The sequence below is a fragment of the Longimicrobium sp. genome, assembly GCA_036377595.1.
Taxonomy (GTDB): domain Bacteria; phylum Gemmatimonadota; class Gemmatimonadetes; order Longimicrobiales; family Longimicrobiaceae; genus Longimicrobium.
Window position 1 is genome coordinate 1 of record DASUYB010000001.1, and the last position, 57,671, is coordinate 57,671.

Genomic DNA, 57,671 nt, shown 5'->3' on the forward strand with positions numbered 1-57,671 from the left:
GCATCCCTGCGCCTGCTGCTTGTCGAGGTGCCCGCGAAAAGCCACCATCGCGGCCAGCGCGGCCAGCGCGGCCAGCGCGGCCAGCGCGGCGGCCCACGTGGCCCACTCCACGGCGCCGCGCCCGCCGCCGTCGGCCCCGGCCATGGCTCAGTCCAGCGCGCGGAACCGGTAGCCGAGCCCCGGCTCGGTGACGATCAGCGCCGGCCGCACGGAGTCGCGCTCGACCTTGCGGCGCAGGTTGGCCACGTGCACGCGCAGGTACGCCTGCGGGTCGCCGCCGCCGGCGCGGCCCCACACCGCGCGGAAGATCTGGTCGTGCGTGAGGGTGCGGCCGGCGTTCGACACGAAGGCGCGGAGCAGGTCCCACTCGGTCGGGGTCAGGTGGATCTCTTCACCGCCGCGCGACAGGATGCGCCGCGCGAGGTCGATGCGGAGCCCCTCGACCTCGACCGGGCCGGCGTCGCCCGCGCGCGGGCCGGTGCGAGCGCGGCGCAGCTGGGCGCGCACGCGGGCCTGCAGCTCGGCCGTGCTGAAGGGCTTGGTCACGTAGTCGTCCGCGCCCGCGTCGAGCAGCGCCACCTTCTCGTGCTCGGAGTGTCGGGCCGACAGCACCACGATGGGCGCCGTGGACCACCGGCGCACCTCGGTGCAGACGCTGGCCCCGGCCAGGTCGGGGAGGCCCAGGTCCAGCACGATGAGGTCCGGCCGCTCCGCCGCCGCGCGGTCGATCCCGTCGCGCCCCGTGGCCGCCTCGAGCACGCGCACGGCGTCGCCCTCCAGCGCGTTGCGCACCACGCGCCGGATCTGCGGCTCGTCGTCGATCACCAGGATGGTGGCCTCGTGCATGGGCACGATCATACGCACCGCTGCGAGCATGCACCAGCGAAACGGCGAGGGTGGCTTCCGCCGCGATCCACGCCACCCCTGATGAGAACGCGCCTCCAGGAATCGCTGCGGACCATCCTTGCCGGCGCGCTGGAGATGGCGAGCCTCGGTTGGTGTGAGCTGCCCCGATCGGGGGCCGTTGAGAGATCCGCTTCCCGGCACACGATCACGCAAGAACGCGGACCGAGGAAAATGCGATCCATCCGGCGTGCGTCGTGAAGTACATCGGAGAGAACGCTGGTGCGGCTAGTCCACCGCAGGTCAGCCGCTTGCTCTTCGCGTATTAACTAGCGCTCAACGTGAGCTAAAACAAAAACCCGCAGACGGCTTGAGTTGCCGCCCTACGGGTCATTGTGTCTATGCCCCCGACAGGACTTGAACCTGTGACCTTCGGTTTAGGAAACCGCTGCTCTATCCTGGCTGAGCTACGGGGGCGATCGTCGCGGGAACGCGTGCGATGAGTGTTGAAATTTAACCGAAAGGACGAGGCGCGGTCAACCTGACCCGCGCCCCTTCCAGCTCGCCAGGCGTCGACGCGGGGCGGCGGAGGTGCTGCCTCCTCCGCCCCGCGCCGCCCGTGGGATCGGTGCCGCATGGCCGTTCTGGATAGGCCCGGCCGGACTCGAACCAGCGGCCTCCTGCTGAGGAGGCAGTCGCTTCAGCGTGTGTGCCGAGCCGACCGGGATGCCACAGGTGAGGTATGCGTTACCCGCTGCTTCGTAGCGCCCGGCGCGAAATGTGGGTCGTCCGCCATGCCCCGCCGGCTGTGGGTGCGGGCCGGACGGTCTCTGGTCGCGCCGTGAACCCACAAACCTACCGCATCAGACCGTACGCACGACTGTCAGCGTGAACCCACCCGCTTCGGCGCGCCGGCGGAAGTCCTCGGTCGCGTCGTTGTCGCCTCGCGGCGCTCCCTCCCACACCACGACCGCCGCACGCGGCCGCCGCGCGCCGTCCTCACCCGCCAGCTCCACCGCCAGTTGCACGATGCGCTCGTTGGCGCGGAGGTAGACCTCCGGGTCACCCGGATCGCCCGTGCCGACCTCCAGCCGGCCGGAGCGCCCGGCCTCGGCGATCAGCCGGTCGTACAGCGGCCCCCAATCGCCCGGCCGGTCCACCACCGAGGTAGCACGGAACGTCCGCGCGTCGAAGGGGAGCACCACGTGACCTTCGATCCCTGCCGCGCCCGCCGCCTCCAGTGCGAGCAGGTCGGCGCCGCACGCGGCCGAGCAGACCAGCGCCTGCACACCCGGCTGGAGCAGCGCCGCGAGCTCGCGGCGGACACGGGGGAACTCGCTCGCCGGGAAGCGGGGCCGCTCGGCATCGGGCGCATCCGGGCGGCGGCCTGCCAGCGCGACCACGGAGCCTGCCGGGAGCGTTGAAAGCAGAGGAGACACGGCGGCTCCCGCGTGGTGGAAAGCGAAGCGCGCCGCGCGACGGAGATCTGGTGACCGCCGCCGGCCGCGTCGGGATTGTCAGCCAGTCCGTGCGGCGACGGCCTGCGCGATGACGCGGTTCAGCGCGGCGCAGAAGGCATCCGAGTCCCACGGAACCAGCGGTGGGTTCACGGCCTCCAGTTCGGCCGGGATGCCGCCCAGGGCGCCCGGCGCCCGGAGAGCCACGATCCCCAGGCCGAGGCTGATCGCCAGCTGTGCCTCGCGGTTGATCCAGGGACTGTTGTGGGAGTTTTGCCCGCAGACGAACACGGCGGCGACGCAGCCGTCCATCGCCCGGCGGATCTCATCGTCGATCGCGCGGTCGCCGCCGGCGGACACATCTTTTACGAAGCGCGGCGTGCCCTGGCATGGACCACGCGGCTGGAAGAACACACCGATGTTGTGGGCGTATTCCCGATCACTCACGAAGTTGTAGGAGATGAAGACCGGCGTGCTCATCGGTTCTATTCAGCGGCGGGTTGTGCGGGCCTGGAAGGTGCCGGGCGTCGCTCAGTAGTTGTTCGATGCAATCCTCAGCGCGTCCACGAGGCGGTCGCGCTCGAAGCTCGTGGCCCAGGCGGTGCCCGTTCCGAGGAGGCCGGGCGGAGTCGCGTTCGCCTTCGCGAGCTTCACCGCCGCGAGCTTCAGCTTCACATCCGGCTGCTTCGCGCGCTCGATCTCCCACGTCACCCACTTGCTGCAAGCAGTCTTCTCGCCGACGAGCACCAGGAGGTGAGTGGCGTCCTTCATCATGCGCGTCAGCACCTGCTTTACGGTCGCCGCGCGGACGCTGTCGATCGGGACGTCCGGCCCGCGGCTGTCGAACTCGAAGGCGAACTCCGGGTTCGCGTCCCATGCCTGGAGGAGCCGCTTGTACCGGGCATCCTCGCTGTGATCGTAGCTCACGAAGACTTTTTTCTTCGGCATGATTCCCGGGTGCGACAGGGAAACGCTTGCTTGCGCTCGGACGCATAGATATGCGATTCTTGATCCTGGGGCAATATTGACGCAAGCAGCGCGCTCCAACACCCGCTTTCAGTCTACCGCCAGACCCGGAGACGTCCGCATGCCAGCTGACAGCGCGCACGCTGAGACGGGCGGAACCTGCTTCGTCATCATGGGCTTCGGCAAGAAGACCGACTTCGAGACGGGGCGCACCCTGGACCTGGACAAGTCTTACCGGAACATCATCAAGCCGGCCGCCGAGGCGGCCGGGCTGACCTGCATCCGCGCCGACGAGATCGTGCACTCGGGTGTAATCGACGTTCCCATGTACGAGCAACTGCTCAACGCCGACGTGGTCGTGGCGGACCTGTCGACCTCGAACCGGAACGCGCTGTACGAGCTGGGGATCCGCCACGCGCTGCGGCCGTACACCACCGTCGTGGTGGCCGAGGACGGAAACAAGACCTTTCCCTTCGACCTCAGCCACCTCGTGTTCCGCCAGTACCGGCACCTGGGCGAGGACATCGGCTACGAGGAGGTGATGCGCTTCCGCGAGGAACTGACGATCGCGATCCGGAAGATCATGGCGGAGAACCCGCGCGCCCCGGACAGCCCGGTGTACACCTTCCTGCGGGGGCTGCAGCCTCCGGCGGTCGCCACGGCCGGGGGTGTCGCACCCGAGACCGACGTCCGGGCCGATGCGACGCATAGCAGCCTGATGCAGCAGGTGGACGAAGCCCAGGCACAGGGAGACTTCGAGACGGCGAAGACCCTGCTATCCACCGTCAGGCGGATGCGCCGCGAGGCTCTGCGGGCCGCGCTCGCGCCCGAAGGCGCGGCGGTTGCCGGGGCCGAGCCGCCCGAAGATGCCTATATCCTCCAACGTCTGGCGCTCGTCACCTACAAGAGCAAGAGCAAGAAGCCGGACGAAAAGACGGCGCTCCTCGAAGCGCAGGGCCTGCTGAGGCTGCTGGACCCGGAGACGTCGAACGACCCGGAGACGCTGGGGCTGTGGCAGGCGGTGCATAAGCGCCTGTGGACGCTCACCGGCGAGCGCCGGCACCTCGATGAGGCGATCCGAGCGGTAGAGCGCGGGTTCTACCTGCGCAACGACTACTACAACGGCATCAACCTGGCCTTCCTGCTGAACCAGCGCGCCGTCGCGCAACCGGACCCGGCGGAGGCGATCGCCGACTTCGTGCAGGCGCGAAGGGTCCGCCGCGAGGTGCTCGCGATCTGCGACAGGTGGATCGAGACGAACCCGGGACCGACAGGGAAGGACGCAACGCCCAAGGCGGTGAAGCAATACGAGGCGGGCCGGTACTGGGTCCTCGCGACGCGCGCGGAGGCAGTCCTCGGCCTGGACGGCGAGGAACAGGCGCAGCCGTTGCTGGAGGAGGCCTTCGCGAGGGCGCCCGAAGACTGGATGCGGAAGTCGACGGAGGAACAGGTCGGTGCGCTCCGGAAGGTGCTCGCCGACTCGCCGCTACGCTACTTGCGCTCCGGGCCGGCAGGGACCTGACCGGCCCACGCCCCGCAGACCGGTGCGCGCGAGATCACCGACTCCACCCGTCATCCGGCCGGGCGCCCTGCCCACGCGTTTACGGCCCTCCTGACGAAAGTTCAGGAAATTGGGCCCAGCATGCTCAAGGGAACCGCTGCTCTATCCTGGCTGAGCTACGGGGGCGATCGTCGCGGAACGCGTGCGACAGGCCCTAAAATTCAACCAAAAACCCGAGGCGCGGTCTACCTGACCGCGCCCTTCCAGCTCGCCAGGCGCCGGCGCGGGCGGCGGAGGCAGTGCCTCCCCCGCGCCCCGCCGGCCCGCCGGACCATGCCTACGCGTGGACCTCGAAGCCGTGGCGCTCCAGCTCGGCGGCCACGCCGCTGCTCTCGTCGGCCACCACCTGGCCGTCGAAGAGGTGCACGCTGCGCCGGGCGTGCTCGGCGTAGCGCGGATCGTGGGTGACCATGCAGATGGGGGCGCCCTCGGCGTGCAGCTCGCGCAGCAGCGCCATCACCTGCTCACTGTTGGCCGAGTCCAGGTTCCCCGTGGGCTCGTCGGCCAGCAGCACCGAGGGCGAGCCAGCGATGGCGCGGGCCACCGCAACGCGCTGCTGCTGCCCGCCGGAGAGCTGGCTGGGATAGTGCCCCATGCGGTGGCTCATCCCCACCTTCTCCAGCGCCTCCTTCACCCGCTTCGTCCGCTCGGCCGCCGACATGCCACGGTAGGTCAGCGGCAGCTCCACGTTCTCCTTCACGGTCAGGTCGCCGATCAGGTTGAACGCCTGGAAGACGAAGCCGATCTCGCGGTTGCGGATGAGCGCGCGCTCGGCCGCGCTCAGTCCCGAAACCGGCTGGCCGTTCAGCAGGTAGGTGCCGCCGCTGGGCGAGTCCAGCAGCCCCAGGATGGACAGCAGCGTGGTCTTGCCGCAGCCCGACGGGCCCGCGATGGCCACGTAGTCGCCCTTCGCGATCTCCAGGTGCACGCCCGACAGCGCGTGCGTCTCCACGTCTTCGGTGAGGAACACCTTGCTGACGCCCTCGAGCCGGATGAGCGCGTCGCCTTTACCGTTTCCGTTGCCGTTGCTCATGAGAAAAACACAGGGTTCAGGGGGATCGGGGTCCGGTTCCCGGCCAGCTTCAGCCGCGCCCGGTCCGCGCGTCGTACTGCGACGTATTCGCCGAGATGATCACGTCGCCCATTGCGGGAGGGGGCGCGGCGGCGCGGACGCGCGCCGCCGCGCCGGCCACCCCTATTCCATCCGCAGCACCTGGTTCGGCTCGATCGACGTCGCCCGGCGGGCGGGGAGCCAGCTGGCCACCGCCGCCGCCCCCAGCGCGCCGAGCGCCACGGCCACGTAGGTGAGCGCGTCCGTCCCCGAGACCCCGTAGAGGAGGCTCGACAGCAGGCGCGAGCCGAACAGCGCCGCCGCCGCTCCGATCGCCACGCCCAGCGCGGCCAGGCGGACCCCCTCTCCCACCACCATCCGCAGCACGTCGCCGCTGGTGGCGCCCAGCGCCATGCGGATCCCCAGCTCGGGCGCGCGCTGGACCACGGCGTACCCCAGCACCCCGTTGAGCCCCACCAGCGCCAGCAGGATCGCCAGCCCGCCGAACACCATCAGCAGCACGGTGACGAAGCGGGACTGCGCGGTCTTCCGCAGCAGCGTCTCGTGCAGCGGCTCCACGCCGTACAGCGCGATCTGCGGGTCGAGCGCGCGCAGCACGCCGCGGACCGCCGGCACGACGGACTCGGGCTCGCCGCGGGTGCGCACCAGGAGGGTGGCGTGCGCCATCGGGGCCTGCGCCAGCGGCACGTACACGGCGGGCTCACTCTCGCGGTCGAGGCCGCGGAAGCGCTCGTCGCCCATCACCCCCACGATCTGCCAGCTGACCCGCCAGAAGCTGATCTGCTGCCCGATCGGGTCCGCTCCCTTGAAGTAGCGCTCGGCCGCCGCGCGGTTGATGACGGCCACGCGGGCCGACTTCACGTCGTCGCCGTCGCGGAAGGCGCGGCCGGAGATGATCGGCACCCCCAGCGTCCGCTGGTAGGTGGGGGTGATGAAGCGGGTACGGATCTCGGGGTGCGCGCCCGACTCCTCGGCACGCCCCTCGATCGCGAAGGAGTTGGTGATCCCCGCGTCGAGCGGATCGACGCCCGCCAGCGCGGCCGACTCGACGCCGGGGATGGCCGCCACCTGCCGCAGCAGCTCCGCGTGGAAGTTGTTGATCTTGGGGAGGTCGGGCCACGTGGAGAAGTCGACCGGGTAGCGCGTCTCCGGCAGCTGGTACTCGGCCTTCAGCACGCCGGTGGTGCGGAACCCCGGATCGACCCGCCGCAGCTCGCGGAAGCTGCGCAGGAGCAGCCCCGCGCCGATCACCAGCGCCACCGCCAGCGCCACCTCGGAGACCACCAGCCCCGCCCGGAAGCGCCGCGCGCCGCGCCCTTCCGAGGTGCGCGTGCCGCCGTCCTGGAGCATGGTGCGAATGTCGGCACGGCGGGCGTGGATCACGGGCACCATCCCGAACGCGATTGCCGCCACGGCGGCGATGGCCGCGGTGAACGCGAGCACCGTCCCGTTGATGGACACCGACTGGAGACGCGGGATCGAGGCGGGCGCCATCGCCACCAGCACCTTGAGCGCCGCCAGCGCCAGCAGCACGCCCGCGACCGCGCCGAAGAAGGTGACCACCAGGCTCTCGGTGAGCAGCTGCAGGGAGATGCGCGCGCCCTGGGCGCCGAGCGCGGTGCGCACCGCCAGCTCGCGGCGGCGCGCGGTCATGCGCGCCAGCAGGAGATTGGCCACGTTGGCGCACACCACCAGCAGGACCAGCGCGGCCGCGCCGAGCAGGATCATCAGCGGCGTGCGGCTGTCGCCGAACACCACGTCGGTGTACGAGGCCACGTTCACGCCGCGCGCCTTGTTCTCCGGATAGCTCTTCTCGAGATCCGCCGAGATCCCCGCGAGCTCGCGCTGCGCGGCGGCGGCGGTGGTTCCCGGCGCGAGGCGGCCGACGGTGAGGAAGGGATGCGTCTCGCGGGGGAAGGCGTCGGCCGAGGGCTCGAGCGCCAGCCACACCTGCACCTCGCCCCCCGCGTAGGTGGCGGAGTAGTCGGCCTTGGCGTGGATCTGCTCGACCCCCAGGCTGGCTTCCGCCGGGAGCACGCCCACGACGGTGGTGGGTTTCTCGTTGAGCACCACCGTGCGGCCGACGATCCCCCGGTCGCCGTTGAAGCGGCTGCGCCAGAACCGCTCGCTGAGGATGGCCACCGGCGCGCCGCCGGCCGCCCCCTCGCCCGCGTTGAAGAGTCGACCCGCGATGGGCTGCACGCCCAGCACCGAAGGGAGGTTGGGCGTCACGCCCACCGCCGACAGGCGCTCGGGATCGCGTCCGGGCGTGGCCAGCGTCGCCTCCATCCCCGTGAGCGCGCCGATCGCCGTCACCGTGCGGCTCCGCTGGCGGAAGTCCTGGATGTCGGGCCAGGAGGCGGGCTCGTGCCGGGTGTCGCTGTTCCGGTCCGTCTCCCAGATCATCACCAGGCCATCCGGGTCCTTGAACGGCGGCGGCTGCAGCAGCACCGCGTCGACCACGCTGAACACCGCCGTGTTGGCGCCGATCCCCAGCGCGAGCGAGAGGACGATCACCGCCGTGTAGAGCGGGTTGCGGCGCAGCAGCCGCAGCGCGTAGCGGATGTCGCTCCACCGCGACTCCAGGAACCCGCCGCCGCGCGCCCTGCCCGGCGCGGCCGGCTCCGGCGCGGAGGTGCGGGCGGCGCCGCCCATCACCCGCCCCAGCATCTCCTCCCTTTCCAGCCCGGCGATCGTGTCGCGGACCGCCTGCTCCTCGGGGACGCCGCGGGCGAGCAGCTCCTGGTACCGGCCTTCCGCCCGCCGCGCCAGCTCCTCGCCGATCCGCGCCTCTTCGGCGGGATCGAGGCGCAACCCGGCAAGGCGCTTGCGAACCTCGTTGCTCCAGTCGTTCATCGTTGATCCCTCGTGATGTGGCCCGACGGCGGGCGCGGTCTGCGCCTCGCGTGTCTACCTGCGTCCCGCCCTCGTGGGTGACCTCATGCAACCCGCGCCGCCGCCGGCCGGAGTGCTCCCTCGCGCGATCCGGCGGTCGCGGCGATCCTGATCATAAGTTTCTCCCCGAACGTCCGAAAACGCGAGGCCCCGGGTCCGCCCGCGCGGCCGACCCGGGCTCGTCCGCGTCCCTCAGGCGGCGGGGACCACCAGCGTCGCCGCCATGAAGGTGGCGTCCTGCAGGGTGTTGAGGATCGGCGTCGACATGGTCTCGGCCGGGCGCGGGTTCCGCGCGACCTCCGGGAGCGCCGGGAGGCCGCTGGTGCGGTCGATCGCCTGGATGCTCACCGCGCCCGTCCCCTTCACCCGCAGCGTCAGCTCGATCCCTTCCGCGGGAAGGCCCACGTAGCGCAGGCTCCACGGCTCGCCGCCACGGTCGCCGCCGCCCAGCGCGCGGCCGTTCACCGAGGCCGCGATCTCCGTCCCCGGCGCCACGTTCACCCACACCTGCTCGGCGCCGCGCTGCGACGTCACGCGGACGCGCAGGACCCGTCCGTCCGCCCGCCGCTCGTCGGAGAGCAGCTGCAGCCGCGGCGGCAGCGGCGAGGCCACGGCGGGGGCGGCGTTCCGCAGGAAGCGGTAGTCCACGGCCGGGAAGTAGTCGGAGAGCGGCCCGGGCCGGGGATTGGCCCCCAGGAAGCGCGACGTCCACGCGTCCGGAACCGCGTCGCTGCTCGCCCACGCCGCCTGGTTGCGCGCCGCGTCCATCACGTAGAAGAGGCTGTTCGGCCGGGGATGCCGGGCGTCGAACGACGACCGCGTCTCCGCCACGCCCAGCAGGACCACGGCGGCCAGCGCGGGCGCGAGGAGCCAGGCCCGTCCGCCCGCGCGCTGCGCCAGCTCCAGGTGCGGGAGCATCAGGCCCAGCACCAGCGCCACCAGCACCATCAGCAGCCCCACGGCCTGCACCGTCATCCCCAGGTACAGCAGCCAGACGACGGGTCCCATCAGCAGCAGCGCGGGAAGGGCGCCCAGCCCCGCCGCCAGCAGCCGCCGCTCGTCGGGCTCGGCGCCGCCGCGGAGCAGCGCCCACAGCCCGGCCGCGCCGGAGAGGGTGGGCCAGAGCCAGAGATAGCCGCCGCCGGGGAAGACGAGGCCGAACGCCAGCGCCATCACCCCCCACGCGAGAAGGGCCGAGGCCAGCAGCTCGGCGGCGGTGAGTCGCTTGCGGGCCCAGCGGTGCGCCGCGCCGGTGAAGGCGACGGCGAGGAGGACGAACGCGGCGAAGTAGAGCGCGCCGTTGTACGTCTCGCCCATCGGCATCCAGGCGTACGCGGCGTGGGTGGCGCGGACCAGCTGCCACACGCCGGTGAGCACCACGCCGAGCAGGACCAGCATCCCCAGGAACCCGAAGAAGCCGAGCACGGTGCGCCCCGGCCGCAGCGCGCGGGCGCGCACCCCCCGGCCGATCACCACCAGGAGGAGCAGGAACGCGGCGGCGGCGAGAGGCACGGCCCACCCCACGCCGTAGGTGACCAGGCCGAGCAGGGGAACGTTGAAGAAGACGGCGTCGCCCCCCGCCCGCGCGGGGAGGTCGGCGGCGCCGAAGCGGCGCGCGAGCCCCAGCGCGTACGCGCCCTGGTGCTGCACGTTGCGCGCGTCCACCGAGGCCAGGTCGTCGAGCCGGGTGTGGTACCCGGTGAGCCCGCCGACGTAGGCGAAGTTCATCCCCGCCACGCCGCCGCGCCTGAACACGCTGAAGTCGGTGTCGTTGGGAAGGAGCCGGTAGATCTCGTAGAAGAGCGAGCTCCCCACCGGCGCGTCGGCGCCCCGGGCGAACCCGCGCGCCAGCCAGCCGTTGCCGCGGCTCGTCTCGAACATCATGGCCGGGCCGCGGGTGCCGCGCGCGTCGAAGTTCAGCACCAGCCGCACGTCCTTCGCCCAGGGGTGCGCCTCGCTGAACGCGCGCGCCCCCAGCAGGCCGGACTCCTCGCCGTCGGTGAAGAGCACGATGACGTCGTCGCGCAGCGGCGGTCCGGCGCGGAGCGCGCGCAGCGTCTCGAGGAGCGCGGCCACGGGGACGCCCGCGTCGTTGGCGCCGGGGCCGCCCACCACGCCGTCGTAGTGGGTGACGAGGAGGATCGCCTGGTGGCTGCCGCCGCGCCCGGGGAGCCGGGCCGCGATGTTGGTGACGGTGGCGGCCACGTTCTGCCGGCCGCGCGCCTCGCCGGCCACCGTCGTGGTCTGCACCGACGGCTCCAGGCCGAGCGCGCGCAGCTGCGCCTGGAGATAGAGCTGCACGTCGCGGTGCGCGGCGGTGCCGGGCGGGCGCGGCCGCTGCGCGATGCGCTGCAGGTGCGGGAGCGCGCGCGCCGCCGAGAACTCGCCCGCCGGCGCCGTCGCGGGCCTGGCCGCGGGGGGAACGTAGGGGAGCCAGCCCAGCCCCAGCGCCGCCACGGTGGCGGCGAGCGCGGCCAGCGCCAGCCCGCGCGCGCCCACGGCGCGCGGCGCGCCGCTCCGTGCCTCCGCCCGCGCGGGACGGACCGCCGGGGGGGTGTCTGCCAGTTTCGTCATCGTGTCGGCCGTGTCGGCTGGGGGGAGAGGAAGGGCGCGAGCTGCGCCGCACCGAAGTGCTCGCGCACCCAGGCGTCGGAGAAGATGGTGTCGAGGTAGCGCTCGCCGCGGTCGGGGAAGACCAGCACGCAGGTGGCGTGGGGCTCGATCTCGTCGCGCAGCGCGTGCAGCGCCATCAGGATCCCCCCCGACGAGCCGCCTGCCAGGATCGCCTCCTCGCGCAGCAGGCGGCGGCACCCGACCACGCAGTCGAGGTCGGTCACCTGGACGAACTGGTCGCCGAGCGAGGGATCGTGCAGCTCGGGCATGCGCGCGGTGCCGTGGCCGGGGATCAGGCGCTTGCACGAGCGGCCGCCGAAGATCACGCTCCCCACCGCGTCGACCGCCACGATGCGGGTGCGGAGCCCCGTCTGCCGCACGTATTCCGCGCACCCGCGCAGCGTGCCGCAGGTGGCGGTGGCGCAGAAGAGGTAGTCCACGTGCCCGCCGGCCTGGTGGACGATCTCGGCCATCGTCCGGTGGTGCGAGCGCGAGTTGTTGTGGTTGGCGTACTGGTTGGGCCAGAAGCAGTTCGGCTCCGTCTCCAGCCACTGGCGCACCCGGTCGAGCTTGGCCTGGAGGAGGTCGCCCGTCACGGGATGCGGCTCGGTGACGACGTCGACAATCGCGCCGTAGGCCCGCAGGATGTCGATGTTCTGCGTGGTCGTCCGTGCGTCCACCACGCAGACGAAGCGCAGCCCCTGGTAGGCGCACACCTGCGCCAGCCCGATCCCCATGTTCCCCGAGCTGGCTTCCACGACGGTGGTGCCGGCGTCGATCTCGCCCCGGGCCAGCGCGTCGGAGATGATGCGGAGCGCGGGGCGGTCCTTGATGCTCCCGCCGGGGTTGAAGGCCTCGAGCTTGGCGAACAGGCGGAAGGGGACCCCGCCCAGCGCCCGGCGGAGGCGGACCAGCGGCGTGTTGCCGATGGTGGCCAGGATCCCGTCGCGCGCCGGGCCCGACTCGGGGAGGACCACGCCCGACACGCTGAAGCCGGCCGGCAGGCCGTCGCCGTTCGTCGCGTGGACGCCGGGCTCCAGCGCCCACGCGGACCGCGCGGGGGGATCGAGCACGCTTTCGTGACTATCGGTTTTCATCCCCCGCTCCAGCGAATGGGTGGCCGGCGCGGCGCGCCCCGCCTGGTGATCGGTTCACGGTTCCGGGTGTGTGCGGGTTCGGGAGGCAGGGATCCGGTCGTCGGAGAAGACGGACCCCGCGGGGCGTGTGGGAAGAGGTCATGCGGCGGCCTCGCCCGTCGAGGTGCCGCCGTGGTCGACGACGACGATGCGCAGCTCGCTGACGTGGGGGCGTCCCTCGGCATCCTGCAGCCAGAGGTCGCCGGGAGCGGGGAGCATCTCGGTGACGCCCACCAGGTCGTCCGGCGCCCCCTGCTCGGCCTGGCGGCGCACCAGGCGGGCGAACTGCTCGGCGTAGACCGCGCTGTCGAGGTCCACGAAGCAGGGCTTGCGCTCCACGGGGACCTTGGTGAAGACGAAGCGGGGGAGCCCCTGCGCGCGCGCCCACCGCCGCACCCCCAGGAAGCGGCCGGCCTCCGTCTTCTCGAAGGCGAAGCCCAGCTCGGCGGGGGCAAAGCGCCAGGTCTCGCGCGAGATCACCAGGCGGTCGATGGTGCGCCGCGGCACATACCGCCCCTCGGTCAGCACGCCGAAGGAGTGGGTGACGATCCCCCCCAGCGGCTCGCCCACCAGGTCGAGGATCCCGAAGCGGTGCGCGCCGTCGCGCGAGCGCACGCGCAGCTCGCCGCCGACGTCCTCCACCACCAGCGCGGAGAGGGGAAGGCGGGGCGAGCCGCGGGGCGCCAGCGAATCGCGGCTCCACTCCAGCCGGAACGCCTCGGGCGCCAGCAGCGCGCGCACCGTGCGCGCGGAGAAGTCGCCGAACTCGCGGGGCTCCACGGGCACCACGTGCGCGCCGCCCAGGTCCACCCCGATGGCCGCCGCCAGCGTGTCGGGCGCGGGGTGCTGGTGGGCGAAGAGCGAGGCGGCCAGCGTGTTGGCGGCCAGGTGGCACTCGCCCATCACCAGGTGGAAGTCGCCGCGGGCGATGGCCTCCGGGCCGGCGGCCGCGATCATCAGGTCGGGCGAGTGGTAGCGGGCCATGCGCCACCCCGGCGCCGCCGCGGGGAACGCCGCCTCCACTCGCGGCCGCAGCTCGGCCGCGCGGGCATGGACGCGGCGCGCCGATGGCTCGGCGGCCAGCAGCCCGTCCCAGCGCCGCTTCAGCTCGTCGAAGGCGGGGTGGAAGAGAGCCTCCCGCCGGGTGGTGAAGGTGCCGGTGAGGCGCAGCCAGAGGCGGGTGGCGTCGACCACGGGCGAGCCGTCGCTCCGCGCCAGGTCGTCGTAGATCTCCCGCGCCACGCGCGTGCAGATCTCCGCGCACTCCACCGTCACCCAGCGCGCGCTCTGCAGCAGCAGCGACAGCGGCTCGTCCAGCGCGCGCAGCAGCTCCGGCCCCAGCCGCACCTGGGCGTCGCGGCGGCAGTCCTCGTAGACCAGCGTGCGCGCGGCGTACATCGCCCCCGCCGAGCGCGTGGGCGCAACGCCCGTCATCTCCGTGAAGGTCTCGTCCAGCCGGCCCAGCGCCGGGCCCAGCGCGCGCCAGTCGCCCGCCGCGGCGCTCACCTCGCCGCGCGCCGACTCCAGCGCGTCGAGCTTCTCCATCGCCTCGCGCCGCAGCGCCTCGTCGCCCACGCCCTCGATCCAGCGCCGCAGCACCCGCTCGGGGTGCACGTCCCAGGGGATGTAGAGGCCGAACCAGATCAGGCCGCGGCTCTCCATCTCCCGCAGGTGCCGGAAGACGTCGGCCTCGCCGCGCAGGGGGCTGCCGGGGAGGCGCACCAGCACCCGGGCGATGTCGCGCGCCGCGCGGGTGCCGTCGCACATCGACAGCGCGGCGGCGTCGGCCAGCGGGAGGGAGACGGCGCCGTAGACGGGGTGGTGGAGGACCGTGCCGTCCACGCGGATCGTGGGGATGCGGACCGGCCGGAGCCAGGGGTGATAGTCCTCCCGCGCGGAGAGCGACGCCGCCAGCGCCTCGATCCCCCACATCTCGAAGTAGGTCCGGCGGGCGGCCACCAGCCCGGGCCCCGGGCGCGACACGATCGGCGCGCCCTCGTCCACCAGCTCGGCCCAGCCGACGGGGCCGAAGAAGCCGATGGTGTCGTTCTTCACGCAGTAGCGCTGCACGTAGCTGGCGAGCAGGCTCTCGTGCTGCCGCTGCTTCGAGGCGCGCGGCCCGTCCTCGTGCGCGGCCAGGAGCGGGTCGAGCGCGGTGAGCAGCGCCTGGCGGTTCTGCCAGGTCACGGCCTCGCGCAGGCGGTCGGAGGCGGCGAGCTCGCGCAGCACCTTCGACGTCTGGCGCAGCCCGGCGGCGTGGCCGCGCTCGAACGCCGCGGCCGCGGGGGCCAGCGCCTCGCGGGCCTGTCGAGCCTCCTCCACCCGCTCCGCTATCGCCGGGGGGAGATCGCCCGCCGGCAGCTTCCCGGCCTTCACCCGCGAGCGCGCGTCGAGGAGCGGGTGGCGCGCCGCGGCATCGTCCCAGCGCCCCTCCGCGCGCAGCGTATCCAGCGCGGCGTTGATGCTCTCCAGCAGCGCCCGCTCCGCCTCCCCCGCGCGGCGCTCCGCCTCGAGCAGGGCGTCCGCCGCGTGAGCGGCCTCGGGCGCGGCCAGCCGCAGCGCGTCGGCGACGGGGAAGCCGGCGCCGCGCAGCCCGGCGCAGCGCCAGAACGCCAGCCCGCCGGGACGGACGCGGACCAGGTGGCCGGGGAGGGGCGGCGGGGTCTCCTCCGCGGCGCGGTCGGCGAGCGCGAGCCCGGCCGCCTCCGCGTATTGCAGGTCACTCATCGGTGCTCCAGTCGGGGGCGCGCACGTCAGGCGGGCGCGAGCTGCGCGGCGGCGAGCGGAAGCTCCTCCACGCCGCCGTCGTACACGATCTTCCCGTAGTCCAGCCGCACGATCCGGTCGGCCACGCCGTAGTAGCGGTCGTCGTGGGTGATCACCACCACCGCCTTGCCGCGCGCCTTCAGCCCGGGAAGGATCTGCGCGTAGAACACCTCCTTGAACAGCGGGTCCTGGTCGGCCGCCCACTCGTCGAACAGGTAGATGGGGCGGTCTTCCAGGTAGGCCGTGAGCAGGGCCAGCCGCTTGCGCTGCCCCTGCGACAGCTCGGTGGTCGAGAGCGCGCCCTCCTCCACGCGGACCTTGCGGTCCAGGTGCAGGCGCGCCAGGTAGGCGCGCGCGTCTTCGTCGAGCCGCTCGCCCTCCAGGCCGAGGAGCACGTCGAAAAGGAAGAAGTCGGAGAAGACGGCGGAGAAGAGCTGCCGGTACGCGTCGGCATCCGCCGGGCCCACGCGCCGGCCGTCCAGGCGGATCTCGCCGCTCTCGGGGGCGTAGAGCGCGGTCAGCAGCTTGGCGAAGGTGGTCTTGCCGCTGCCGTTGCCGCCCACCACGAAGAGGAGCTCGCCCGGCCGCAACGCCAGGTCGATGGGGCCCAGGGTGAAGACCTCGTCCTCGTTCTCGCGGTGGAAGCGGTGGGTCACGCCCACCATCTCCAGCGAGCGGAACGACGGCGCCGCAGCCGGCGCGGCATCTCCCTCGCGCCCGTCCTCGCCCAGCGACAGCCCCAGCTCTTCCACCGCCCGCACGGCGATGGCCCCGCGGCCCAGCGAGGCCAACTGGTTCATCAGCACGTCGAGCGGGGTGAGCATGTAGAGGATGGCCAGGGTGTAGCCGGTGAGCACCGGCTGCGGCACCCCGCCCATCCGCGGCGCCAGGAAGAGGACGGCGCCGATCAGCACGAAGAACAGCACCTGCCCCCAGCAGTTGGCCAGCGCGTAGATCGTCCCGCCGGCCACGTTGTGGTCGCGCAGCTTCGCCACCGTGGGGCCCAGCTGCCGGGCGACGAAGGCCTGGCGGCGGGGATGGTGCAGCTTCAGCTCCTTGGTGCCGTCGACCAGTCCGCGGAAGTGCCCGAACAGCGCGTCCCAGGTCTGCCGGCTCTGGCGGAAGTGGCGCAGCGCCCACACCAGCGGGAGCTGGTAGGAGACGATCCCCACCACCACCGCGGCCAGCACCAGCCCGAACACCCGCAGCGACAGCCAGGCCATGTACGCCAGGCAGCTGACCACCACCGTGCCGTGAAGGAAGACCATCGGCACGTTGGTGAGCGCCAGCGTGAGCGTCTGCACGTCCTCGGTGAGCGACGCCAGCATGCGCGGCGCGCCCAGCGTCTCGAGCCGGCGCAGCGGCGCGGAGATGATCTTCCGCGTCAGCCGCAGGCGCAGCTCCGACGCCGTGGCCTGGGTGAGCCGGATGAGCAGCACCTGCGACACGAAGCGCGACACCGGCAGCAGCACGCACAGCGCGCCGAACGCCGCCCACGCCCGGGCGTCGTTGCGGGCCGGGTGGGCCAGCATGTTGTTGATCAGCGTGAGCAGCACCGTGCTGGCCGCGCCGCCCACCACGCCCAGCGCGACCACGGCCGCCAGCCGTCGCGCCGCGCGCCCGGGATGGTCGGACTGGCGGAGAAGGAACGACAGCAGCGTTACGAAGTGGGGCACGTAGACACCTCGGGGACGGGTGGGCGCGCGCGGCGCGGGCTCAGACGCATGCGGCCTCGCCGAGCGCCGGCGCGGGCTGCTGCGCGCCGTCCAGGCTGGCGCGCAGCAGCCCCGCCAGCACCTGCACGTGCGGCCGCTGCAGGATCAGGTCGTGGTTCCCGGGCACGTCGACGATCTCCAGTCCCCCCTCCGCCAGCGGCCCCCAGCCGAGCGTGGGGTCCGCGTCGCCGTCGCCGTGGCCGTCGAGCGAGCGGAAGAGGGTGATGGGGCCCGGGTACGGCCGCAGCTCGTAGCGCTGCTTGGCCTCGCTGTGGCGGATCCCCGCGCGCAGGTAGCGCAGCGCCACGTCCGCGGTGACGCCGGGGGGGAAGACACCGTGATCGACGGCGTAGGCCACCTGCGCCTCCACCCCGCCGGCGCGCCGCAGCTCGTCGGCGGTCACGGGGCAGCCGGGGCGCGCGAAGCGCAGGATCACCTCGGCCCAGTCGGCCGCGGTGGACCGCGCGTTCAGGCTGGTGTCGAGGATCGCCAGCAGGGCGACGGACTCGCCCGCGGCGGCGAGCTGCTGCGCCATCTCCAGCGCCACGAAGCCGCCGAACGAGTACCCGGCCAGGTGGTACGGCCCCTCGGGCTGCACCTCGCGGACGGCGGCCAGGTAGCTCGCCGCGATCTCCTCCAGGGAGAGCTCCGCGTCGTCGCCGCCCTGCCAGGGGAGCGACTGCAGCCCGTAGAACGGCTGGTCGGCGCCCAGGCACTGGGCCAGCTCCACGTAGCCTAGCACCTCGCCGCCCATCCCGTGGACGCAGAAGAGCGGCGGCCGCGAGCCGCTGGCGCGGATGGGGACGAGGGGTGACGAGGACGCCGGCGCGGACCGGTCGCGGAGGACGGCGGCGAGCCGCTGGATGGTGCCCGCGCCCAGCAGCACGGCGAGCGGAAGCTGGCAGCCGAACTCGCGCTCCACGGCCGCCAGCATCCGCACCGCGGCCGTCGAGTGGCCGCCCAGGTCGAAGAAGTTCTCCGTCACGCCGATGGGGCTGACGCCGAAGAGCTCCTCCCAGATCCGCCGCAGCCGCAGCTCCCACCCGTCGCACGGCGTCTCGTACGGCGTCTCCAGGGCGTTCCCCGCCTCGTCGGGCGCGGGGAGGGTGCCGGCAGGGATCGCCGGCAGCCGCACGAAGTACCGCGGCGCCAGGTGCCGCGGCACCCCGGCCCGCAGGAAGGCGCGCACCTCCTCGACGGCCAGGTCCGTCCCGGGCGCCGCGGCGAAGCAGGCCACCAGGTGGGCATCGCCCGCGGGATCGGTCCACGCGCGCACCCGGGCGTCGGCGACGGCGGGGTGCGCCAGCAACCGCGCCCACACCGCCGGCGCCGCGTACGCCTCCTCGTCGCCCGTGCCGCGGAACTCCAGTCCCCCGCCCTCCCGCCGGCGGCCCAGGTCGCCGGTGCGGTACAGCCACGCGCCGGGACGCGCTGCGAAGGGGTTGGGGATGAACCGATCCGATTCGCTCTCCGGCCACGGCTCGACGGCGCTCTCGACGCACACCTCTCCATCCACGCCCACCGGCGCGAGATCCATCTCGGCCGAGACGACGTGGAGCGCCCATCCCCCGACCGCCGAGCCGACGTCCAGCGGCGACGCGGCGGCGGAATCGGCCCCGTCCACCACCGACGCGGCGGCCCACGAGGGGATCCCGCCCGGCTCGTAGACCTTGAGCACGCGCGCGCTCCGGCGGGCCAGCTGGCCCGCCAGGTACGCGCCCAGGGCGGGGCCCATGCTGATCGCCTTGAACTCACCGCCTCCGGACCAGCCGGCCTGCAGCAGCTCCAGCCACGCGGCCGGCTCCGCCTCGAGCACGGTCGCGTCCGACGCGTCCAGCGCCTGCAGCACCGCGGAGGCGTCCACAGCCGCTTCGGCCAGCGCGACGCTGCTCCCGGCCGCGAGCGCGGCCAGCGCCCGCAGCGCGGCGCGCACGTCGAGCGGTCCCGCGACCAGCACGCGGTCGCGCCGGCCGACGCCGAGGTGCCCTGACAGCGCGGCGACGCGCCCCAGCACGGGCTGCTCCGAGAGGCCGACGTGGAACCCGACCGCCGTTTCGACCCGGCAGAGCACGCCGCCGGGAGCCCCCGCGACGCCGTTCGGCCGCGGCACGGCCACGCATCCCGACGGGCTCAGCAACAGGTCGGCGCCATCTCCCGTCTTCCCTTCCCCGGCGACGGTGAAGGCGGCGCCGCACCTGCGCGCGCCCAGCATGGCCGCGATCGCTTCGGCGGCGCGGGGGAACGAGAGCGCCACCAGCGTCCCCGGGCCGGCGCCGTGCTCGCGCAGCCGCGCCGCCACCTCCGACGCGCGCCGGTCGAGATCGGCCCAGGTGAGCCCGCCGTGCGCGTCCGTCACTGCGGGCTCGGCGGCGCGGCGGGCGGCCCACCACCCGATCAGCCCGTGCACGCTCTCCCCGGCGGGGCGAACGGGGGCCGGGCCGAGCAGGCGGCCGCGCTCGGCCTCGCTCAGCACCGGCACCTCACCCACGCTCCGCGCCGTCCCCCGCGCGAAGGCGCGCAGCACCGCGCCGATGCTGTCGGCGACGCGGGCCATCGCCCCCTCGTCGAAGCGCCGGGCGTCGTAGACCAGGCGGACGAGGAGCGGGTTGAGCGGCCCGGCGACCACCGTCACCGGATAGGCCGTCTCCAGCCGGCTGCGCACGCCCACCACGTCGAACGGCGTCGCGGCGCCCGCTGCCTCGTCCGGAGACGGGCCGCCGGGCGTGTTCTGGAAGACGAGGAGGCTCTCGAAGAGCTGCTCGTGCGCGGGGCGTCCGGCCCACTGCGCCACGCTGGCCGGCGCGACCCACTCGTACTCGCGCACGCCCACCAGCGCCTGCTGCAGCTCGCCCAGCCACTGCGCCAGCGGCGTCTCCGGCCGCACCTGCGTGCGCACGGGGAGGTTGTTGATGAACATCCCCACCATCGTCCCCGAGCCCGGCAGGTCGGCGGGGCGCCCCGAGACGGTGGTGCCGAAGACGACGTCGCCGGTGCGGGCGTAGCGCGCCAGGACCAGGGCCCACGCGCCGGAGACCAGCGTCCCCAGCGTCAGCCGGTGGCGGCGGGCGAAAGCCTGCAGCGCCTCGCTTTCCGCGGCGGAGAGCTGCAGCGAAGCCTCCGCCACCCGCGCGCCCCCCGCGGGGCGCGCCGGCGCGTCGCCGAACAGGCGCGTGGGCTCGCGGAAGCCGGCGAGCGTGCGGCGCCACCAGGCCTCGGCGGCCGCGCGGTCCTGCCCCGCGAGCCAGTCGAGATAGTTGCGAAAAGGGTCCGCGGCGGTGGACCGGGGGGCGCGGCCGTGCGCGAGCGCCTCATACGCCTCCAGCACCTCGCCCAGCACCAGGTCGCGGCACCACGCGTCGAGGACCAGGTGGTGATAGCTCCAGACCACCTCGGTCTCGTCGTCGCGCACGCGGATCACGGCCAGGCGCATGAGCGGCGCGCGCGCCGGATCGAAGCCGCGCTCGCGGTCGGCCCGCAGGAACGCGTCGAGCCGCGCCCGGAGCGAATCGTCATCCCCCGCGCCGCGCCAGTCGTGATGGTCGATGGGGATTTGGACGTGGCGGAGGACCACCTGCCTGCGGTGGCTGCCGGAGGAGACGAACGCCGTGCGCAGCGCGGTGTGGCGGTCGATCACCTGCTGCCACGCGCGCTCGAACGCGGCCGGATCGGGCGCGCCGCGCATGGTGATGCTCTTCTGCTCGAAGCCCACGGTGCTTCCCGGGGCCAGGGCGTAGAAGAGCAGCCCTTCCTGCAGCGGTGTGAGGGGATACACGTCTTCCACCTCCGCCGCGCCATTCGACGCCGCGGCCTCGCCCAGGATGGCGTCGAGCTGCGGCCCGTCCAGCCCGGCGAGCGCGAAGTCCGTCCCCGGTCCCGCGGGCGCCTCGCCGCGCGCGGACGGCGGCGGGTCGGCCGCGCCGCCGCCCGGGGGCGGCGGCGCGAGGAGGGCGCGCAGCTCGTGCAGCACCGCCGACGCCAGCGCGGCGATGGTGGACGCACGGTGGATGTTCTCGCTGTACGCCCAGTGGAAGTGGAGCTGGCCGCCGACCACGCTGGCGTTGAGGTCGAGCAGGTAGCGGCGGTGTCCGCGCGGGCTGCGGTCGGCGCCCGGCGGCTCGCTGGCGATGGTGAGCGGACCGGAGGCCATCCCGCCCTCACCCAGCCGGCTCAGGTAGTTGAACTTGATCTCGGGCGACGGATCGCCCTGCAGCGCCGCCGCCGTGTCGGCGTTCAGGTAGCGCAGCAGCCCGTACCCGATCCCCCGGCCTGGAATCGCCCGCAGCGCGTCCTTCGCCGCCGCGATCGAATCACCCGGCGCGGCTTCGCCGGAGGTGCGCACGTGCACGGGGTAGTGCGTGGTGAACCAGCCCACGGTGCGCAGGAGGTCCACGTCGTCGAAGAGCCCCTCGCGTCCGTGCCCCTCCATCTCCACCCGCACCCCGGCGCCGCCCGACCACGAGGTGACGGCCCGCGCCAGGGCGGCCAGGATCAGCTCGTGCGGCTGCGCGCCGTGCTCCGCCGCGCCCTGCAGCAGCGCCTCGGTGGCCTCCGCCTCCAGCGAGGCGAGCAGCGTCCGCGACGAGGCCACCGTGTTCTCCCCCTCCGCATGGTCGCGGGGGAGGCCGGACGCCGCACCCTCTCCGGCACCCTGCCAGAAGGGGAGCTGCGCCACGATCTCGGGGGATTGCGCCGCCTCGGCCAGCCGGGTGGCCCAGCGCGCCACGGAGGTGGTGCGGGGCGGCAGCGCCACCGCCTCGCCGGCCGAAAGTTGACGGATCGCGGCCGCCAGGTCCTCAAGCAGGATGCGCCACGACACCGCGTCCACCACCAGGTGGTGGACGGCCGCCAGCAGCTTCCGCGGCGCGCCGGCGCCGAGCTCGAAGAGGGTGAAGCGCGCGACGGGCCCGTTCGCCAGGTCCAGGCTCGCCTGGCGCTCGTCGACGGCCGCCGCCAGCGCGGCGGCGCGCGCGAACGCCGTAGTCGCGGAAAGCTCGACGCGCTCGAAGGAGCCGGCCGCCTCCGCCGCGTCGGCGACGTGCTGGCGCCAGCCGTCCGCCGTCTTCTCGAACCGCGCGCGCAGGGCGTCGTGGTGGGTGACGACGGCGCGCACCGCGGCCTCCAGCGTCTCCGCCGTCACGTCGGCGGCGACGTCGAGGAGCAGGCTCTGGTTCCAGTGATGCGGGTCCTCGAACTCCTCCTCGAAGAACCAGCGCTGGATGGGCGTGAGCGGCACCTCGCCCACGACCGGCCCTTCCTCTTCGCCCTCCGCGACCGGATCGGCGATCGCGGCCAGCTCGGCGATGGTGTGGTGATCGAAGATGCGGTTCGGGTTCAGGCGGAGCCCCGCCGCGTTCGCGCGCGCGGCGACCTGGATGGCCAGGATCGAGTCGCCGCCCCGGTCGAAGAAGTCGTCGTGGATGCCGACCTCGTCGACCTGGAGGACCTCGGCCCAGATCGCCGCCAGCGTACGCTCGGCGTGCGTGCGCGGCGCCGCGAAGGCGCCGGCCGCCGCGGCCTCGGGCGCGGGGAGCGCGGCGCGGTCGACCTTGCCGTTGGGGGTGAGCGGAAGCGCGTCCAGCGCCACCACGTGGGTGGGCACCATGTAGTCCGGAAGGCGCGCGGCGAGGAAGCGCCGGAGCTCCTCCGGCGCCCCCTCGCCCTGCCCCGGCACCACGTACGCGGCCAGGCGCGGCTCCTCGCCGGCAAGCGTGACCACCGCCGCCTGCACCGCGGGGTGCGACAGCAGCGCCGCCTCGATCTCGCCCGGCTCCACGCGGAAGCCGCGGACCTTCACCTGCCGGTCGGCGCGGCCCAGGAACTCGAGCGCGCCGTCGGCCAGCTGGCGGACCCGGTCGCCCGTGCGGTACATGCGCCCGCCCGCCGCGGCGAACGGGTTCGGCGCGAAGCGCTCGGCGGTGAGGCCGGGCCGCGCCAGGTAGCCGCGAGCGACGCCCGCGCCGCCCACCCAGAGCTCGCCGGCCACGCCGGGAAGCACCGGGTGCAGCGCCGCGTCCAGCACGTACAGCTGGCAGTTCGGCAGCGGCCGGCCGATCGGCACCGTCGCCGCGGGAGATTCCTCCCGGCGGCCCACGGGCAGCGTCGACACGCCGACCGTCGTCTCCGTGGGCCCGTAGTGGTTGACCACCCGGCAGTGCGGCGCGAGGTCGGCCACGCGCTCGACCAGCGGCCACGGCGCCGCCTCGCCGCCCAGCACCAGCAGGCGCCGGGGGATGAGGCGCTCGGGGCGGGCGCCCTGCAGCAGCGCGCCCAGGTGCGACGGCACGATCTTCAGGCAGTCGATCCGGTGCCGCTGCAGGTAGTCGCCCAGCGCCTCCGCGTCCGACGCCGTCTCCGATGCGATGACGTGCAGCGTGCCGCCGCCGCAGAGCGCGCCGAAGACCATGGTGTTGCCCAGGTCGGCGGCGAAGGTGGAGACGGTGGCGAACGACGCGCCCGCCTCGATCCCCAGCCGCTCGCGGGCGGCGGCCACGTAGTGGGCGATCTGCCGGTGCTCCACCGCCACGCCCTTGGGCTTCCCGGTGGAGCCGGAGGTGAAGAGCACGTACGCCAGCTGCTCCGGGTCGACCTCCGCGTCCGCCGGAGCGTCCGCGGAGAGATCGGCCACCGCGGCGGCCACCAGCAGCGCCTCGCATCCACCGGGAACGGCCTCGAGCAGCGACGCCTGGGTGAGGACGATGCGCGCGCCGGCCTCGGCCAGCAGCCCGGCGATCCGCTCGCGCGGGAGGGAGGGCTCCAGCGGCATGTACGCGCCGCCCGCCTTCAGCACCCCGACCAGGGCGACCAGGACGTCGGGCGAGCGGTCGAGCAGCAGCGCCACCCGCTCCTCCGGCGCCAGCCCGCGGCTCCGCAGCGTCCGCGCGACGGCGTTCGCCCGCCGGTCCAATTCGCCGTACGACAGCGTCGTGCCCTCGTGCACGACCGCCGGCGCGTCCGGGGCGCGCCGCGCGTGTGCCTCGATCTGCCGGTGAAGCGGCTCGATCGCGAAGTCCATCCGCGTGTCGTTGAACTCCACGACCGCGCGGTGCCGCTCGGCGGCGCCCAGGTACGCGAGCCCGCCGGCCGCCGCGTCCGGCTTGGCCAGGGCGTTCGCCAGCAGCGTCCGCCACCGCTCCGCCAGGCGAACGATCTCCAGCGCGCCGGGTCCCCCCGCCGCGCTACGCACGGCGCCGTGCAGCGCGCCGCCGTCCCGCACCAGCTGGAGCTGGAGCGGGAACGGCTCGGCGGCCGCGTCCAGCGCCAGCAGGCGGACCCCGGCCCCATCGATCGGCGGAGACGGCGGCCACGCGCAGTGCTCGAACCCCAGCGCCAGCCCGCGGTCGTCGGCGAGGGCCGGATGGTCCTGCCAGCGCGCGGCCTCGCCCCGGACGGCGGCCACGTTGCGCGCGAGCTCCGCGAACGGCCGGCCGTGCGCCACGTCCACCCGCAGCGGGAGGATGCGGGCGTACGGGCCCAGCGCGTCCTGCAGCGCGGGGTCGTCGCGGTACTCCACGACCTCGCCCAGGGCGAGCGCCTCGCGCCCCTCCGGCCGCGCGGCGAGGAGCGCCCACGAGGCCGCCAGCAGCGCGTCGGACGAGATCCCCAGCGCACCCGCCGCCGCATCCAACCGCTCGACGAGGGACGCATCGAGCGTGAACGCATGCAGCGCGTCGGCATCGATGCCGTCCGCGGAGATGGACGCGGCTCCCTGCGCCCTATCCACCTCCAGCGCGCGCGACCAGAAGGCGCGGGCCTCGTCGCCCTCCGCCTCCACCTCCGCCTGGCGCTCGTCCTGCCAGGCGGAGAACTCGGCGTACGCCAGCCGCTCGTCGTCGCCCGCGACCGGGGCGTACGCGCGGGCCACCTCCGCGGCCAGGTTCCCCAGCGTGCGCGCGTCGCCCCAGAGCGCGGGGACGGCGATCACCACCACGTGGCGCGCCTCCGACCGCCGCAGCAGCGTGACGCGGAGAAGGGGCCCGTTCTCCAGGTCCGGCGCCTCGCACCGCGCGCGGCGGAGGAAGGCGCGGACCTCGCGGAGCTCCGCGTCCGCCTCCCACCCGCTGGCGTCGGCTTCCTCGAACGCCGGCTCCAGCTCGTCGAGCAGCGCCTGGAAGGGAACCTTCAGGCCGCGCCGCGCACGGAAGACGGTGCGCAGCATCTCGTCGGCCGCCGCGACCCGGCGCACGGACTCCTCGAGCCGCTGCGGGTCGACGGGGCCCTCGACGAGGAGCGCGCACTGCAGCCAGCGCTGCGCGCCGCCCCGCAGCCAGGCGCGCCGCTGCTGGGCCGACAGCGGGAACATCTCGACCACGCGTCCCACGCCCGCCCGTTCGGAGGCAAGCACGCTCACAGGTCCGCCATGGTGCGCATGTCACCCATCGCCACCACGATCTTGCGCTTCCCCTTGAAGGGGTTGCGCGCGTGGGCCACGATCAGGTTGTCGACCATCAGGATGTCGCCCGCCTGCCACGTGTACGCCACCGACTCGCGCCAGTAGGTGTCGGTGATCTCGTCGACCACCTCGTCGGGGATGGGCGTGCCGTCGCCGTAGTAGACGTTGCGCGGCATGTCGTCGGGGCTGAACAGCGACGACAGCGCCTCGCGCACCTCGGGGTCCAGGCGCGACACGTGGTGCAGCTGGATCTGGTTGAAGAACACCTTCTCGCCGGTGGCGGGATAGGTGATCACCGCCGGCCGCACCTGCGAGGTGCGCAGCCCGTTCTCGGTCCACTGGAAGTCGGTCTCGGTCAGCCGGCAGTACTTCTCCACATCCTCGCGGCTGTCGGTGCGGAAGAACTCCCGCCAGCTCACGTCGAGGCCGTCGGTGAAGTTGCGCACGTACATCAGCCCCTTCTCCTCCATCGGCTCCACGATCTCGCGCGGCAGCACGTTGTAGATGTGCCGGCAGTCGGCGATCGGCGTCTCGCCGCCCTCCTCCGAGGGGATCACGCAGTGGAAGAACTGCCGGGCCGGGAACTTGGGCAGGTGCGAGCTCTCGTTGTGGAAGAGGATCGCCTTGTCGGCCGGATAGGGCGTGGAGTGGTAGACCTTGGTGCCGGTGGCCTCGGGCGGCAGGTCGCCGTAGTCGCCGAACAGCTCGGGGACCACCGCCTGCGCCACGCGCTCGAACGACGCGGTGGAGGGCACGCTGAAGCCGCGGAAGAGGATGGCGCCGTGCTTCGCGAACAGCGCGTCCACCTCGTCGCGGTGGTCGGCCACCCAGTCGGCCAGCTCGATGTCGCGCACCAGCGGCTGCACGATCAGCGGCATCGCGCGCCCCTCGATCATCGGCTCCTTCGACACCAGCTCGAGGTCGGCCAGGTCCACCGCAACGCGCTGGCGGCCGCTCTTCAGCTTGGAGAATCCGGTGCTCATGTGTGGCTCCTTGGGTCAGTCCTGGGTGAGGCTGGAAAGCGGCGCCGAGGCGTCGCGGAGGATGTGCTGCAGCACGGCGCCGAACGCACGCGCGAACTCCTCGACCGTGGCGCGGTCGAACAGGTCGGTGCGCCAGGTCCACTGCTCGGTGAGACCGCCGTCGGTCTCGGTGATGAAGAGCGCCAGGTCGAACTTGGCCCCGGTCGCGTCGAACTCGATCAGGCTCACGTCCACCCCCTCGGGGCGCGCCTCCAGCGGGGGCGTGTTCTGCAGGACGAAGAGCACCTGGAAGACGGGGGTGAGCGCCGAGCTGCGCTTCACCTTCAGCGCCTTCACCAGGGAGGCGAAGGGAAGGTCCTGGTGCGCGTACGCCCCCAGCGCCGTGGCGCGCACCCGCGCCAGCAGCTCGCGGAAGGCGGGGTCGCCCGACAGGTCGGCGCGCAGCGCCAGGTTGTTGACGAAGAAGCCGATCAGCCCCTCGGTCTCGAGCCGGTTGCGGTTGGCCACGTCAGTGCCCACCACCAGGTCGTCCTGCCCGGTGACGCGGTGCAGGAGCGCGTAGAACGCGGCCAGCGCGGTCATGAAGAGGGTGGCGCCCTCCGCCCGGCTCAGCTCCCGCAGCGCGTCCCGCACCTCCGCGCTCCGCTCGACCACGAGGGTGGCGCCGCGGTGGCTCGCGCGCGGCGGGCGGGGACGGTCGAGCGGGAGCCGCATCTCCTCGGGCGCGCCCTGCAGCTGGTCGACCCAGTAGCGCGTGAGCCCGTCGAGCACCGGGCCGCTCAGCCACCGCCGCTGCCACGCCGCGAAGTCGCCATACTGCAGCGGCAGCTCGGGAAGGGGCGACGCCTGGTCGCGCGCGAAGGCGTCGTACAGCGCCACTACCTCGCGCACCAGCACGCCCAGCGACCAGCCGTCGGAGGCCACGTGGTGCAGGGTGAGGAGGAGCGCGTGGTGCTCGGCGTGCAGCCGCACCAGCGTGGCCCGCAGCATCGGCGCGCGGGCAAGGTCGAACGGGCGCTCGGCCTCCGCCGCGGCCAGGCGGACGGCCTCGGCCTCGCGGCGCTCGGCGGGGAGCGATTCCAGGTCGATGCGCTCCATGCGGAAACACTCGGGCCCCTCCAGCCGCGGCGCGGCGCGTCCCTGGTCGGCGGGAAGCGCCGTGCGCAGCACCTGGTGCCGCCGGACGATCTCCGTCAGCGCGCGCTCCAGTGCGTCGGCGTGCAGCGGCCCGCGCAGCGCCAGCGGCACGGTGGAGTTGTAGGCCGCGCTCTCGGGGTCAAGCTGGTGCCGCACCCACAGCGGCTCCTGGCTCAGCGACAGCGGCGCGGCCTCGCCCGCCGGCAGCGGCTCCATCGGCGGCGCGCCCGCGGCGCCGGCCTGGAAGCGCTCCAGCACGGCGGCCAACTGCCCCACGGTGGGCGCGTCGAACAGGGCGCGCACCGGGAGCTCGACGTCGAAGGTCTTGCGGATGCGCGACACCAGCTGGGTGCCCAGCAGCGAGTCGCCGCCCAGCGCGAAGAAGTTGTCGTGCACGCCCACGCGGGCCGCGCCCAGCACGTCGGCCCACAGGCTGGCCAGCAGCTCCTCGCCCAGCGACCGCGGGGGAACGAAGGGCGCGCGGCCCGGCGCGCTGCGCTCGTCGGGCTCGGGGAGCGCGGCGCGGTCGACCTTGCCGTTGGGGGTGAGCGGAAGGGCCGGAAGCCAGACCAGGTGCGCCGGCACCATGTGCTCGGGAAGCTGCTCCTGCGCGTGGCGCCGCACCTCGTCGGCCGGGGGCGCGTCGGCGCGCGCGGCCACCAGGTACGCCGCCAGCCGCGGCTCGCCCGACGGGGCCTCGCCCAGCGTCACGGCCGCCTCGCGCACGGCGGGGTGGGCGCGCAGCACCGCCTCGATCTCGCCCAGCTCCACGCGGAAGCCGCGGATCTTCACCTGGTGGTCGGCGCGGCCCAGGAACTCCAGCGTCCCGTCGGCGTGGAAGCGTCCCAGGTCGCCGGTGCGATACAGCCGGCCGCCGGGCCCCTGGGTTCCGGTGGGATCGGGGACGAAGCGCTCCGCCGTCAGCGCCGGCCGCCCCAGGTAGCCGCGCGACACACCCCGTCCGCCGACGTAGATCTCGCCGATCTCGCCGGCGGAGACGGGGCGCAGGTCCGCATCCAGCAGGTGCACGCGGGCGTTGGCGAGCGGGCGGCCCAGCGGCACGCGGTGCGTCGGGCGGTCGCCCTCCACCGGCACCTCGTGGGTGAGGACGCCGACCGTGGTCTCCGTCGGCCCGTAGTGGTTCAGGACGCGCAGCCCCGGCGCCAGCTCCCGCACGCGGTCCACCAGCGCCCACGACGAAGCCTCGCCGCCCAGCACCAGCGCGCGCCGCGGGAGGACGCCCGCCGCGCCGTCGCCGGCCAGCAGGGCGGAGAGGTGGGAGGGGACGATCTTCAGGTAGTCGATGGCGTGCCGCGCGCCGTACTCGCGGAACGCGTCGGGATCCAGCACGCGCTCGGGGGAGATCACGTGCAGGCACCCGCCGGAGCAGAGCGAGGCGAAGAGGGTCGTGTGCCCCAGGTCGGCCGAGAAGGTCGACACCGTGGCGAAGCTCTCGCCCTCGCCCACCCCCAGCGCGCGGGTGATGCCGCGCACGTAGTTGGCGAGCTGCCGGTGCTCCACGGCCACGCCCTTGGGCTCGCCGGTGGAGCCGGAGGTGAAGAGGACGTAGGCGAGATTGCCGGCGGACGCCGCGCGGCCGGACGGCGCCTCCGCGTCCGACGGCGCGTCCGCGTCGACCAGGACGGTCTCAACGCCGGAGATCCGTCCGCCCAGCGCCTCGCTCGTCACCACGACGCCGCATCCGGCCTGCTCCAGCAGGCGCTGCAGCCGCGCCGGGGGCTGATTCGCCTCGAGCGGCAGGTAGGCGCCGCCCGCCTTCATCACCCCCAGGATGGCGACGATCCAGTCCGCCGAGCGCTCCAGCAGCACGCCGACAGGGACGTCGGGGCCCACGCCCAGCGCGCGGAGCCGGCGGGCCAGGCCGGCGGCGCGCGCGTCCAGCTCGCCGAAAGTGAGGACCTCGTCCTCGTACCGCACGGCGGGCGCGCCGGGATTGCGCGCGGCGGCGGCCTCGATCCACTCGTGGACGCAGCCGTCCGCCGGCCCGTCGGCGTCGGTGTCGTTGAAGATGGCGATGCGCGCGCGGTCGCCGTCCGTCAGGAGGTCGAGCGCCTCCACCGTCGCGGCGGGATCGGCCAGGGCGCCGGCCAGCGCGGCCCGGTACTGCTCCGCCAACTGCCGCGCCGCGGACTCGCTCACGCGGTTGGCGTCGTAGCGCACCTCGGCATGCAGGCGCGTGCCCTGGCGCACGGCGAACAGGGTGACGGCGGCGCGGTCCTCCGCGGGGACGAGCGCGTGGAGCGCCAGGCCATCGTCCGCGGACCACTCGACGTACTGGAACGCCGCGTCGGGGAGCAGCCGGTCCTCGCTCTCCAGCACGGCCGCGAAGGCGTCCTGCCACTGGCGCGACTCTTCGACCGCCTTGCGCGTGCGCCGCAGCACGTCGGTGAAGCGGAAGGCGGGCTCGATGCGCGCGTGGGTAGGAAGCGCGCCGGCGTACAGTCCCACCGCCGTGCGCATCTCCTCGAACGGCCGGCCGTCGGACACGGTGCCGATCACCACGTCGGGCTGGCGCGCGAGCCGCCAGAGGAGCGTCTTCCAAGCCGCCAGCAGCACCGCCTCGGTCGTGGCCCCCTGCTCCGCCGCCAGCGCGTCGGCGCGGGCGGCGAGCGCGTCGTCGATGGCGACGGGAGCGGACGCGGGCGCGGTGTCGCCCCCCGCCTCGCCCGAGACGAAGGGGAGCTGCAGCGGCGGCTGGGTGGCCCAGGGATGCTTGGCCCAGTGCCGCCGCGCCTCCTCGGCCTCCTCTCCCTCGGCCAGCTCGTGCTGCCAGTCGGAGAACTGGAGATACTGCACGAGGTCGTCCTCGCCCGGGAGCGAGGCGCCGTCGCCGCGCAGCAGCGCCGCCAGCTCGCCCGCCACGTTCGCCAGGCTGGCCGGGTCGGCGCAGAGCGCGGAGACGCGCAGGAGAAGGAGGTGCGGCACCCCGCCGCGCGTGAGCAGCACCGCGTGGACGGCCGGGCCCGACGCGGGGTCAAGCTCGCGGCCGCGCTGCTCGGCCAGCGCCTCGTCCACCGCGCGCCGCTCCGCCTCCGCGTCGGCGGAGGCGGGGACGTCCCACTCGCTCCATCCCGCGGCGCCGGCGTCGTGGATCGCCTGCAGCGGCACCTTCAGGCCGGCGCGCCCCAGGAAGGTGGTGCGCAGCGCCTCGTGGCGCGCGACGACGGCGTCCAGCGCGGCGCGCACCCCGGCGGCGTCCACGCCGGGGTCCAGGCGCAGCGCGCACTGCACGGCGGCCGTGCGGGGCGCGTGCGTCCAGCGGCACTTCTGCTGGGGCGACAGCCGGTAGGCCAGGGTCGCGGCCGGCGCCATCGCGGGCACGGCCAGGGGTTCGGTCGTGGTCTGGGGCGTCATGCGATCGTTACGGCGGTGGAGGAGGAATCCTTGCGCGAGAGGAGCGCGCGCCGCTGGCGCTCGCGCGAAGAGGCGGCCGCCTGGCGCTCGTGCTCCAGGCGCAGGTCGATCTCGTCGAGCGCGCCGTCGGGGTCGGCCACCCCGGCCTGCAGCAGGCGGACGAAGCGGGCCGACAGGGCGTCGATGGTGTCGGGGTCGAAGAGCCCGGCGGGGTAGTTCCAGGTGCAGTGCACGCCGTCGGGCCGCTCCACGGCGTACAGCGCCAGGTCGCGGATGGCCACGCCGTTCTCCACCGCCAGGGGGCGCGCCGTGGCGCCCGGCAGCTCGATCTCGGCGTCGGCGGCCGTCTCGGTGACGAAGAAGACGTTGAAGAGGGAGGATCCGCCCAGGCCCTGCTCCTTCAGCACGATCTCGTACGGCAGCTCCTGGTTGGCGTACGCGTCCAGCGCCGTCTCGCGCACTGCGCGCAGCAGCCCGCGGAAGGTGATCCCCTCGGGGATGCGGGTGCGCAGCGCCAGCACGTTGACGAAGAAGCCGATCAGCGCCTCGGTCCGGGCATCGGTGCGGCTGGCCACGTCGGTGCCGACGGTGATGTCGCGCGCGTCGGTCACCCGGTGCAGGAGCCCGGTGAGCGTGGCCAGGAGGGCGATGAACACCGTGGCGCGCTCCTCGTCCGCCAGCGCCCGCAGCGCCCCGTACGCCGTCCCGTCCACCTGGAAGGCGCGGAACACGCCGGGCGCCGGGCCGTCGCCCACGCGCGGGCGGGTGACCGGGAGCCCCGCCAGCGGCCCCGCGCCGGCCAGGGCGCGGCGCCAGTGCTCGCGCTGCCCCTCCAGCGCCCCGCCCGCCAGCCAGCGCTGCTGCGACGCGGCGAAGTCGCGGTACTGGATCTCCAGCTCCGGCAGCGGCGAGGGCCGTCCCGCGACGAAGGCGGGATACAGCGCCTTCAGCTCGTCGAGCAGCACCGCGGCCGACCATCCGTCGGCGGCGATGTGGTGCATGGTCACCAGCAGCGCGTGCTCCTCTTCGCCCAGGAACACCCAGGTGGCGCGCAGGAGCGTGTCGGCGGCCAGGTCGAAGGGCCGCGCGGCCTCGGCGCGCGCCAGCCGCAGCAGCTCGCCGTCGGGCTCGTGCAGGTGCGAAAGGTCGATCAGCGGCAGCGGTACCGGCGCGGGCGGCGACACCCGCTGCACCGGCGTCTCCCCCGCCAGGTGGAAGGTGGTGCGCAGCGCCTCGTGGCGGCGCACGACCTCGGTGAGGGTGCGGGCCAGCGCGTCGCCGTCAAGCGTCCCCCGCACGCGCAGCATGGTGGGGATGTTCCACGCCGGGCTGGCCGGGTCCAGCTGCACCGCCAGCCACATCCGCTGCTGCGCGTACGACAGCGGGGCGTCGCCGTCGCCGGGCGCGCGCTCCAGCACCAGGCGCGACGGAGCGTCGCCGCGGCGGCGCGCCTCGTCGATGCGGGCGGCGAGCAGCGCCACCGTGGGCGCCTCGAAGGTGCTGCGCAGGGGGATCTCCACCCCGAACGCGGCGCGGATGCGCGACACCATCTGCGTGGCCAGCAGCGAGTGCCCGCCCAGCGCGAAGAAGCTGTCGTGCACGCCCACCTGCGGCGCGGCCAGGACCTGCGACCAGATCGCCGCCAGCTCTTCCTCCACCGCCGTCCGGGGGGCGACGTAGGGCACGCCGCCGTCCCCGTCCGCTCCATCCCCACCGACCAGCTCCAGCCGGCCGTCGCGCCGCCAACGCCCGGCGACGCCCGGCGCGCCGTCGGACCCGTGCACCTCGCCGACGGCGAGAGGCGGAACCGCGCGACCGCGCCCGTCCAGCACCACGCGTCCCTCCGCGTCCGCGGCAGGCGCTCCATCCGCATCCTCGGCGAGGGCCAGCTCGGAGAGGCGGCGGCCGGGGTGCGCGGCGACGTCGCGCAGGAGCGTCTCGAGGTAGCGCACCAGGAGATCGACCGTCGCGGCGTCCCACAGGCCGGACTTGTACTCCATCGCCAGCAGCAGCTCGTCGCCCTCGGGGACCACGTTCAGCCCGAGGTCGAAGTTGCAGTGCGTGCGCGGCATGGGGTGGAAGCCGATGTCCAGCCCGGGCACCCGCGGGAGCGGGAGATGCTGGTCGACGTTGAAGATCGGCCAGCGGCTGGCGTCGGGCACCGGCGTGAGCCCCTCGAGCACCGCGGCGAAGGAGACGCGCTCGTGGTCGAAGGCCTCGAGCAGCGCGTCCCTGACCGTGGCGAGGTATTCCTCGAACGCGGGGTCGTCGCCGCCGGCGGCGCGGATCGGCAGGAGGGTCAGGCAGTTGCCCACCATCCGCTCCGTGCCACCGAACGCCTGCCCGCCGGCGGGAACGGCCACGATCGTCTCCCGCTCGCCCGTCACGCGGCGGAGCAGCGTCTGGAAGGCCGCCAGCAGCACCATGTACAGGGTGCAGCCGCGGCTGGCCGCCAGCCGCTGCAGCGCCTTGGTGGCGATCGCGTCCAGGCGGCCGAGGGCCTCGGCGCCGGCGTACTCCTGCACCGCCCCGCGCGGCCGGTCGAACGGCATCGGCAGGCGCGGCAGCGGCCCGTCCAGCCGCGCGGCCCAGTACGCCCGGTCGCGCTCCGCCTCCGGACCGTCCAGCCGCTCCGCATCACGTTCCGCGTACGCGGAGAAGGGGACGGCGGCAGGGAGATCCACGGCGCCGGCATAGCATTCCCCCAGCTCCTGGAGGATCACGCCGAAGGACCACCCGTCGGCCACGATCTGGTGCGCGCCGATGGCCAGCAGGTGCGCCCCGTCTCCCTCCTTCAGCAGCAGCGCGCGCAGCAGCGGGCCCGACGCCAGGTCGAACGGCGCCGCGCGCTCCTCGCGCAGCAGGCGCTCCACCTCGGCGGCGCGCTCCGGCTCCGGCAGCGCGGAGAGGTCGTGGAACGCGGGCTCGACGGGGAGGCGCGGAAGAACGCGCTGCGTCGCCTCCGTCTCGTCGACCGTCGTCCTGAGCGCCTCGTGCCGGTCGACCACCGCCTGGAGCGCGGCGAAAAGGCGCGCGCGGTCGAGATCTCCGTCGATCCGCAGGCAGACGTGGTTGTTGAAGGTGGCCGACGCGTCGGGACCCAGCTGCGCCAGCGACCACACCTCGCGCTGCGCGGCCGTCAGCGCGTGCTCGCGCGGCTCCCGCGCGGGCGACGGCGGCGGCGTGGGAGACTTGCGCGCGGGGAGGAAGCCGCCCTCGCGCAGCGCCAGCGCGCTGGCCTGGATGGCCTCGGCCACGCGGGCCAGGTCGTCGTCGGTGTGCTCGGTGGAGAGGAAGAGGGTGCGCCCCTCCCACACGAACACGCCGCGCTCGGCCAGGTGGTAGTAGAGGAGGTCGATGTCGTGCTTCGACAGGATCCGCCACATCGAGCCGAAGTGGCCGATCTCCAGCGGAAGCTCCTCGTCGGCGAACCAGGCGTTGAGCCGCTCGGCCAGCTTTGCAGTCCGGCGATTGAGATTCTCCTGCAGCGCCGGCCCCTCGCGCTCCAGGTGCCGGAGCACCGCGCGCGCCGAGACCATCGCCAGCGGGTGCTTGCAGAAGGTGCCGGCGAAGAAGGTGGTCTTGGCGGCCGGATACGAGTCGTCGCCGTAGGCCCACATCCCGCCGTCGATGCCGTCCAGGAACGCGGCGTTCCCCGCGACGACGCCGATCGGCAGCCCGCCGCCGACCACCTTGCCGTAGGTCACCAGGTCGGCGCGCACGCCGAACCAGGCCTGGGCGCCGCCGGGGTGGGTGCGGAAGCCGGTGATGACCTCGTCGAAGACGAGCGCGATCCCGTGCTCGCGGGTGAACGCGCGCAGCTCGTGCAGGAAGTCGCGGAAGTGCTGGTCGGGCCGGCGGCTCTGCACCGGCTCCACGATCACCGCGGCCAGCTCGCCCGCGTGGGCGCGCAGGATCTCCAGCGAGCGGGGCGAGCCGTACTCCAGCGGGATCATCTCCTGCGCGGCGCCCGCCGACACGCCGGGGGCCATGGGCTGCGTCGGCCCGCCGTCCATCCCCGGCACCACCAGCACGGCGTCGGAGTGGCCGTGGTACGCGCCGCGGAAGATCCCCACCCTGCGGCGGCCGGTGGCGGTGCGGGCCAGGCGCAGCGCGGTCATCACCGCCTCGGTGCCCGTGTTGGTGAAGGCGACGCGCTCCACCCCCGTCATCCGCGCGATCATCGCCGCCACCTCGCCGGCGATGGGCGACTGCGGGCCCAGGGCGATGCCGCGCTCCAGCTGCTCGCGCACGGCCTCGGTCACGAACGGGGGATTGTGCCCGAGCAGGCTCACGCCGAAGCCCATGCTGATGTCGATGTACTCGTTGCCGTCGACGTCCCAGATGCGCGCGCCCCGCGAGCGGTCGCCGACGATCGGGTACAGCATCTCCTTGATGGCCGGGCGGAACCCCGCCGACGAGCGGTTGTCGACGAACACGGCGCGGCTGGCCTGCGTCATCTCCTTCGACCGCGGCGTGCGGGCCGTGTAGCGCTCGATCAGCGCGCGGAGATGGCGCCCCTGCCGCGCGTCGAGCTCGGCGCGCTCGTGCACCTTCAGCGGCTGGTGCGGAACGTACACGGCCGGCCGGTTCGCCCCGTCCGCCGCCGCGCCCGTCGATGCCGCCGGAGCCGGGGCGGGCGCGGACGCCGTCGTCACCGCGGGACGCGGAGTGGCGGCGGGGACGGCCTCGGCCGGCGCGGTGAGGCCGAGCGCCTGGATCTGCTGCGCCGCGAGGTCGCGGAACCCGCGCGAGAACGCCTCCAGCTGCTGCGCCAGGAGCGACTCCACCCCTGCCGCGGGCGCGGCCGGCGCCCCGTGCGACGCCGCCCCGTTCGCGTGGGGCGCCAGCGCCAGCACCTGCACCCTGCGCTCGGCCGGGGCGGCGTCCGCGGGCGGCGCCGCGGCCGGCGGCGGCGCCACGCGGTCCGAGGCGCGCGCCACGTGGGCGGCCAGGCTGCCGAGGGTGGACAGGTCGCCGAAGAGCTGCCGCATCGACAGCTCCACGCCGTACTCGTCCTGGATGGTGCGCACCACCTGGAGGAGGACGATCGATTCGGCGCCGAGCTCCAGGAACGGGACGCCCGGGTCGATGTCGCCGGCGGGGATGCCGGTCAGGGACGCGAAGACCGAGCTGAGCCGCGCGGCGACGGTGCTCTCGGCATCGGCCGCGACGGTCGCTTTCTCACTCACGGGCACCTCTCCTTCGGCGGACGGCGGGACGACTGCGGCGGGGCGCCGCACGTGGGGCTGGAACCAGAAACGCTGGCGCTGGAACGGGTATGGCGGCAGCGCGGCGGGCGGGTGGGCCACCGGGTACAGGGTGCCCCATTCGACGGGATAGCCGGCGGCGTAGAGGGCGCCCAACGACTCGAGCGTGGTGCGGCGCCCGTCGCGGTCGCGCCGCAGCGAGGCCAGCACCGGGTCGGTGCGCCCGGCCTCTTCGAGCGAGCGGACCAGGGGGACGGAAAGGACGGGGTGCGGGCCCAGCTCCAGGAACACCGCGCTCCCCGACGGCGTGGCCGCGGCCGCCGCGTCGGCGAACAGGACCGGATCGCGGAGATTGCGCGCCCAGTAGCCGGTGTCCAGCTCCGGCCCGGCCAGCGCCCCGCCGGTGACGGTGGAGACGAAGCGGAGCTCCGCGGTCCGCGGCTCCAGGCCGGTCAGGCGGGCCGCGAACGCCTCCCGCACCGCCTCGGTCTGCGCGCTGTGGAAGGCGTAGGTGCCCGGCATCTCCCGGCACCGCATCCCCCGCTCTCCCAGCAGCGCCACGGCTTGGGCGACCGCCTCCGGCGCGCCGGAGAGGACCACGGAGGCCGGGGCGTTTACGGCTGCGATCTCCACCCCGAGCGGGGCGACGAGCGCGCGCACCTCGTCGGGCGCGCCGGTGACGGCCACCATCCGCCCCTGCCCGCGCAGCGGCGCCATGGCCTGGCCGCGGTGCGCCACCAGGGTGGCGGCGTCGCGCAGGGAGAGGATCCCCGCGGCCCACGCGGCGGCCACCTCGCCCATGCTGTGGCCGACCACCGCGTCCGGCGCCACGCCCCACGAGCGCCAGAGCGCCGTGAGCCCCACCTGCAGCGCGAAGATGGCCGGCTGGGCGATCTCCGTGCGGTCCAGCAGGTCGCCGGCTCCCTCGTCCTCGAGCCGCTCGAGGAGCGAGAATCCCAGGACGCGGGCCAGCTCGTCGTCGCTCTCCTCGCACGCGCGGCGGAAGGCGTCGTACCGCAGCAGCTCGCGTCCCATCCCCCGCCACTGCGACCCCTGGCCGCTGTAGACGAAGACGGTCTCCGGCCGCTCGCCGCGCCGGGTGCGGCCCCGCACAAGCCCCGCGGCCGCCTCCCCCGCCGCGGCCGCGTCGAGCGTCGCGACGGCCTCACCGACGGACGCGGCTACGACGGCCAGGCGGTGCTCGTGGTGGCTGCGGCGGAGCGCGGCGGTGTGCGCCGCCGCCTCCAGGCGAGCCGCGTCGCCCGACCGCAGCGCCGCGGCCGCATCCCGCGCCGCGTCGCGCAGCGCCTCGGGGGTGCGCGCGGAAAGCGGAATCAGTTGTGGTGAATCCTCGCCCTCGTCCGGGCTCCCGCCGCGGACGAAGGCGGCCCCGTCCACGGGGAATCCGCCGCTCCACAGTGCGGCCAGCGTGTCGCCCAGCACCCGGCGCGCTTCCTCGCCGCGCCGGGCGGTCGGCAGCACCAGGGCGTCGGGGTTGGCGAGGCACTCGCGCAGGGTGGAGCCCATCACCGCATGCGGGCCGATCTCCACCAGCGCGGCGACGCCGTCCGCCTCCAGCTGCGCGATCACGTCGGCGAAGACGATCCGCTCGCGGAGCTCGCGCGCCCAGTACTCGCCGTCCATGTCGCGCCCGTCGATGGGGCGGCCGGTGATGGTGGAGACGAGGGGGATGGACGCCGGCCGGGGACGGACGCTCCGCAGCGCCCGGCTCACCCCGGGAAGAATCGGGTCCACCAGGCTGCAGTGCGCGGGGATGTCCATGCGCACCCGCGCCGCGAACACGCCCTCGCCCTGCAGGCGCGCGACGAACTCGTCCAGCGCGTCCCACTCGCCGGCGATCAGCGTGGACTTCGGGCTGTTCGTCCCCGCCACTTCCACCCGGCCGCCCCAACCGCGCAGCGCCTCCTCCACCTCGTCCGCCGGGCGCTGCACGATCCCCACGCCGCCCTTGCCGACGGTGGGCGCCTGCCCGGCGATGTACGCGGCCACCACGCGGGCCGCGTCCTCCAGCTCCAGCACCCCCGCCACGTACGCCGCGGCGATCTCGCCCAAGCTGTGCCCCACCACCACGTCGGGGACGACACCCCACGACCGCAGCAGCGCGGCGAGCGCCACCTGCCAGGTGAAGAGCACGGGCTGGATGACGGCCACATGGTCGCCCCGCTCGCCCCAGCGCCCGGTGGCGCCGGGGGCGGCCAGCTCCTCGAGCACCGACCATCCCAGCCGGGGGCGCATCGCCCGGTCGCAGCGGTCCACGGTGGCGCGGAAGACCGGCTCGGTGGCCAGCAGCTCGGCGCCCATCCCCGGCCACTGGCAACCCAGCCCGGAGAAGACGAACGCCAGCTTCCCCGGCGCGGCGCCGCGCGTCTCCGTCGACCGCTCGCGGGAAAGCTCCGCGGCCAGCGCGTCGAGGCCGGCGGCCAGCTCGTCGCGCGTGCGGGCGGCCACCGCCCGCCGCACCGCCGCGGCGGGACGGCGCGCCGCCTCCTCGCACGCCGCGCGGAGGGGGAGCGACGCCGCGCGCTCCCGTTCCGCCGCGGCGAGGGCGGCGAGTTCCGCCGGCGTATCCGCGGAGAGGAACATCACCTGGCTGGCGCGGGCGGGCGCGCCCTCCAGCACCAAGTGGCAGTTGGTGCCGCCCCACCCGAAGGCGCTGACGCCCGCCAGCGGCGCCTCGTCCGCGTCCGGCCAGGGGCCCGCCTCCACCTGCAGCCGCAGCCGCAGCTCGTCGAAGGGGATCCCGGGGTGAGGGCGAGCAGCGAACAGGCTCGCGGGGAGCGCGCGGTGGTGGATGGCGAGCGCCGCCTTGATCAGCCCCGCGACGCCCGCGGCGCCTTCCAGGTGGCCGATGTTGGTCTTCACCGAGCCCAGCCGCAGCGGCCGCGAGTCGTCGCGCCCGGCGCCGAACACCGCGCCCAGCGCCTGCGCCTCGATGGGGTCGCCCAGCGGCGTGCCCGTGCCGTGCGCCTCCACGTAGTGCACCCGCGCCGGGTCCACCCCCGCGCGGCGATAGGCGTCGCGCAGCACCGCCTCCTGCGCCAGCGGGTTGGGCGCGGTGAGGCCGTTGCTGGGCCCGTCGTTGTTCATGGCGCTCCCCCGGATCACGCAGTAGATCCGGTCGCCGTCGGCGATGGCGCGAGACAGGCGCTTGAGCACCACCACCCCGGCCCCCTCGCCGCGCACGAAGCCGTCGGCCCCGTCGGCGAAGGCGCGGCACCGCCCGGTGGGCGACAGCCCGCCGAACTCCGTCAGCACCCGCACCACCTCGGGCGAGAGCGTCAGGTTCACGCCACCCGCCAGCGCGATCTCCGACTCGCCGTCGCGCAGGCTGCGGCACGCCAGGTGGACGGCGACGAGCGACGACGAGCAGGCGGTGTCGACCGCCAGCGAGGGGCCCTGCAGCCCCAGCGCGTACGAGACGCGGTTGGGGACGATGGCCGGGGCCTGCCCCACGCCGGTGTGGCTGGTGATGCGTGCGCCGGTGGCGTGGTGCAGGTCGGCGTAGTCGCGCCAGACGACGCCGAAGAAGACGCCGGTGCGGCTCCCCGCCAGCGCGCGCGGCGGCACGCCGGCATCCTCCAGCGCTTCCCAGCTCGCCTCCAGCATCAGCCGCTGCTGCGGGTCCATCTCCCCCGCCTCCACGGGCGAGATGCCGAAGAAGAGCGGATCGAAGCCGTCGATCTCCTCCAGGAAGCCGCCGAGGGTGGGCGCGCCCGCCTCGGGGCTCCACCGGCCGGCCGGCGTCACGCCGACGGCGTCGGTGCCGTCGCACAGCAGCCGCCAGAACGCCGGCACGCTGGGCGCGCCGGGGAAGCGTCCCGCCATCCCCACGACGGCGACCGGCTCGTCGGCGGCGGCGGCGGACGGCGCCGCGGCGGCGCGATCGGCCCGGGGCGTGAGGCCGGCGCCGCCGGCCAGGTGCCGCGCCAGGTCGTCCACCGTGGGGCAGGTCCACATCAGCGTGGCGGGGAGCCTGCGACCCAGCCGCTTCCCCACCTCAGCCACGAATGCCACCGCCCCGGCCGAATCCAGCCCGTAGCGCGCGAACGGCTCCGCCGGGTCGATCGCCCCCGCAGCCACGCCCAGCCGCTCCGCCAGCGCCGTGGTGAGGAGAGAGGCCAGTTCCGCGCGGGGATCGACCCCGCCGTTCGCGGCGCTCACGACACCACCTCCGGGACGGCGGGGCGCCGGAGCCGGCTGAAGCTGCGCTCGCGGCGGCGCTCGCTCTCGCTGCGCTCCGCCGCCGAGGTCAGCTCGAGCTCGTCGATCCCCGCGTCGGGGTGGGCGACGGCGCTGGCCAGCAACGCCTCGAAGCGGGCGGAAAGCCGCGCGATCGTCTCCCGGTCGAACAGGTCGGTGCGGTAGCTCCAGTGCCCCGCGATCCCCGCCGGCGTGTCCTCGACGAACAGCGCCAGGTCGAAGCGGGTGGTCTCGCCCTCCAGCACCACGGGGCGCAGCTCGGCCCCGGGAAGCTCCAAGGCCTGCACGGGGGCGTTCTGGAAGACGACGAGCACGTCGAAGAGCGAGGCGTCGGGGGCGCCCCACGCCGCGCGCATCTCGCGGACGAGCAGGTCGAAGGCGAGGTCCTGGTGCGTGTACGCCCCCAGCGTCACCTCGCTCACCCGCGCCAGCAGCTGCCGGAAGGTGGGGCTCCCCGACAGGTCGGTGCGCAGCACCAGCAGGTTGATGAAGAAGCCGATCAGCTCCTCGATCTCCGCCTGGTTGCGGTTGGCGATGTCGGTGCCGACCACGATGTCGGTCTGCCCCGTCTCGCGCGCCAGCAGCGCCTTTACGCCGGCGAGGAGGGTCATGAACAGGGTCGTCCCCTCGGCCCGGCTCAGGTCGTGGACCGCCGTCGACAGCTCGGGAGAGAGGCGGAACGGCAGCGTTCCCCCCTCGAAGGTGCGGGCCGCCGGGCGCGGACGGTCGAGCGGGAGTGCCAGCGGCGCGGGGCGCGCGCCCAGCTGCCGGCGCCAGTACGCCAGCTGCGCGTCGAGCCGCTCGCCCTGCAGCCATCCCCGCTGCCACTCGGCGAAGTCGGCGTACTGCACCGGCAGCTCGGGAAGGGGCGAAGGCCGCCCCTCGCTGAAGGCGCCGTACAGCTCCACCAGCTCGCGCACCAGCACCCCCATCGACCAGGCGTCGCTGACCACGTGGTGCATGGTGAAGAGGACCACGTGCGCCGCGTCGTCCACCCGCAGCAGGCGCACGCGCAGCAGCGGCGCGCGCCCCAGGTCGAAGGCGCGGCGGGCCTCCTCGCGCGCCAGCCGCGCCACCTCGGCGTCGCGGCGGTCGTCGGGAACGCCGCGCAGGTCCACCACCTCCAGCCGCCAGGGCCCCGCGGGCTCCACCACCTGCATCGGCTGGTCGTCCACCGTCACGAAGCGCGTGCGCAGCACGTGGTGGCGGCGCACGATCTCGCCGATGGCCGCCTCGAGCGCGGGGACGTTCAGCGCGCCGTCCACGCGGATGGCGCCGGGGAGGTTGTAGGCGGCCCCCGCGCCCTCGATCTGCTCGGTCAGCCAGAGCCGCTGCTGCGCGAACGACACCGGGCGCGGGCCCTCGCGGTCGGCGCGCACCAGCGGGTGCCGCCGCTCGCCGTCGCCGCGCCGGGCCGCGTCGATGCGCTCGGCGAAGCGCCGCACCGTGCGGGTGTCGAAGATCGCGCGCAGCGGCAGCTCCAGCCCGAAGGTCCGCCGCACGCGCGACACGACCTGCGTCGCGAGGAGCGAGTGGCCGCCGGCCTCGAAGAAGTCGGTGTCGCGGTGGATGGCGGCGCGCGGCAGCACGTCGGAGAAGATGGCCGCCACCAGCTCCTCGGTGAGGGTGCCGGCGGCCTGGCGCACGGCCGCGTCGGCCGGCGCCTCGTCGGCGGCCAGCAGCGCCCGGCGGTCGACCTTGCCGTTGGGCGTGAGCGGCAGCTCGTCCAGCAGGGCGAACGCGTTGGGCACCATGTACTCGGGCAGCCGCGCCTGCAGGTGCTCGCGCAGCTCGCGCACGAGCTCCGTCCCGGCCCGCGAGCGTCCCGGCGCGTTGGCGTAGCGGCTCCAGGCGAGCGGGGCACGGCGCGCGTCCACCGGCCAGGGGCGCACGGCGTCGCCGGGGTGCCCCGCGCGGCCGATGTAGACGTCGAACTCGCCGGACCCTTCCCCGCCCGTCCACAGCACCTGGCATGGGCGCCCCGCCGCCCGCGCCAGCGCGCGGATCTCCTCGGGATCCACGCCGCCGTGCGGGGCTGCGGCGATCCGGTCGCGGAGCCGCGCCACCGTCTCCGAGGCGTCGGCCCCGGCCAGCAGCTGCACCGCGCGCACGTCGCCCGCGACCCGCGCGTTGGGGACGCGGGCCAGGTACATCCCCTCGGGCGCGCCCGCGGCCAGGCGCTTCGCCAGGCGCTCCAGGGTCCAGCCGTCCTCCGTCCATCCCGCGTGCGGCACCTCGGGCGCGTGCACCTCGCCGCCGCCCAGGGTCAGCAGCGCGTCGTAGCGGAAGCGGGTGAACTCGTTCTCCGTGCGCCCGCCCTTGAGCAGCACCGCGATCCCCCGCAGCGCGGGAAGATGAGAGGCCAGCGCGCGGAAGAGCTCCGGCGCCACCAGCAGCTCCTTCTCCTGCGCCATCTGCAGGCGGACGCGGCGGCGCAGGTCGCCCGCGGTGGCCGACGCGGCCGACTGGAAGAGCGCCACCGAGGTGGCGAACGCCTCGAACAGCGGGAAGCTGCGGAGGCCGCCCAGGAACAGCGTCCCGCCGGGGCGCACCAGCCGGGCGGCGCGCTCGATCACCGTCACCAGGTAGTCGACGCTGGCGAAGTACTGCACCACCTCGTTGACGACGACCACGTCGAAGCCGCCGGGAAGCCCGTCCACCTCGTCGGCCGCCTGCTGCGACAGGTGCACCGGCGTCCCCACCGGGTGCGCCTCGATCCGCCGCCGCAGCCGCTCCACCGCCACGGCGGAGATGTCCGTCGCCCAGTACTCCTCGCAGTACGGCGCCAGGCGCAGGAGGACGAGGCCCGTGCCGCACCCGATCTCCAGCACCCGCCGCGGCGCCAGCGCGCGCAGCCGCCCCACCGAGTCCTCCACCGACTCGAACGCCTCTTCCTCGCTGAAGGGGCGGCCGGTGTAGCTGTTGGTCCACACCGGCAGGTGCAGCGCCTCGTCGCGCCCCGACACCTGGCCGCGGCCGTACACCTCGTCGAACACCGCCTCCCACTGCGCGGCGCGCTCCCCGTCCGAGCCCGACGGACCGGCGGGCGCGTCCTCCGCGGGGACCACGCAGGCCACCACGCGGGGCGCCCCGTCTCCCTCGCCTTCGCGGACGAGAACGACCGCGGCGTGCACCCGGGGGTGCTGCGCCAGCACCGCCTCGATTTCGCCCAGCTCGATGCGGTAACCGCGGACCTTCACCTGGAAGTCCACGCGCCCCAGGAAGTCGAGGGTGCCGTCCGGCAGCCGGCGCATGCGGTCGCCGGTGCGGTACAGCCGGCCGCCGGGCGTCTCCGCGAACGGGTCCGGCAGGAACGCCAGGGCCGTGCGCCGCGGGTCGTTCAGGTAGCCGCGCCCCACCCCCACGCCGGCCACGTACAGCTCTCCCGCCGTGCCCGTGGGCACCGGGTCCAGGCGGCCGTCGAGCACGTAGTTGCGCAGGTTGGCCACCGCCCGCCCCACGGGAACGCGGGGCGCCCCGGTGGGAGGCGGCTCGGCCATGAAGTGGTGCGTGACGTCGTCCGAGCACTCGGTGGGTCCGTAGGCGTTCACCAGCGGCACGCCGGGGAAGCGCGCCAGCCACCGCCGCGCCAGGTCGGGGGGAAGCTCCTCGCCGGTGGCCACCATCCAGCGCAGCTCCTCGAGTCCCGCCGTGGCGCCGCCGCCGTCCTCGCGCGCGTCGTCGAGCAGCATCCGCAGCATCGAGGGGACGACCTCCAGGACCGTCACCCCCCCGCGCCCCGTCTCGGCGGCCAGCGCGCGCGGCTCGTGCGCCGCCTCGTCCTCCACCACGTGCACGCGGCCGCCCGCCACCAGCGCCGCCAGGAACTGCCAGATGGAGATGTCGAAGCACTGCGACGCCGTCTCCGCCAGCACGTCGCCGGCGGTGAGCTGGAGATCCTGGACCTTGGCGTACAGGTGGTTGAGCATCCCCACGTGCTCCACCATGGCCCCCTTGGGGACGCCGGTGGAGCCGGAGGTGTAGATGACGTACGCCAGCTGCCGGGGATCCACCGCCACCGGGGGAGAGTGGCCGCCCTCCGCCACCACGTCCTCGATGCAGAGCACCTCGACGGACGGAAGGCCGCCGGCGGCGCGGCGCGCCGCCTCCATGAACGGACGCGTGGCGAGGACGACGGCGGCGCCGCTGAGGGAGAGCACCTGCCGCCGCCGCGGGTCGGGGTGCCCCGGGTCCAGCGGGAGGTAGGCGGCGCCGGCCTTGAAGATCCCCAGCATGGCCGTCAGCAGCGGCAGCCCGCGCTCGCCCAGGACGGCCACCACGCGCTCCGGCACAGGATCGCGGAGGAGCCGGTGCGCCACCGCGTCCGAGTCGCGGCGCAGCTCGCCGTAGCTGAGCGCGCGCGTCCCGCAGGTGGCGGCCACGGCGTCGGGCGTGCGCCGCGCCTGCTCGTCGATCACCTCGTGGACGCAGCGATCCAGCGGGAAGTCAGCGGCCGAGTCGTTCCCCTCGGCCAGCACGCGGCGGCGCTCCGCGGGGGATAGCGCGGCCAGCTCGCCCACCGTCCCCTCGAGCCCCTCCGCCATGCGCTCGAGCACGGAGACCAGGTGCGCCATCCGCCGGTCGACGTCCTCCCGGCCGAAGCGGGCGGCGTCGAAGATCAGGCGGACGGAGAACGCCGGCGCCGCCGACACCATCAGGGTGAGGGGGAAGTTGTTCCGCGGGTCGTGCCGGGTCATCCGCAGCGCCAGCCGCCGCCCGGGGGTGATGGGGAAGACGAGCTCCGGGGTGTTGCTCATCACCGCCACGCTCTCGAAGAACGCGGCGCCGCGCGGCACCTCGCTCCACTCGCGCAGGCGCGACTGCGGCGCCCATTCGAACTCGCGCGCCTCGAACAGCCGCCCCTGCAGCGCCTGCAGCCACGCGTGCGCCGCCTCGGCCCCGCTCCAGCGCGCGCGCACCGGCAGGGTGTTGGTGAAGAGCCCCACCATCGACTCCACCCCGTCCAGCTCGGGCGGGCGCCCGGAGACGACGGTGCCGAACAGCACGTCGCGCTCGTTGGCGAAGCGGCCCAGCACCAGCGACCACGCGCCCATCACCAGCGTCGTCGGCGTCAGCCCGTGCCGCCGGGCCTCCGCCACCAGCGCCGCGGCCGTCGCGGGCGGAAGCTCCGCCTCCACCACGTCCTGGCTCCCCGTCCCTTCCGGCACGCGCTCGCCACCCAGGGGCGTGGGCGTGTCGAAGTCGGCCAGCTCGCGCCGCCAGAACGCCTCGGCGCGCCCCAGGTCGCGGCGCGAGAGCCAGTCGATGTAGGCGCGGAACGGACGCGCGGGCGCGGCGCCGGCCTCGCCGCCGTTGGCGCGTGCGCGGTAGATGCCCAGCAGGTCGCCGATGACCGTGGGCATCGACCACGCGTCCATGATGATGTGGTGGTAGGAGAAGGCGAACGTGTAGACCTCCTCCTCCAGCCGGAAGAGCGCGATGCGCATCAGCGGTGGCTTCGACAGGTCGTAGCCGCGCCGGCGGTCCTCCTCCAGGAACTCCGCGAGGCGCGCGCGCTGCTCGTCGGGGGACAGATCGCGCCAGTCCTCCTCCAGCAGCGGCACGCGCACGCGGCGCAGCACCACCTGTCGCGGACGGTCGCGCAGCTTCGAGGTGAAGGCGGTGCGCAGGGCCTGGTGGCGGTCCACCACGCCCTGCACGGCCTCCTCGAACGCAGCCCGGTCCAGCCCGCCCACCGCGCGCATCTCGCACACCATGTGGTCCAGGTAGGCACCCCCCTCCGGCTCGTAGAGCGCGTGGAAGAGCATGCCCTCCTGCAGCGGAGACAGCGCGTAGACGTCTTCGATGTTGCCGGTGGCGGTGGCGCTCATGCGAACGGATCCTCGCCGTCGTTCCCGCCGAACTCGGCGATCAGCAGGTCGAGCTCTTCCTGCGTGAGCTCCGCGTCGGCCACCACGGGGGCGGCGGGCGCCCCGGCGTCCGCGGACGGATTCGTCGCGCCGTTCCCGCCGGCGCCGGGCTCGACCAGTTTGGCCAGCGCGGAGATGCGGGGATTCTGGAAGAAGTCGCGCACGGCGATCTCGACCCCCGCCTCGCGGGCGCGGGCCAGGAACTGGATGGCCTTCACCGAGTCGCCGCCCAGCACGAAGAAGGCGTCGTCGACCCCCACCCGCTCCACGCCCAGCAGTTCGCGCCAGATGCCCGCCAGCGTTTCCTCCACCGGCGTCCGCGCGGCGGTGAAGGACGGCGCGTCGGCCTCGTCCACCCGCGGGAGGGCCTTGCGGTCGACCTTGCCGTTGGCGCTCAGGGGGAACTCGTCGAGCACCACGATCCGCTTGGGGACCATGTAGTCCGGCAGCCGCGAGGCGAGGAACTGCCGCACCGACTCGGACAGCTCGGCCGTGGCGGCCGGGTCCGCGACGGTGGATGCGGCGCTCGCCGTCGTCTCGGCGACAGCGGCGGAGACGGCGGGACGCGCCCGCGGCGGGATGCGCCCGCCCACGAAGCTGTGCAGGAGCACGGCGTCGCCGCCCGCGCCGACGACGGGGCGCACGCGGTCGAAGTCCAGCGAGCCGACCGGGCAGATCCCCACGCCCATCTCCGGCCCGGCGGCCATCAGCGCCTGCCCCACCCCGCCCGCCAGCAGCAGCAGGGCGTCGCGCGCCGCCGCGTCCGCCGGGTTCGCGCAGAGGAAGAGGGAGAAGGCCGACCCCTCGAACACCGCGCGGTTCACCTGCGCGTGCACCTCCGGCGCGATCACCGCTTCGGGCGCGACGGGCGACAGCGTCCCGGCGCGCGGATCGTAGCGGTAGCCGCCGGGCGCCAGGCCGTGCACCGCGCCGAGCGCCAGGTACACGCCGACGGACAGGCCGTCCGTCGAGGCCCCGGCCAGCGACGCGGGAAGCGCGTCGCCCAGCTTTGCCAGGAAGGTGTGGAAGGTGTCGTGGGGGATGGCGCCGCGGAGGAACTCGCGGTCGCTAGCGCGATACATCAGGTCCGCGCCGCCCTCGGGCGCGCCGCCAAGCGCCACGGCCGCGTCGCCCGGACGGGCGGAGCGCAGCCCCGGCTCGCTGAGCTTGAACTCCAGCGCCTCCACCTTCCCCAGCGCGGCGTGCGCGCCAGAGGAGAGGTGGCCGGCCAGGAGCGACGACATCGCCGCCCACGCCGTCCGCGCCGTCGCCGCCGCGGCGGCCGGCGCTACGCCGGCCGCGCCGAGATGGAGGCACTGCAGGGGGACGTGATTGCTGTCGAGCCCCAGGTGCTCGCGCACCCGTTCGGGGGATGCGAGAGTCGCGGGGGTGGCCGCCAGCCCCTCGCGCGCCGCTGCGTCGGCCAGGAGCACCTGCACGTAGCCGGCTTCCAGCAGGCAGAAGTCCGGGGCCAGCACGCCGTAGACCGGCGCGATGGCGTCCAGTCGGGCCACCAGGAACACCGCGGGCCCGTCGCCGCCGGCCAGCTCCGCGGGGAGCGGCCCGGCCACCCGCACCAGCCGGTGGCCGCGGGGGTCGTAGTAGTACGTCGCCGCGTCGATCCCGTCCGTGCCGGCGGGGACCGCCACGTACGCCTGCACCGGGTACAGGTTGCCCGCGGACGGGTAGCCGTACTTGGGCAGCGGCAGATCGGCGGTGCGCACCTGCCGGAGCGACGCCAGCGTCCGCGCCAGCCGCAGGGCCGCGTCGCCGCGGCGCGGGCCGGCGGCTGCGCCGCGCTCGCGCGGGGTGACGTAGGCCACCAGGCGCCGCGCGTTGCGCTCGCCGACGGCGGCGGCCACGCCGCCGCGCACGGCCGGGTGCTGCTCCAGCACCGCCTCGATCTCACCCAGCTCGATGCGGTGCCCTTGCACCTTCACCTGGAAGTCCTCGCGTCCCAGGAACTCGATCGTCCCGTCAGGGAGATACCGCCCCAGGTCGCCCGTGCGGTACAGCCGCTCGCCGGTGCGCGGGTGGGTGATGAAGCTGGCCCCCGTCTTCTCCGCGTCCTGCCAGTATCCCTGCGCCAAACCGATCCCCGCGATGTGCAGCTGACCGGGCACCCACTCGGGCCTCGGCTGCAACCGCTCGTCGAGCACGTGGAAGCGCTGGTTCACCATCGGCACCCCGTAGGGGATGCTGGTCCACTCGGGCCGCACCTCGCCGACGGGATAGGTGATCGACCAGATCGAGGCCTCGGTGGCCCCGCCCAGGGAGTGCACCTCGGCCGGGCAGAGCGCGCGGATGCGGTCCGGCAGCGTCACCGGCAGCCAGTCGCCCGACAGCATCACCACGCGCAGCGTCTTCAGTCGGTCGTCCGCCCGGTCCGCCGCGTAGTGCGCCATCATCTCCATCAGCGCCGGCACCGAGTTCCACACGGTCACCCGCTCGGCGGCCACCAGCGCCGCCCAGGTCTCCGGGTCGCGCGAGGCGCCGGCGTCCGGGAGCACCACCGCGCCGCCGGCCGCCAGCAGGCCGAAGATGTCGTAGACGGAGAGGTCGAAGTTGAGCGCGGAGAGCCCCAGCACCCGGTCGTCAGGGCCGACGGCGTAGCGCTGGTTGCAGTCCACCACCGTGTTCAGCGCGCCGCGGTGGTCGATCATCACCCCCTTGGGCACGCCGGTGGAGCCGGAGGTGAAGATCACGTACGCCAGGTCCTCCGGCCCCGCCACCGCCGGCAGCGCGGCCGCCGGGTCCAGCGCGGGCTCGTCGGGCTCGATGCGGATGCGCTCGATCCCCTCAGGCCACTGCACCCGCGCGTCCGCCTCCGGCTGCACCACCGCGATCTCCACCTCGCCGACGGAGAGCAGCTGCGCGATGCGTTCGGCCGGCAGGGAGGCGTCGATGGGCAGGTAGGCAGCGCCGGCGCGGGTGATGCCGAGCACCGCCACCACCTGCTCCCACCCCTTCTCCATCACCACCGCGACCAGCCGGTTGGGCCGCGCGCCGCGGGCACGCAGCTCCAGCCCCAGCGCGCGCGAGCGCCGCTCCAGCTCGGCGTAGCTCATCCGCCGCTCGCCGGCGACCACGGCCAGGCGGTCGGGGTGACGAAGGGCCTGCGCCTCGAACGGCTCGTGCAGCAACCCGGCGGGCACCGGCGCGTCGGTGGCGTTGACCATCGCCCGCCGCGCCAGCTGCGCGGCGGGAAGGCGGGCGCCGACGCCGTCGTGCCACGCCTCCTCGCTCGTCGCCAGCCGCTCCAGCAGCTCGCGGTAGCTCTCCCACATCGCGTCCAGCACGCCGGGGGAGAAGAGCTCCTCCACCGCGTCCCAGTTGAATGCCAGGGCGCCGTCGCGCTCCATCACCTGCTGGTCGAGCCACACCTGCGGCGTCTGGCTGACGCCGAAGACGTGCTCCATCTCCAGCTCGCCGTCCCCGTCGGCCGAAGCGAAGGCCTCGCCGAACAGGCTGCTGGTGAACACCACGGGGGTTACCGCGGCGGGAGAGCGTCCCTGGCGGCGCCCCATCTCGCGCAGCACCTCCACGCCCCCCACGAAGCGGTGCTCCAGGTCTTCCCAGAGCCGCTCCTGGATGGCCTGGGCGCGCGACTCGAAGCCGTCGCCGCGCGACAGGTCCACCTCCAGCAGGTTGAGCGTGGTGTGGTCGCCCACCACCTCGTTGACCTGCGGGTGCAGCGGCAGCCGGTTGAAGAGGGTGAGGTTGAGGGTGAAGCGGGAGTTCCGGCTCCACCGGCCCAGCACCTCGGCGTACGCGGCCAGCAGCACGCCCGACGGCGTGAGCCCGGCCCGGGCCGCGCGCGCCCGCAGCCGCTCCCACTGCGCCCGGTCGAGCGTGGCGGAGCGCCGCTCGAAGCGGGGCTGCGTGACGGCGCCCAGGTCCTTCGCGAACGGCAGGTCGGGCGCCCCCGGCAGGGTGGCGGCGCGCTCGAACCAGTACTCCCGCGCGCGCTGGTAGCGGGGCGACTCGCGGAAGCGGGCCTCGGCCAGGACGTAGTCGCGGAACGACAGCTCCAGCGGCGGCAGCTCCAGCGCCGGGTCCTGGTAGAAGCGCGCGAGGTCGCGCCACAGGAGGCGCCCGCTCCAGGCATCGACGAAGAGGATGTCGATGCTCACGTGCAGCCGCACCGTGTCGTCGTCCACCACCGACGCGGCCACCTCGAAGAGCGGCCAGCGCTCCGCGGGGATCACCTGGTGCGACATCCGGTGCCGCAGCGCCTCGCGCCCGGCCTCCGCCTCGTCCGCCGGACGGCCGCGCAGGTCCAGCACCTCGATGCGGTAGGGCGGCACCTCGGGGAGGATGCGCTGCTGCCCGTCGGGGGTCAGCACGGCGCGCAGCATGTCGTGGCGGTCGATCACCCGCCGCAGCGCCACGTTCAGGCGCTCCAGGTCGAGCCCGCGCACGTCGTACTCGCTGTAGCTGTGCGCGGCCACGTTCCCCAGCTGGAAGAGGCCGGTGCGGCCCATCCAGTAGGCGTGCTGCACGTCGTTCAGCGGGAACGGCTCGTGGCGGCCGGCCACGTCGGGGACGATGGCGTGCTCCTGGACGGAAAGCTCCGCCTCGCGGACCTTCTCCTCCTTCAGCCGCCGGACGATGGCGGCCATCCCCTCGACCGTGGGGGCCTGGAAGAGCTGGCGCAGCGGCACCTGCACCCCCAGCGCCTCGGCGACGCGGTTGACGATGCGCACCGCCAGGATGGAGTTGCCGCCCAGCGCGTAGAGGTTGGCGTCCAGCTCGACGTCGTCGACTCCGAGGATCTCGGCCCAGACGGCGGCCACGCGCTCTTCCAGCGGCGTGCGGGCGCGGGCGGCGCGCTCGGGCGCCGGCGCGTCGGGCTGCACCAGGGCGGCCAGCGCCCCGCGGTCCACCTTGCCGTTCAGGGAGAGGGGGAAGGCGTCCAGGGGGGTGATGGAGGCCGGCACCATGTACGCGGGGAGGCGCGACGCCAGGAAGTCGCGCAGCTCGGCGGGCGTGGCCTCGGCGCTGGGATGCAGGACCACGAAGCCGGCCAGGCGGCGCGCGTTGCGCTCGCCGACGGCGGCTGCGACGCCGCCGCGCACGGCCGGGTGCTGCTCCAGCACCGCCTCGATTTCGCCCAGCTCGATGCGGTGACCCTGCACCTTCACCTGGAAGTCCTCGCGCCCCAGGAACTCGATGTTCCCATCGGGCAGGTACCGTCCCAGGTCGCCCGTGCGGTACAGCCGCTCGCCGGTGCGCGGGTGGGTGATGAAGCTGGCCCCCGTCTTCTCCGCGTCCTGCCAGTATCCCTGCGCCAGCCCGATCCCCGCGATGTGCAGCTGGCCCGGCACCCATTCGGGGCGCGGCTGCAGCCGCTCGTCGAGCACGTGGAAGCGCTGGTTCACCATCGGCACCCCGTACGGGATGCTCGTCCACTCCGGCCGCACCTCGCCGACCGGGTAGGTGATCGACCAGATCGACGCCTCCGTGGCGCCACCCAGGCTGTGAACCTCGGCCGGGCAGAGCGCGCGGATGCGGTCCGGCAGCGTCACCGGCAGCCAGTCGCCCGACAGCATCACCACGCGCAGCGTCTTCAGGCGGTCGTCCGCCCGGTCCGCCGCGTAGTGCGCCATCATCTCCATCAGCGCGGGGACCGAGTTCCACACCGTCACCCGCTCGGCGGCCACCAGCGCCGCCCAGGTCTCGGGATCACGCGAGGCGCCGGCGTCCGGCAGCACCACCGCGCCGCCGGCGGCCAGCAGGCCGAAGATGTCGTAGACCGAGAGGTCGAAGTTGAGCGCGGAGAGCCCCAGCACCCGGTCGTCCGGGCCCACGGCGTAGCGCTGGTTGCAGTCCACCACCGTGTTCAGCGCGCCGCGGTGGTCGATCATCACGCCCTTCGGCACGCCGGTGGAGCCGGAGGTGAAGATCACGTACGCCAGGTCCTCCGGCCCCGCCACCGCCGGGAGAACGGCCGCCGGGTCCAGCGCCGGCTCCTCCGCCTCGATCCGGATGCGCTCGATCCCCGCCGGCCACGAGATCCGCGCGTCCGCTTCCGGCTGCACCACCGCGATCTCCACCTCGCCGACGGAGAGCAGCTGCGCGATCCGCTCGGCGGGCAGGGAGGCGTCGATCGGCAGGTAGGCCGCGCCCGCGCGGGTGATGCCGAGCACCGCCACCACCTGCTCCCATCCCTTGTCCATCACCACCGCCACCAGCCGGTTGGGCCGCGCGCCGCGGGCCCGCAGCTCCAGCCCCAGCGCCCGCGAACGCCGCTCCAGCTCGGCGTAGCTCATCCGCCGCTCGCCGGCGACGACCGCCAGCCGCTCGCCATGCGTCCGCGCCTGCGCCTCGAACGGCTCGTGCAGCAGCCCGGCGGGGACCGGCGCGTCGGTGGCGTTGACCATCGCCCGCCGCGCCAGCTGCGCGGCGGGAAGGCGGGCGCCGACGCCGTCGTGCCACGCCTCTTCCGACGCCGCCAGCCGCTCCAGCAGCTCGCGATAGCTCTCCCACATCGCGTCCAGCACGCCGGGGGAGAACAGCTCCTCCACCGCGTCCCAGTTGAACGCCAGGGCGCCGTCGCGCTCCAGCACCTGGTGATCGAGCCAGACCTGCGGCGTCTGCGTGATGCTGTAGACGGGCGCGTCGCCGTCGAGCGCCGCCGGCGCCGGGGCCCCCAGCGAGGCGCCGGCCGCGCGCCGCGGCTGCCCCAGCACGCTGGTGAAGACGATGGGCATGAGCGAGGCGGGCGGCCGCCCCTGCATCCGCGCCAGATCGCGCAGCACGCGGACGCCGCTCACGGCGCCGTGCTCCATGTCGCGCCACAGCTGCTCCTGGACGCGCCGCGCGCGCACCTCGAACGCCTCCGTCCCCGGCGCCTCGATCCCCAGCAGGGAGAGCGCGGTGAAGTCGCCCACCACCGCGTCGACGTCGGGGTGCGCGGGCGGGCGGTTGAAGAGCGTGAGGTTGATGGTGACGCGCGGGTTCTTCGACCACGCCGACAGCACCTCGGAGAAGGCCGCCAGCAGCACGCCCGAGGGGGTGAGCCCGGCGCGGGCGGCCAGCGCCTTCAGCCGCTCCCAGCGCGGCGCCTCGAGGGTGGCCGTGCGGCGCACGAAGCGGGGGTGGACGAGCTGGTCCGGGCTCATGGCCAGCGGCAGCTCGGGGGCCGGCGGCAGGTCGGCCAGGCGCTCGCGCCAGTACGCCTCGGCGCGGCGGAACGCCTCGGAGCCCTCCTCGGCGTAGGCGGCCAGCACGCAGTCGCGGAACGACAGCGCCAGCGGCGGCTTGTGCACGCCGGGGTCGGCGTACCGCTCGGCCAGCTCGTCGAAGATGATGCGCGTGCTCCAGGCGTCGGCGATCAGGTAGTCGAGGCTGAAGTGGATGCGCACCCGCTCGCCCGGGAGGATCGACGCGCGCACCCCGAAGAGCGGCCAGCGGTCGGCCGGCAGCACCTCGTGCGACATCTCGTCGCGGACACGCGCCAGGTGCGCCTCGCGCTCGGCCTCGCCCAGGCCGCGCAGGTCGGTGGCGGCAATCTCGTACGGCGGGACCTCGGCCAGGATCTGCTGGCGCCCGTCGGGGAGCACGATGGCGCGCAGCATCTCGTGGCGCTCGATCACCCCCCGCAGCGCCTGGGTCAGCCGCTCGAGGTCGACGTCCTGCAGCTCGAACTCGGTGTAGCTGTGCGACGAGACGTTCCCCAGCTCCAGCGACCCGGACCTGCCCACCCAGTACGCCTGCTGCACGTCGGTGAGGGGGAACGGCTCGTACCGCTTCTGGGGATCGGGGACGATGGGGGCGAGCGCTTGGGCGCCGCCGCCCGGCTCGGCGCGGCGGCGGGCGGCCTCGCGGGCCAGCCCCGCCACGGTGGGATGCTCGAAGAGCACGTGCAGGGGAAGCGAGACGCCCAGCTCGCGCCGCAGCCGGTGCATCACCCGCGCGGCCAGCAGCGAGTGGCCGCCCAGCTCGAAGAAGTTGTCGTGCGCGCCGACGCGCGCCCGCCCCAGCGCCTCGCCCCACGCCTCGGCCACCGTCTCCTCCAGCGGCGTGCGGGGCGCCACGTACTCCGCGCTCTCCACCTGGACATCCGCCACGGGGAGCCGCGCGCGGTCGATCTTCCCGCTCGGTGAGCGGGGGAGGGCGTCGAGCACGGTACAGCTGGCGGGCACCATGTAGGCGGGAAGCCGCTCGCGCAGGTACGCCAGCAGCTCGCGCCCCGACGCGCCGGCGCCGGCCGCGAACGCCGCCAGCCGCTCGCCGGGCTGCAGCGCCACCGCGGCCTCGCGCACCTGCGGATGCTCCTGCAGCACGGCCTCGATCTCGCCCAGCTCGATGCGGAAGCCGCGCACCTTCACCTGGTTGTCGGCGCGCCCCAGGAACTCCAGCGAGCCGTCGGCCCGCCGCCGCGCCAGGTCGCCCGTGCGGTACAGCCGCTCGCCGCCGCGCGCCGCGAACGGGTGGGGGACGAAGCGCTCGGCGGTGAGCGCCGGCCGGCCCAGGTAGCCGTCCGCCACGCCGCGCCCGCCGATGTGGACCTCGCCCGGCACCCCGAAGGGCTGCGGCGCCCCGAACGCGTCGAGGACGTGGATCTCCGTGTTCGCCACCGGGTGTCCGAGGGGGACGCCACCCCCGTGCACGACCCGGTGGACGGCGGACCAGATGGTGGTCTCCGTCGGGCCATAGACGTTCCACAGCTCGCCGCCGCGCGCCAGCAGCGCCTCGGCCAGGTCGGCGGGAAGCGCCTCGCCGCCGCAGAGCATGCGCAGCGAGCGGTCGCCCTCCCATCCCGACTCCACCAGCACGCGCCAGCCGGAGGGCGTGGCCTGCATCACCGTCGCCCCTTCGCGCGCCAGCAGCTCGGCCAGCGCCTCGCCGTCCGCCGCCACGCCCGCGGCGGCGACGACCACGCGGGCGCCGACGGCCAGGGGGAGGAGGAGCTCGAGGAGGGAGATGTCGAAGGTGAGCGTGGTCACCGCGAGCAGGGTGTCGTCCGCCGACAGCCCCGGCTCGGCCGCCATGGAGGCGAGCAGGTTCCAGAGCGCGCGGTGCGACACCTGGACGCCCTTGGGGCGGCCGGTGGACCCCGAGGTGTAGATCACGTACGCCGCCTGCTCCGGCGCCACCGGCGACGGATCGGTCTCCGCGTCGCCGTCGAAGGCGCCGGCGTCGAGCGCCACGGCGCGGTGCGCGGCCGGCAGCGCCGCCGCGAGGTGCTGCTGGGTGAGCACCAGCGCCGGGGCGCAGTCGCCCAGCACCCAAGCGGCGCGCTCACGCGGATGCTCGGGGTCGAGCGGGACGTAGACGGCGCCGGCCTTGAGGATCCCCAGCAGCGCGGGGACCATCTCCAGCGAGCGCTCCACGTACAGCGCCACGCGGTCGCCCGGCGCCACGCCCAGCCGCCGCAGCCCATGGGCGATGCGGTTGGCGCGCCGGTTCACCTCCTCATACGACAGCTCGCGCCCCTCGAAGGCGACCGCCGGCCGGGCGCCGTCCTCCGCCGCGTGCCGCTCGACCGCGGCGCAGACGGTGGTGGCGGCGACCTCGGCCGGCGTCGCGTCGGCGGCCGCGGCCAGCACCGCGGCGCGCTCGTCGTCGAGGAGGAGGGGGAGCTGGTGGATGCGCAGCGCGGGGTCGCGCACCGCCGCGGCCAGCACCGCGCGGAAGCGCTCGCCCAGGCGAGCGACGGTGGCGGCGTCGAACAGGTCGGTGTTGTACTCCAGCTTGCCGGCCAGCGCCCCGCCCACCTCGGCGATGGAAAGGGTCAGGTCGAAGCGCGAAGTACCCGGCGCGGAGTCGAGCGGCGTGAGCGTGAGCCCCGGCAGCGACACCGCCTCGGGGCCGCCGACCAGCTCGGCCACCAGCACCTGGAAGACGGGGGCGTGGCTCAGCCGGCGCTCGGGCTGCAGCTCCTCGACGATCTTCTCGAAGGGCACCTCCTGGTGCGCCTGCGCGTCGAGCACCGTCTTGCGCACGCGCCGCAGGAGCTCGGTGAAGCTCTCCTCCGGGTCGACCCGGGTGCGCAGGACCAGCGTGTTGATGAACATGCCGATCGCGCTCTCGAGCTCCGCCCGCGTGCGGCCGGCCACGGGGGTGCCCAGCACCACGTCGTCCTGCGCCGCGAGACGGCTTACGACGGCGGTGAAGGCGGCCAGCACCGTGCTGAACACGGTGGTGCCGGCGCCGCGGCTGAACTCGCGCACCTCGCGGGTGAGCCCGTCGCCCAGGTGCACCCAGTGCGAGGCGCCGCGGAACGACTGCACCCGCGGCCGCGGCCGGTCCAGCGGCAGCTCCAGCACGGGGGGCGCGCCCTCCAGGCGGTCGCGCCAGTACCCCACCTCGGCGGCCAGCCGCTCGCCCTGCAGCCGCTCGCGCTGCCAGCGCACGAACGCGCCGTACTGCGCCGGCGCCTCGGCCGGCAGCGGCGACGCCTCGCCGCGCGAGAACGCGGCGTAGAGCGCCGCCATCTCGCGCACGAAGATGTTCAGCGACCAGCCGTCGGTGACGATGTGGTGCATCGTCACCGCCAGCACGTGCTCTTCATCCCCCAGGCGCAGCAGCCCCGCGCGGAGCGCGCCCCGCGCCAGGTCGAACGGCTCGCCCACCTCGTCGGCCAGCCACCGCGCCACCGCGGCCTCGTGCTCCTCCGCGGGGAGCCCGCTCGCGTCGGCGACGCGCAGCGGCACCGGGAGGTGCTTGGCGAAGATCTGGATCGGCTCGCCGTCGGGGGCCAGGAAGGTGGCGCGCAGCGCCTCGTGGCGGCTGACCACCTCGTCCAGGCTGCGCTGCAGCGCGGCCACGTCGAGCCGCCCGGTGAGCCGGAGGGCCGAGGGGAGGTGATAGGCGGCGCCGGCGCCGCCCAGCTGCTCCAGGAACCAGAGCCGCTGCTGCGCGAACGACAGCGGGTTGCGCAGCGCGAGGAGCGCCCGGCGTTCCGGCGAGAGGCTGGCGACTGCGGCAAGGACGTCGGTCATTTCACGCACTTTCACTCTGCGGTGGCGATAGGCGAGACGCGCTCGAGGAGAGCCGCGACCTGTTCGTCGGAAAGGTTGGTGACCTCGGCGAGCTCGTCCTCGATGGACCGCGCGCCGCCGGCCGCCAGCTCGGGCTCGTCGGGCGCCGGCTCGGCGCGCAGGGCCTCGAGCAGCTCGGCCTGGCCGGCCACGGTGGGCATCTCCAGGAACGCGCGCAGCGGGATGTCGACCTGCACGGTCTGCCGCAGCCGCGAGGTGACCTGCGTGGCCAGCAGCGAGTGGCCGCCCAGCTCGAAGAAGCTGTCGTAGACGCCGATGGGCTCGATGGCGAGGAACTGCGACCACACGTGGGCGATCGCCTCCTCGTCGGGCGTGCGGGGAGGCACGAACTGGGTGAAGAGGGTGGGCCGCGGGTGGACGGCCCGCGCCGCCGCGGCGACGGGCGCCGGGGCGGGCGCCGTCACCCACTGCGTGCGGCGCGCGTCGAGGTCGGCGGTGGAGATGACGAGATAG

The 57,671-nt window shown here is 74.5% G+C and carries 18 protein-coding genes and 1 tRNA gene (1 of these 19 running past the window's edge); 1 reads left to right on the top strand and 18 read right to left on the bottom strand.

Going from position 1 to position 57,671, the window contains the following annotated elements:
• Positions 1 to 147: 147 nt before the first annotated feature.
• The 5 genes from VF092_00005 to VF092_00025 all read right to left on the bottom strand — a co-directional run bounded on the left by VF092_00005 (position 148) and on the right by VF092_00025 (position 3,248).
• Positions 148 to 858, bottom strand: coding sequence for a response regulator transcription factor (locus VF092_00005; GenBank protein HEX6745664.1), 711 nt, complete (start codon positions 856 to 858; stop codon positions 148 to 150).
• Positions 859 to 1,245: 387 nt separating this feature from the next.
• Positions 1,246 to 1,320: transfer RNA gene (locus VF092_00010), tRNA-Arg, on the bottom strand.
• 386 nt (positions 1,321 to 1,706) lie between these two features.
• On the bottom strand, positions 1,707 to 2,246 hold the full coding sequence (locus tag VF092_00015) for a hypothetical protein (protein ID HEX6745665.1): 540 nt from the start codon (positions 2,244 to 2,246) through the stop codon (positions 1,707 to 1,709).
• A 114-nt stretch (positions 2,247 to 2,360) separates the two neighbouring features.
• Positions 2,361 to 2,780 (bottom strand): toll/interleukin-1 receptor domain-containing protein, encoded by a 420-nt coding sequence (locus VF092_00020; protein HEX6745666.1) that lies wholly within the window; start codon positions 2,778 to 2,780, stop codon positions 2,361 to 2,363.
• A gap of 51 nt (positions 2,781 to 2,831) precedes the next feature.
• Positions 2,832 to 3,248 carry a TIR domain-containing protein gene (locus tag VF092_00025; protein ID HEX6745667.1) on the bottom strand — a complete coding sequence of 139 codons (417 nt, stop codon included), beginning with the start codon at positions 3,246 to 3,248 and terminating at the stop codon, positions 2,832 to 2,834.
• 139 nt (positions 3,249 to 3,387) lie between these two features.
• Here VF092_00025 and VF092_00030 point away from each other — a divergent pair, with 139 nt between their 5' ends.
• Entirely contained in the window at positions 3,388 to 4,788 is a 1,401-nt protein-coding gene (locus VF092_00030) for a tetratricopeptide repeat-containing protein (protein HEX6745668.1), read from the top strand.
• Between the two features lie 316 nt (positions 4,789 to 5,104).
• On the opposite strand, the gene VF092_00035 is transcribed toward VF092_00030, so the two are convergent.
• From VF092_00035 to VF092_00095, 13 genes are all read right to left on the bottom strand, one after another.
• Positions 5,105 to 5,860, bottom strand: a complete 756-nt coding sequence (locus VF092_00035; GenBank protein ID HEX6745669.1) for an ABC transporter ATP-binding protein — start codon at positions 5,858 to 5,860, stop codon at positions 5,105 to 5,107.
• 162 nt (positions 5,861 to 6,022) lie between these two features.
• Entirely contained in the window at positions 6,023 to 8,755 is a 2,733-nt protein-coding gene (locus VF092_00040) for an ABC transporter permease (protein HEX6745670.1), read from the bottom strand.
• A 231-nt stretch (positions 8,756 to 8,986) separates the two neighbouring features.
• On the bottom strand, positions 8,987 to 11,368 hold the full coding sequence (locus VF092_00045; GenBank protein HEX6745671.1) for a M20/M25/M40 family metallo-hydrolase: 2,382 nt from the start codon (positions 11,366 to 11,368) through the stop codon (positions 8,987 to 8,989).
• On the bottom strand, positions 11,365 to 12,504 hold the full coding sequence (gene sbnA, locus VF092_00050; GenBank protein ID HEX6745672.1) for a 2,3-diaminopropionate biosynthesis protein SbnA: 1,140 nt from the start codon (positions 12,502 to 12,504) through the stop codon (positions 11,365 to 11,367). The genes VF092_00045 and sbnA overlap by 4 nt, the downstream gene beginning before the upstream one ends.
• 138 nt (positions 12,505 to 12,642) lie before the next feature.
• Positions 12,643 to 15,270, bottom strand: coding sequence for a lantibiotic dehydratase (locus VF092_00055; protein HEX6745673.1), 2,628 nt, complete (start codon positions 15,268 to 15,270; stop codon positions 12,643 to 12,645).
• Between the two features lie 26 nt (positions 15,271 to 15,296).
• On the bottom strand, positions 15,297 to 16,985 hold the full coding sequence (locus VF092_00060; GenBank protein ID HEX6745674.1) for a cyclic peptide export ABC transporter: 1,689 nt from the start codon (positions 16,983 to 16,985) through the stop codon (positions 15,297 to 15,299).
• A 40-nt stretch (positions 16,986 to 17,025) separates the two neighbouring features.
• On the bottom strand, positions 17,026 to 25,371 hold the full coding sequence (locus VF092_00065; protein HEX6745675.1) for an amino acid adenylation domain-containing protein: 8,346 nt from the start codon (positions 25,369 to 25,371) through the stop codon (positions 17,026 to 17,028).
• Positions 25,368 to 26,396, bottom strand: coding sequence for a TauD/TfdA family dioxygenase (locus VF092_00070; protein HEX6745676.1), 1,029 nt, complete (start codon positions 26,394 to 26,396; stop codon positions 25,368 to 25,370). The genes VF092_00065 and VF092_00070 overlap by 4 nt, the downstream gene beginning before the upstream one ends.
• Positions 26,397 to 26,411: 15 nt before the next feature.
• Entirely contained in the window at positions 26,412 to 30,908 is a 4,497-nt protein-coding gene (locus VF092_00075; GenBank protein ID HEX6745677.1) for an amino acid adenylation domain-containing protein, read from the bottom strand.
• A complete protein-coding gene (locus tag VF092_00080; protein ID HEX6745678.1) occupies positions 30,905 to 40,300 on the bottom strand; it encodes an aminotransferase class III-fold pyridoxal phosphate-dependent enzyme in 9,396 nt (3,131 codons plus the stop codon). The genes VF092_00075 and VF092_00080 overlap by 4 nt, the downstream gene beginning before the upstream one ends.
• Positions 40,297 to 46,170 (bottom strand): amino acid adenylation domain-containing protein, encoded by a 5,874-nt coding sequence (locus VF092_00085; protein ID HEX6745679.1) that lies wholly within the window; start codon positions 46,168 to 46,170, stop codon positions 40,297 to 40,299. Before VF092_00085 ends, VF092_00080 begins: the two co-directional genes overlap by 4 nt.
• A complete protein-coding gene (locus VF092_00090) occupies positions 46,167 to 57,158 on the bottom strand; it encodes an amino acid adenylation domain-containing protein (protein HEX6745680.1) in 10,992 nt (3,663 codons plus the stop codon). The genes VF092_00085 and VF092_00090 overlap by 4 nt, the downstream gene beginning before the upstream one ends.
• Before the next feature lie 11 nt (positions 57,159 to 57,169).
• Positions 57,170 to 57,671, bottom strand: partial view of an amino acid adenylation domain-containing protein gene (locus VF092_00095; GenBank protein ID HEX6745681.1) — the 3' portion only. 11,348 nt of this gene lie beyond the right edge of the window; 502 of the gene's 11,850 nt are visible here — the last part of the coding sequence; its start codon lies off the right edge, out of view; the stop codon is at positions 57,170 to 57,172.

Coding starts and splice junctions, on each gene's coding strand:
- VF092_00005 (HEX6745664.1), bottom strand. CDS start 858: ATGATCGTGCCCATGCACGAGGCCACCATCCTGGTGATCGACGACGAG.
- VF092_00020 (HEX6745666.1), bottom strand. CDS start 2,780: ATGAGCACGCCGGTCTTCATCTCCTACAACTTCGTGAGTGATCGGGAA.
- VF092_00025 (HEX6745667.1), bottom strand. CDS start 3,248: ATGCCGAAGAAAAAAGTCTTCGTGAGCTACGATCACAGCGAGGATGCC.
- VF092_00030 (HEX6745668.1), top strand. CDS start 3,388: ATGCCAGCTGACAGCGCGCACGCTGAGACGGGCGGAACCTGCTTCGTC.
- VF092_00035 (HEX6745669.1), bottom strand. CDS start 5,860: ATGAGCAACGGCAACGGAAACGGTAAAGGCGACGCGCTCATCCGGCTC.
- VF092_00040 (HEX6745670.1), bottom strand. CDS start 8,755: ATGAACGACTGGAGCAACGAGGTTCGCAAGCGCCTTGCCGGGTTGCGC.
- VF092_00045 (HEX6745671.1), bottom strand. CDS start 11,368: ATGACGAAACTGGCAGACACCCCCCCGGCGGTCCGTCCCGCGCGGGCG.
- sbnA (HEX6745672.1), bottom strand. CDS start 12,504: ATGAAAACCGATAGTCACGAAAGCGTGCTCGATCCCCCCGCGCGGTCC.
- VF092_00055 (HEX6745673.1), bottom strand. CDS start 15,270: ATGAGTGACCTGCAATACGCGGAGGCGGCCGGGCTCGCGCTCGCCGAC.
- VF092_00070 (HEX6745676.1), bottom strand. CDS start 26,396: ATGAGCACCGGATTCTCCAAGCTGAAGAGCGGCCGCCAGCGCGTTGCG.
- VF092_00075 (HEX6745677.1), bottom strand. CDS start 30,908: ATGACGCCCCAGACCACGACCGAACCCCTGGCCGTGCCCGCGATGGCG.
- VF092_00085 (HEX6745679.1), bottom strand. CDS start 46,170: ATGAGCGCCACCGCCACCGGCAACATCGAAGACGTCTACGCGCTGTCT.
- VF092_00090 (HEX6745680.1), bottom strand. CDS start 57,158: ATGACCGACGTCCTTGCCGCAGTCGCCAGCCTCTCGCCGGAACGCCGG.